General features: G+C 76.7%; 21 protein-coding genes and 1 pseudogene (1 of these 22 cut by a window edge). 7 read left to right on the plus strand and 15 right to left on the minus strand.

What is annotated here, in order from left to right; all coding sequences use genetic code 11:
* Positions 1-59 precede the first annotated feature (59 nt).
* On the minus strand, positions 60-833 hold the full coding sequence (locus MUU72_RS05455; protein ID WP_248011960.1) for a TetR/AcrR family transcriptional regulator: 774 nt from the start codon (positions 831-833) through the stop codon (positions 60-62).
* A 107-nt stretch (positions 834-940) separates the two neighbouring features.
* Between MUU72_RS05455 and MUU72_RS05460 the strand changes: the two genes are divergently transcribed.
* On the plus strand, positions 941-2,020 hold the full coding sequence (locus MUU72_RS05460; RefSeq protein WP_248011961.1) for an alpha/beta fold hydrolase: 1,080 nt from the start codon (positions 941-943) through the stop codon (positions 2,018-2,020).
* Positions 2,021-2,037: 17 nt separating this feature from the next.
* Here MUU72_RS05460 and MUU72_RS05465 read toward each other — a convergent pair whose 3' ends face one another.
* Positions 2,038-2,772: a hypothetical protein gene (locus MUU72_RS05465; RefSeq protein ID WP_248011962.1), complete on the minus strand. Its 735-nt coding sequence runs from the start codon at positions 2,770-2,772 to the stop codon at positions 2,038-2,040.
* A 338-nt stretch (positions 2,773-3,110) separates the two neighbouring features.
* Between MUU72_RS05465 and MUU72_RS05470 the strand changes: the two genes are divergently transcribed.
* From MUU72_RS05470 to MUU72_RS05485, 4 genes are all read left to right on the plus strand, one after another.
* Positions 3,111-3,827, plus strand: a complete 717-nt coding sequence (locus MUU72_RS05470) for a S1 family peptidase (protein ID WP_248011963.1) — start codon at positions 3,111-3,113, stop codon at positions 3,825-3,827.
* Positions 3,828-3,991: 164 nt separating this feature from the next.
* A complete protein-coding gene (locus MUU72_RS05475) occupies positions 3,992-4,987 on the plus strand; it encodes a LysR family transcriptional regulator (RefSeq protein ID WP_248011964.1) in 996 nt (331 codons plus the stop codon).
* A 290-nt stretch (positions 4,988-5,277) separates the two neighbouring features.
* Positions 5,278-6,117: a dioxygenase family protein gene (locus tag MUU72_RS05480; RefSeq protein WP_248011965.1), complete on the plus strand. Its 840-nt coding sequence runs from the start codon at positions 5,278-5,280 to the stop codon at positions 6,115-6,117.
* A gap of 76 nt (positions 6,118-6,193) precedes the next feature.
* Positions 6,194-6,784 carry a hypothetical protein gene (locus MUU72_RS05485; RefSeq protein WP_248011966.1) on the plus strand — a complete coding sequence of 197 codons (591 nt, stop codon included), beginning with the start codon at positions 6,194-6,196 and terminating at the stop codon, positions 6,782-6,784.
* Positions 6,785-6,997: 213 nt separating this feature from the next.
* Here the strand turns inward: MUU72_RS05485 and MUU72_RS05490 are convergent.
* The 11 genes and pseudogenes from MUU72_RS05490 to MUU72_RS05540 all read right to left on the minus strand — a co-directional run.
* Positions 6,998-7,273: pseudogene (locus MUU72_RS05490) on the minus strand (hypothetical protein); the annotation flags it as partial.
* Positions 7,274-7,425: 152 nt separating this feature from the next.
* Entirely contained in the window at positions 7,426-7,932 is a 507-nt protein-coding gene (locus MUU72_RS05495) for a GNAT family N-acetyltransferase (protein WP_248011967.1), read from the minus strand.
* A 290-nt stretch (positions 7,933-8,222) separates the two neighbouring features.
* Positions 8,223-8,426, minus strand: a complete 204-nt coding sequence (locus tag MUU72_RS05500) for an MbtH family protein (RefSeq protein ID WP_248011968.1) — start codon at positions 8,424-8,426, stop codon at positions 8,223-8,225.
* Positions 8,427-8,545: 119 nt separating this feature from the next.
* On the minus strand, positions 8,546-28,606 hold the full coding sequence (locus tag MUU72_RS05505; protein ID WP_248011969.1) for a non-ribosomal peptide synthase/polyketide synthase: 20,061 nt from the start codon (positions 28,604-28,606) through the stop codon (positions 8,546-8,548).
* Between the two features lie 11 nt (positions 28,607-28,617).
* The gene (locus MUU72_RS05510) at positions 28,618-47,280 is read right to left on the minus strand and encodes a non-ribosomal peptide synthetase (protein WP_248011970.1); all 18,663 of its coding nucleotides are present in this window, start codon (positions 47,278-47,280) and stop codon (positions 28,618-28,620) included.
* Positions 47,281-47,489: 209 nt separating this feature from the next.
* Entirely contained in the window at positions 47,490-48,845 is a 1,356-nt protein-coding gene (locus MUU72_RS05515) for a serine hydrolase domain-containing protein (RefSeq protein WP_248011971.1), read from the minus strand.
* Between the two features lie 141 nt (positions 48,846-48,986).
* Positions 48,987-50,195 (minus strand): cytochrome P450, encoded by a 1,209-nt coding sequence (locus MUU72_RS05520; protein ID WP_248011972.1) that lies wholly within the window; start codon positions 50,193-50,195, stop codon positions 48,987-48,989.
* Positions 50,196-52,498: 2,303 nt separating this feature from the next.
* The gene (locus MUU72_RS05525) at positions 52,499-52,789 is read right to left on the minus strand and encodes a beta C-S lyase family protein (RefSeq protein WP_248011973.1); all 291 of its coding nucleotides are present in this window, start codon (positions 52,787-52,789) and stop codon (positions 52,499-52,501) included.
* A 38-nt stretch (positions 52,790-52,827) separates the two neighbouring features.
* The gene (locus tag MUU72_RS05530) at positions 52,828-53,643 is read right to left on the minus strand and encodes an aminotransferase class I/II-fold pyridoxal phosphate-dependent enzyme (RefSeq protein ID WP_248011974.1); all 816 of its coding nucleotides are present in this window, start codon (positions 53,641-53,643) and stop codon (positions 52,828-52,830) included.
* A 166-nt stretch (positions 53,644-53,809) separates the two neighbouring features.
* Entirely contained in the window at positions 53,810-54,787 is a 978-nt protein-coding gene (locus MUU72_RS05535) for an aldo/keto reductase (RefSeq protein ID WP_248011975.1), read from the minus strand.
* Positions 54,788-54,797: 10 nt separating this feature from the next.
* Entirely contained in the window at positions 54,798-55,760 is a 963-nt protein-coding gene (locus MUU72_RS05540) for an alpha/beta hydrolase (protein WP_248011976.1), read from the minus strand.
* A 132-nt stretch (positions 55,761-55,892) separates the two neighbouring features.
* Here MUU72_RS05540 and MUU72_RS05545 point away from each other — a divergent pair, with 132 nt between their 5' ends.
* Positions 55,893-56,546: a TetR/AcrR family transcriptional regulator gene (locus MUU72_RS05545; protein WP_248011977.1), complete on the plus strand. Its 654-nt coding sequence runs from the start codon at positions 55,893-55,895 to the stop codon at positions 56,544-56,546.
* 85 nt (positions 56,547-56,631) lie between these two features.
* On the opposite strand, the gene MUU72_RS35850 is transcribed toward MUU72_RS05545, so the two are convergent.
* Complete coding sequence (locus tag MUU72_RS35850; RefSeq protein ID WP_372502998.1) at positions 56,632-56,928, minus strand: hypothetical protein; 297 nt, start codon at positions 56,926-56,928, stop codon at positions 56,632-56,634.
* Positions 56,929-56,931: 3 nt separating this feature from the next.
* Between MUU72_RS35850 and MUU72_RS05555 the strand changes: the two genes are divergently transcribed.
* Positions 56,932-57,339, plus strand: a complete 408-nt coding sequence (locus MUU72_RS05555; RefSeq protein WP_248011978.1) for a MarR family transcriptional regulator — start codon at positions 56,932-56,934, stop codon at positions 57,337-57,339.
* A 192-nt stretch (positions 57,340-57,531) separates the two neighbouring features.
* Here MUU72_RS05555 and MUU72_RS05560 read toward each other — a convergent pair whose 3' ends face one another.
* Positions 57,532-57,671 carry the 3' portion of a MarR family transcriptional regulator gene (locus tag MUU72_RS05560; RefSeq protein ID WP_308403782.1) on the minus strand. The gene runs 178 nt beyond the window's last position, so only the last 140 of its 318 coding nucleotides appear in the window; its start codon lies beyond the right edge, outside the window; the stop codon is at positions 57,532-57,534.

The raw sequence follows: 57,671 nt of genomic DNA on the forward strand, positions 1-57,671 counted from the left end.
GGGCCGGTGCTCGCGGCGTGGCCCGGCCACCCCGCGCGTACCGGCCCGCCCCGATTCCGTCAGGACGGTTCTTCCCCGCCCCTCCGCTCGTTCCCGTCCGTCCGGCCGTCCCGGTCCGTCCGGTCGATGAGTGCCTGTACCCCGTCCAGGACGCGGGCCAGGGGGAAGTCCAGGGGGTCGGCGGTGTCGGGGGTGAAGGCGCCGTGCGCGATGGCGTGGGTGAGGTGGGGGAAGCGGGCGGCGTGGCGGGTGATCAGCTCGCCGGTGAGGCGGTTCCATTCCTGGTCGTGCTGCTGGTCGAAGTCGACCTGCTCCTGGGCCACGGTGCGGACCAGGCCGGCAATCAGGACGAAGATGCGGTGCTGCTGGGCGGCGGGCAGGCCGGTGGGTTCGAGGGCGGCGAACGCGGCGTCGAGCCAGCCCAGTTGGTGCGGGCCCATGGCCTGGCGGCGCAGGGCGGTGGCGGCCAGCAGCCAGGGGTGGGCGCGGTGGACCTGCTGGGAGAGGCGGGCCCAGTGGGTCAGGCGCGGCCGCCAGCCGCCCTCGACCGCCGAGAGGTCCGGCACCTGGGCGAGGACCGACTCGACCATCAGCTCGACGAGTTCGGTCTTGCCGGGGACGTAGCGGTAGAGCGCCATCGCGGAGAGGTCGAAGGCGGCCGCGACCTTGCTCATGGAGACCGCGGCCAGGCCCTCGGCGTCCGCGAGGTCCACCGCGGCGTCGGCGATCCGGCGGGGCGTCAGGCTCGGCTTGGGCCCGCGGGTCGGCCGGTCCTGCTCGCCCCACAGCAGCGCGATACCGGTGCGCAGGTCGCGGGCCTTCTCCTTGGCCATGTCGGCTCTCCTCCTCGTCCTGGTCGGCGGGCCGGTTGACGCCGCCCAAGAACTGTATATACCTTAAACGCATCTGCTGACGCGATAAACAGTTTAGGGGAGTAACCGTGATCGTCGCCGTCGCCTCCGTCACCGCCGCCGCCCTTGCCGCGCCCCTGGCCGGCCTGCTCGGCCACCGGCAGCTCAAGCGCGCCGCGCTCGCCAGGAAGATCCGCCTCACCACTCCGCACGGCATCGACGAGTCCGGGTTCGTACGGATCGGCGGCCTCGACCAGTGGATCTCGATCCGCGGCGAGGACCTCGGCAACCCGGTGGTCCTGGAGATCCTGGGCGGCCCGGGCGCCTCCAACCTGGTGTTCCTCCCGCGCACCCGCGCCTGGGAGAAGCACTTCACGGTCGTGCGCTGGGACATGCGCGGCGCCGGTTTCACCTTCGCCGCCGCCGGCCCCGGCGGCCAGGGCGAGCTGAGCTTCGAGCAGCTGCACCGCGATGCGCTGGAGGTCACCGAGTACGTCCGGACCCGGCTCGGCGTGCCGAAGGTGCTGCTGGTCGCCAACTCCTTCGGCACCGTGCTCGGCCTGCGGCTGGCCCGCAACCACCCCGAGCTGTACTCCGGTTACGTCGGCACCGACCAGAACATCCTCGACGGCGGCCGCGAACGCTCCGCGTACGACGCCATGGTGGACCGCCTCCGCGCGGCGGGGAAGAAGAAGGAGCTGGCCGCCGCGCTGGAGATGGGCGCCGACCGGCGGGCCTGGACGGTCCGGCAGGTCGCCGCCTTCAACAAGCTGGTCCTGACCAGCGATCCGCTGTCCTACGACACCATGAAGACGGTGGTGGTCCGCTCGCTGTGGTTCTCCCCCCTGCACACCCTGCGCGGCCTGCGCGCCTACCTGGGGGCCATGAACTACTCCGAGCAACTCCAGGTGCAGGCCGCGGCCATCGACGAACGGGCCGAGGGCACCGCGTTCGCGATCCCGTTCTTCGTCTTCCAGGGCGATGCAGACGTGCTGACCCCGCCGCAGCCGGCCAAGCGCTTCTTCGACGAGGTCAGCGCCCCCGTCAAGGAGTTCGCGCTGATCCGCGGCGCCAGTCACTTCGCCGGCTTCCGCCACCCCGACCAGTTCCTCGACCTGATGCTCACCAGGGTCCGCCCGGCCCTCACCGCGCGGCCGCCGGCCGCCTGAGGCCCGCCGTGAGGGGGTTACCCGTGGGCGCTGATGATGCCGCCGGTGCTGAGGACGATGGAGACGCCGTTGGCGTCGACGCCGACGTCGTGCCCCTTCGTCTCCAGGGTGGCGTCCACCGAGCCGTCACGGCCGATGATCTGCGCGCGGTACCGCTGTTCGCCGGCCTTGGTCACCTTGGCCGTCCAGCCGCCCGCGAGCGTGAAGGTGCCCGGCCCCTGCCGGCCGCCGCCCATCCAGGAACGGACCTCGCCGCCCATCGTGAGCAGGACGAACATGTCGTTGGCGTCGAGGCCCGCGTCGACCTGCTGGTCGCTCGTCTCCAGGGTGGCCAGCACCGCACCACGGCTGACGATCTTGGCGCGGTAGTGCCCGCCGGCGAGCCGGTAGATCTCGGCGGTGCTGCCGTCCGCCAGGGGCTGGGTGTGGACCGGGGACGACGCCGTGGCCGCGCCGGTGTGCGTGCCGCCGGACCGCGTACCCGCGGTGCTCTCCTTGGCGGTGCTCCCCTTGGCGGCGCTCGGCACACCGGAATCCGCCCGGGAGGACGAACCCTGGGCCGCGGCGGACGCACCCGATCCGGCGGCCGCCGCGCCGGTGTCCGCGTGGCCCGCGGGCTTTCCCCCGGCGGCGTCCGAACCGGAACAGGCCGTCAGGGAGAGGGCGGCGGCCGCGGTCAGGGCCGCGGCGGCGACGCGCAGCGCGCGGCGGCGGCCGTGGGTGCGGGCGCGGGCAGTGGTGCTGGAGCTCATGCGAGGTCCCTCCGGGACGGTCGGTGGCGTGGTCTGCTCGGTACGGCATCCACTCTGCCCAGGGCCGCTACCGCGGGCCTGCCGCGCGGCTAACGCCCGGCTAACGCAGGGGTGGAGGACCGCCGTGGGGGGAGGGGGCCCGGCCGCTCCGCCGGATGCTCCATAACGTCCGTGTTATGGCGAAGCGTTAGTACTGCGTTCACACCGCCCTGCGCAAGTATGTGCGTGTCCATGGCGAACCGGCCGGTCGTTCCGGCGGTCGCCGTGGGCGCGGCCCCCGAGGCCGTCGGCCCCGTCCCCGCACGCCGACCGCGGTGTGCCTTCCGGATCGAGGAACCTTGCGTATACCCAAGCTCGTGCCCGCGCTCGCCGCCGCGGCGGTCGCCGTCCTCGCCCTCGCCGCCCCCACCGCCACCGCGGCGCCGGCCGGCCCCGGCGCCCCGGGGCCGCGGCCCATCATCGGCGGGCAGTACGCCGACAGCGGCCCCTGGGCCGCCCGGCTCTACGCGAACGGCCAGGAGACCTGTTCGGCCAGCCTCATCGCCCCGACCTGGGTGCTCACCGCCAAGCACTGCGTCGCCGGCGGCGCGCTGTCGTTCCGCATCGGGAGCCTGGACCAGTACAGCGGCGGCACCGTGGCCAACGGCGTGCAGACCTACACCCACGGGGCGGATCTGGCGCTCGTCCGCCTCGACCGCCCGGTGTCCACGACCTATGCCGTCCTCGGCCAGCCGGGCTCGGTGAGCGTCGGGCAGAACGTGCAGGTCTACGGCTGGGGCGCCACCTCCCGGTGCGGTTCGGAGATCAACTGCCAGTCGCGCTACCTGAAGTACGCCGACGTCACCGTCACCGGCGGCTGCACCGACGCCTACGGCGGCTCCGCGATCTGCGCCTCCTGGGGCGACGGCATCACCGCAGGCGGCGACTCCGGCGGCCCGATGATGGCGAACGGGGTCCAGGTCGGCGTCGCCTCCACCAGCGACCGCCAGTCGACCACGGCCTACAGCAACGTGACCGCGTACCGCTCCTGGATCCGGTCCGTCGCGGGGGTCTGACCCCCTGCCGCCGCCGTCCCCGCCGGCACCGGGGCCCGCATCGCGACGCGGTGCGGGCCCTTGCCGCGGCCCGGCCGCCGACCGGGAACCGCGGCCCACGGGCCCGACACCTGAAGTTTCAACAACCTCTTGCCCGCCGTCCCCGTATTGCGCAAGCTCCCTTCATGGAACTGGAGTTACGACATCTGAGGATCCTCCGCGCGATCGCCGACGCGGGCAGTCTGACCAGAGCCGCGACGGCGCTCGGCCTCGCCCAGCCCGCGCTCAGCGCGCAGCTCAGACGGATCGAGCGGGCCTTCGGCGGTGCGCTGTTCGAGCGCGGGCGGTACGGCGTACGGGCCACCGCGCTCGGCGAACTCGTCCTGGAGCGCACCCGGGTGGTGCTGCCGGCGGTGAGCGAACTCCAGCGGGAGGCCGCCCGGTTCGCCCGCACCCGGCGGGAGGCCGCACGCCTGCGGCTGGGCGCCACCCACGGCCCGCTGCTGGGCGCGCTGGTGGACCGGCTCGCCGACGCCGCCCCGGACACCGCGGTCAGAACCCATGTCTCCTGGTCCGAGCGCGAGTTGGCCGAGCTGCTGGCCGAAGGGCGCCTGGACTTCGCGCTCGCCGGGGCCTGCGGGACCGCCCCGCCCCCCGGCGCCCCGCACCTCGCCTGGCGCGATATCGCCGTCGAGCCCATCTTCGTCATGCTCCCCGACAGCCATCCGCGCGCCCGCGACCGGGAGGTCGAGCTGGCCGCCCTGGCCGGGGAGACCTGGGTGTGCGTCCCCGGCGACGGCTGTTTCGGGGACTGCTTCACCGCCGCCTGCGCCCGGGCCGGCTTCAGTCCCCGCCGGATGTACGAGACGGACACCGTCTCCTGCGCGCACCTGGTGCAGGTGGGCCGGGCGGTGGGCCTGTGCCGCGCCACCTTCCCGCCCACCCCCGGCCTGACCACCCGCCCGCTCGCCGGTACGCCCCTGCAATGGCGGCACGTACTGGGCTGGCACCCGGCGCACCAGCGGCCCGACACCGCGGCCACGATGCTGGCCCAGGCCCTGCACGCGCACGCGCGGACCGCGGCGCACTGCGACACCTACACGGACTGGCGGACCCGGGCCGGCCAGGCCGCCCGGCCGGCGGCCCGCGGCGCCGCCGCGCTGGAGGAGGGGGCCGTCTGAGCGCGGCACCCGGGTGGGCGGCGGGGGCCGCCGCAGGCGCGTTTTCCTCCATAACGCCGCCCAGAGGGATCGAGCGGTATCTCGCTGAACCGCCGCCCCCGCCCGTACCGTCATCGGCGGTGACCGCACCGCGGCCGGCCCCGCGCACGGCATCGCGCGGCGTGCGCGCCGGGGCCCGCCCCGTCCGCGCGCCGCCGTGTTCACGGGCCACCGCGGCCGCGCTCCCCGGTCACCTGTCAGGCACGTCCCGTCCCTCTTCCTTCCCTACTCAAGGAGACCGAGGAATCGCCATGACACCCCTCCCCCACCGCGACACCGGCGCCGGCCGGCCGATCAGCCGCAAGAGCCTGCTCAAGGCGGCCGTCGCCGCCGGGGCCGCGGTCCCGCTGCTGTCGTCGGGCACGGTGGCGCTCGCCCGCGACGCCGCCGGCCGCGGACGCACCCTGTCCGCGACGCCCGCCTGCGACGACGGGGACGGCCCGACCCACGACCAGATCGAGGGCCCGTACTTCAAGCCCGCCTCCCCGCTGCGGACGAACCTGGTGGACCCCGGCACGCCGGGCACCCCGCTGACCGTCAGCGGCTACGTCTTCGGCCGCCGCTGCGCCCCGCTCTCCGGGGTGCTGCTCGACTTCTGGCAGGCCGACGACGCCGGCGACTACGACATGGCCGGCTACACCCTGCGCGGCCACCAGTTCACGGCGGCGGGCGGCGCGTTCTCGCTGACCACGATCGTGCCGGGCCTCTACCCGGGCCGCACGCGCCACCTCCACGTCAAGGTGCAGGCCCCCGGCCGGCCCGTCCTGACCACCCAGCTGTACTTCCCCGGCGAACCGCGCAACACCACCGACGCCCTCTTCGACGCGGCGCTGCTGATGAACGTCCGCGGGGCCGGCGGCGGGCGGGAAGGCACCTTCGACTTCGTGCTGGACGCCGACGGGACGCCGGGGCCGGGCGACCCCACCGATCCGCCGACCGACCCGCCCGGCGGCGCCTGGACGCCCGGCCGCCCCTACGCCGCGGGCGACCGGGTCACCTATCAGGGCGGTGCCTACCGCTGCGTGCAGGCCCACATCTCGATGGCCGGCTGGGAGCCGCCCCGCGTCCCTGCCCTGTGGCGCCGCGAGTGACCCCCGCCCCGGGCGGGCGGGGCGGCCGCCGGGGAAATGCCGTGCCGCTTCCCGCCGTTCGTGCCAGGGTGCGGGCATGGTGGAGAGCGGAACGGCGGAGGTGTTCGCGCCCGGGTGGCGGGGTCGGCGGGGGAGTCTCCACGCCTACCGGGTGCGCGGGACCGGCCGCGGCGGGGTGGTGCTGTGGGCCGGCGGTGCCGGTGACGACCCCGATCAGGTGGTGGCGCTGCCGCACGCCGGCGGCCGGCGGGTGCCGGTGTTCGGCACGGTGCGGCAGGCCCGGGTGTACGCCGGCCGGCGGGGGCGGAGGCTGACCACGCCCGAGGCCGGCATGCTGCACCTCGCCCTCGTCGAGCGCTGGTTGGACGCTCCGGAGCGGCGGCGCGTCCCTCCGGGCGCGGTGCTGGAGGCGTGGAACTTCTTCGAGGATCTGGCCCGCGGGCTGGGCGGGGCCGCCACCCGGCTCCCCCGGCCGGGCCCCGCGCAGGACGGCGCCTACGAGAAGCTGTGCGGCGGCGAGTGCACCGCGTGGACCCCCGCCGAGCGGCGCGCGGTGGCGGAGCTGCTCACCGCCGGGGTGGCGCTGTGGAACTCCTGCCCGGTGCTCGTCAAGCCCCGCTCCGGCGGCGTCCTCGGCGGCGGGCGGGGCACCTCCCGGGGCCGGTGAGGCCGCCGCGCCGCGGCGTTGCGGGCCCGACGCCCCCGGACGGGGTGTCGGGCCCGGCGGCTCGGCATCGCCGGCCCGGGGCCGGTGGGGTGGGCTACTCGGTGTCGCGGAGGCGGGCGGCCAGGGCGGTCAGGGACTCGGCCTCGTCGGTGTGGCCGTGGGCCGCGAGCTGGTCGATCGCCGCGTCGAGGCGGGCCAGGGCGGGCCCGGGACGTCCTCCTCGACGGCCCGGCCGATCCACTCCTCCAGGCCGGCCACCTCGGCGAGCCGGCCGAGGACCTGGTGGTCGCGGCCGAGGTCGAAGGGGGCGGCCGCGGCCTTGACCGCCGCCCAGTCGCCGGCTCCGGCCGCCTCCACCAGCGCGTGCACCCGCGCGTCGCCGAGCGCGCGCAGCGGGTAGATGCCGTTCTTCTGCCGGGGCGGGACGGGCAGGGCGTGCGGATCCGCCGCGGGTCTCTCCGCTCCCCTGCCGAACAGCTTGCCGAACATGCCGCGCCCCCTCGTGGTGCCTTCGCGATCTACCGGTGCAGCATAGGCGGACCCACCGACATCGCCTCCACAGGGTTTTCACGGGGTCTTCATGCCTGAGGTGACCGCTGCGGGACGGGTACCGGGCGGGCAGGCCGCCCGGCCCCGGACGGTCAGGCGGTCGGTACGACCAGCATCTTCGTCACCGTGCCGTCCTCCCCCACCACGTCGCGGACGTGCCGGAAGCCCAGGCGGGCGCAGAGTGCGAGGCTGGCGGTGTTCTCGGCGCCCACCATGCCGTAGACCTCGGGGAGGCGCAGGGTGCCGGCGGCGTAGTCGATGAGGCCGCGCACCAGTTCGGTGCCGAGCCCTCTTCCCCAGCTGGGTCTGGTCAGCGCGGCGACCAGTTCGTGGCCGTCGACGTTGCCGGTCTTCTTGACCTCGGCGTGGCCGACGTAGCGGCCCTCGGACCAGACGGCCCACACGTCGAACCGGGCCTTGGGGTAGACGTCGTCGAGGATCGCCCGGAACACCGTCCGGATCTCCTTCTCGGGCGCGCGTTCCTGCCCCATCCAGCGGCAGACCGCCTCGTCCCGCAGGAGGGCGACGAAGGCGTCCTCGTCCCCGGGGCGGTAGGGGGTGAGCACCAGGCGGTCGGTGTGCACGGTTGTCGGGGTCATACCGGAAGTCCCGTCTCGTGGTGGGCGGGAGGACGTCCGGAGGGGGTGCGGTGCCGGTCCGGGCCGCCGCCCGGGCACCGCCGCGGCGGTGTGCGGACCGGTGTGCCCGGTGGAGCCCCCGTGCTCCGCGCTTCCCCCGCCGTGGTGGACGTATCGGTGCCGCGCCCGGGTGCCTGGCCCGGGCGCGGGGTGTGCGGTGGTGGTGCCGAAGGGTGCCGCGGTGCGGCGGTGGCGGTCCGTGCGGGCCGGCCCGGCGGCGGCCGGGCGCGGGCCCGCACGCGGCGGCCGGGTCAGGCGCCGGCCTGCTCCATCCGCTCGCGCAGGCTGCGCGGGCGCATGTCGGTCCAGACCTCGTCCACGTAGGCGGCGCACTCGTCCTGGGTGCCCTCCTTGCCCACCGCTTCCCAGCCGGCGGGGATCTCCAGGTCCGCGAGCCACAGCGAGTACTGGTCCTCGTCGTTGCGCAGCACCTGGTAGCGGGCGTTCTCGTCCATCTCGGGTCCTCCTGTTGGGGGTTGGGTGTCCATACGGTGCGCGGGTGCCGGCGGGGCGGGGCCGGGCGCCGGGGCGCGCGGGCCCTTGCCGTAGGCCGTGCCCACGCCGGACGCGCCGGTCATACGCTGTCCCGGGCGTGCCGGGCGAGCTGCCGCAGGGTCAGGGCGAAGTCCCCGGCGACCGCCCGGACGGTGGCCTCCTCGTGGACGCCGGGGCGGTAGTGCCAGGTGAAGGCGAGCCGGCCGTCCTGCACCGCGCCGACCACCTCCAGCAGGTGGGAGCCGCCGTCCCGGGGGTCGTGGTCCCGGCCGAAGGAGCCGTGTTCGGCGCGGACGAGCGCGCCGCCGGTGCCGTCGGGCCGGGCGTCCCACTGGCCCAGGTAGTTGAAGACCAGCTGGCCGCCGCCGGTGCCCGCCAGGCGGGCGCGGGCCGCCGCCGAGCCGTGGGTGCGCAGCGCGCCGTAGCCCAGGCCGTTGCCGGGTACCGCGCGCAGCTGCCGGCGGACCGCCTTGACCAGCGCCCGCCAGTCCCGGCCGGGTCCGGCGGCGGCCGGGTCGGGGACGCGCAGGCCCACCGGGTGGACGGTGGTGAACCAGCCGACCGTGCGGGACAGGTCCACACCGTCCAGGAGGTCCTCGCGGCCGTGGCCTTCGAGGTCCACGCAGACCCGCTCGCTGCCGGTCCAGCGGGCCAGGGCGAGCGCCAGGGCGGCCAGCAGGACGTCGTTGATGCGGGTGCGGTAGGCGAGCGGGGCGGCGCGCAGCAGTGCGGTGGTGTCCGGTCCGTCCAGTGCGACGGTGACCGTGCGGGACGCGCCGCCGGGGGTGCCCGGGTCGTGGTCCACGGGCAGCGGGGCGGAGGCCACCGCCTCTTCCCAGTACGGCAGTTCGTGGTCCAGGCCGCCGTCGGCGACGTGCGCGGCCAGGCCGCGGGCCCAGTCGCGGAAGGCGGTGGTGCGCGGGCCGAGGTCGACCGGGTCGCCCGCGGCGGCCTGCCGGTAGGCGGTCTCCAGGTCGTCCTGGAGGATGCGCCAGGACACCGCGTCCACGACGAGGTGGTGGGCCACCAGCAGCAGGAAGGCGGGGCGGTCCGGGCCGCCGGTGAACAGCGCCGCCTTGAACAGCGGCCCACGGCCGAGGTCGAAGCCGGTGTGCAGCGCGTCGGCCGCCCGCTCCATGGCGGCGTCCGCCTCCTGCGGCGACCGGCCGGTCAGGTCGTGCCGGACGAGGAGGTCCTCGGGCTCGGACGGCGGCGGGGTGTGCTGCCGCCACCGGCCGTCCTCCTCGGTGAACCGCGTCCGCAGCGCGTCGTGGTGCTCCAGCAGCGCGGCCAGCGCGGTGCGCAGCGCCGACTCGTCGGGGGCGCCGGCCAGTTCGAGCAGCGCCGACTGGTTGAAGTGGTGGCGGTTGGCGCGCGGGCCGGTGAGGAACCACTCCTGGATGGGGGTGAGCGGCAGGTCCCCGGTGACCGGGCCGGTGTCGGCGCGGTCCCGGCCGGTGGTGACGACGGTGGCCAGCGCGGCGACCGTCTGGTGGGTGAACAGGTCCTTGGTGGCCAGGTGGAGTCCGTCCCGGCGCAGCCGCGAGACCACCTGCATGGACAGGATGGAGTCGCCGCCGAGGTCGAAGAAGTTGTCGTCGGCCCCGACGGTGTCGAGCCCGAGCACGTCGGCCCAGACGCCGGCGATCCGGCGTTCGGTGTCGGTGCGCGGCGGGACGTGCGGGGCCGCGGTGGCGGCGGCCGGGCCGGGGTCCGGCAGGGCCCGCCGGTCGGTCTTGCCGTTCGGGGTGAGCGGCAGCCCGGCCAGCGGGACGAACAGCGCGGGCACCATGTGCGGCGGCAGCAGGCGGGCCAGGTGGTCGCGGAGCGCGGGGACCGGCAGCGGGTCGGGGGCGCCGGGGGCCGGGACGACGTAGGCGACCAGCCGGCCGGGGCCGTCGGCGGGCCGTCCGTCCCGGCTGCCGGACCGGACCGCGACCGCCGCGTCGCGCACCAGCGGGCTGCCGCGCAGTGCGCTCTCGATCTCCCCGGGCTCGATGCGGAAGCCGCGCACCTTGACCTGGTCGTCGGCGCGGCCGGCGAACCGCAAGTGGCCGTCGGCGTCCCACCGCACCAGGTCCCCGGTGCGGTACATCCGGGCGCCCGGGGGGCCGTAGGGGTCGGCGAGGAAACGGCTCGCGGTCAGGCCCGGGCGGCCGTGGTAGCCGCGGGCGAGGCCGGGCCCGGCCACGTACAGCTCGCCGGTCACGCCGACCGGTACCGGGCGCAGCGCGGCGTCCAGGACCTGGACGCGGGTGCCGGCGGCGGGGCGGCCGATGGGCGGCGGGCCGGCCGCCGGGGCGAGCGGGCCGGTCCAGGTGGCCACCACGGTGGCCTCGGTCGGACCGTAGGAGTTGATCATGCGGCGGCCGGGGGCCCAGTGCGCCACGAGGTCGGCGGGGCACGCCTCCGCGCCGACGATCAGGGTGCGCAGGCAGGGGAGTTCGGCGGCCGCCCCGGGCGGCACGGTGGCCAGCGCCGCGGGCGGGACGAGGGTGTGGGTGATCCGCCGTCCGGCGAGGACCTCGGCGAGCCGTTCGCCGAGCAGCGGGCCCTCCTCCCCCGCGACCAGGGTGGCGCCGGCCAGCAGCGAGACGCACAGTTCCAGGACCGAGGCGTCGAAGCTGGGCGAGGCGAACTGGAGGACCCGGTCGCCCGGGCGGACGTCGTACCGGGCGGCGGCGGCCGCGGCGAAGCCGGCCAGGCCGGTGTGTGGGACCACCACCGCCTTGGGCGTGCCGGTCGAGCCCGAGGTGTACAGGACGTAGGCGGGGTGCGCGGTGGTGAGCGGGGCGCGGCGGTCGGCGTCGGTGGGCGCGGTGTCGGGGCCGTCCGGGTGCCAGACGGCGGCGGGGTCGTCGAGGACCAGGGTCGCCGCGGCGTCGCGCACCATGAAGGCGCGGCGGTCGGCCGGGTAGGCCGGGTCGACGGGCAGGAAGGCGCCGCCGGCCTTGGCGACCGCCAGTTGCGCCACGACGGTCTCCGCGGAGCGGGGCAGCGCCACCGCCACCACGTGCTCCGGGCCGACGCCGCGGGCGATGAGGTGGTGGGCGAGCCGGTTGGCGGCCCGCTCCAGTTCCGCGTAGGTCAGCTCGCGGGCGCCCGCGGTGAGCGCCACCGCGTCCGGTGTGCGGGCCGCCTGCCGCCGGAACAGCTCGCCGAGGGTGGCCGGGGGCACCGGGCGGTCCGTGCCGCGGCCGTCGGCCAGCAGCCGCCGGAGTTCCGCGCGGGGGGCCAGCGGCAGCGCGCCGAGGGGGCGGTCGGGGTCGTCGGCGACGGCGGTCAGCAGGGTGGTGAGCTGGTCCGCGATCCGCTGGGCGGTGGCCGCCTCGAACAGGTCGGTGGGGTAGGTGAGCAGGCCGTGCAGGGCGCCGGAGTCCTGCTCGGCGAATTCCAGGGTGAGGTCGAACGCGGCGCGGTGGGTGTCGGTTTCGATGTCGCTGACCTGGAGGCCGGGCAGGTCCATGGCGGCCCCGGGGGCGTTCTGGAGGACGACCATGGCCTGGAAGAGCGGGGTGCGGCTGGGGTCCCGGTCGGGCTGGACCTCGTCCACCACCCGCTCGAACGGCACGTCCTGGTGGGCGAAGGCGGCCAGCACCGTCTCGCGCACCCGGGCCAGGAAGGCGGGGAACGGCAGGTCCGGGTCGGCGTCGGAGCGGAGCACCAGGGTGTTGACGAAGAAGCCGATCAGGTGCTGGGTCTCGGCGCGGTCGCGGCCGGAGGTGACGGTGCCGACGGCGATGTCACGCCGGCCGGAGAGCCGGGCGAAGAGCGTCTGGGCCGCGGCGACCAGGGTGGTGAACAGGGTGGTCCCGCGGGCCCGGCCGACCTCCGCCAGGCGGCGCGCGGTGTCCGGCGGGAGGACCAGCCCGACCGTGGCGCCGTTCCCGGTCCGCACCGCGGGGCGCGGCCGGTCGGTGGGGAGCTGGAGGGGTTCCAGGCCGGCCAGGTGGTCGCGCCAGTAGGCCAGTTGCTGCTCCGCCTCGGTGTCCTGGGCGGTGCGCTGCCAGTACGCGATGTCGGCGTACTGGACGGGCAGCGGCGGCAGGGCGGCGGTGGGGGCGCCGGTCGCGGCGCGGTAGAAGTGGGCGAGGTCACCGGTGAGCACCGCGGTCGACCAGCCGTCGGTGACGATGTGGTGCAGGGTCAGGGTCAGTACGTGGTCGTCGTCGGCCAGCCGGATCAGCCCGGCCCGCAGCAGGGGGCCGCGGCGCAGGTCGAAGGGGCGGGTGCGCTCCTCGGCGAGCAGCCGGGCCAGCCGCTCCCGGCGGGCCGCGGCGGGCAGCGCCGACAGGTCGCGCAGCGGCAGCGGGACGTCCTGGGGCGGGTGGATGATCTGGACGCCGCGCCCGTCCACGGTGTCGAAGGTGGTGCGCAGCGACTCGTGCCGGGCGGCCAGCGCCGTCAGTGCGGTGCCGAGCGCGGCGGGGTCGAGGCGGCCGCGCAGGCGCAGGGCGAGCGGGGTGAGGTACTCGGTGCCGCCGGGCTCGAACGCGTCGAGGAACCACAGGCGCTGCTGGGCGTAGGAGAGCGGCGGCGGGGTGTCCCGGGGGGCGGGGGCCAGGGCGGTGGGGGCGGCGGTGCCCGGGCCGCTGAGCAGCGCGGCGAGCGCCTCGGGGGTGGGGTGGGTGAAGACCGCCCGCGGGGTCACCTCGGTGCCGAAGACCTCCGCGAGGCGGGCGGCGAGCCGGATGCTGAGGATCGAGTCGCCGCCCAGGGCGAAGAAGTCGTCGCGGACGCCGACGTCCTCGACGCCGAGCACCTCGGCCCACACCTGTGCGGTGCGGCGTTCGGCGCCGGTGCGCGGGGCGACCGGTTCCGGCCGGTCCGGGGCGTCCCCGGGTGCGGGCAGGGCGGCGCGGTCCACCTTGCCGTTGGGGCTGAGCGGCAGGGCCGGCAGCGGGACGAACGCGGTGGGCACCAGGTAGTCGGGGAGGGCGGCGCGGGCGTGGGCGCGCAGCGCCTCGGTGTCCAGGCCGTCGCGGCCCACCACGTAGGCGACCAGGTGCCGGGCGCCGGAGCGGGCGGTGCGCGCCACCACCGCCGCGTCCGCGACGCCGGGGTGGGCGGCGAGGACGGCCGCGACCTCGCCGGGCTCGACCCGGAAGCCGCGGATCTTGACCTGGTCGTCGGTGCGGCCGAGGAACTCCAGCGTGCCGTCGGGGAGCCGGCGGGCCAGGTCGCCGGTGCGGTACATCCGGGAGCCGGGCGGGCCGAACGGGTCGGCGGGGAACCGCTCGGCGGTGGCGCCGGGGCGGCCGAGGTAGCCGCGGGCCACGCCCTCGCCGGCCAGGAAGAGTTCGCCGGCGGTGCCCGGCGGCACCGGCCGCATCCGGGCGTCGAGGACGTGGGCCCGCATGTCGTCCAGCGGCCGGCCGATCGGGACGGTGGCGGGGACCTCCGCCGGGCCGGTCAGGGCGTACGAGGTCGCGAAGGTGGTGGTCTCGGTGGGGCCGTAGCCGTCCACCACGCTCAGGCCGGGGCAGGCGGCCAGCACCCGGCGGACGGCGGCGGCCGGGACCACGTCGCCGCCGGTCCACACCTGGCGCAGTCCGGTGAGGCAGTCCGGCGCGTCCTGGGCCAGCAGCCGGAAGAGGCCGGCCGTCAGCCACAGCGCGGTGACCGCTCCCCCTGACGCCAGCCGGCGCAGCAGCGCGGCGTCCACCGCGCCGGGCGGGGCCACCACCACCCGGCCGCCGCCCAGCAGCGGCACCCACACCTCGAAGGTGGCGGCGTCGAAGGCGACCGGCGAGTGCAGCAGGACCGCCTCGAAGGCGGGCCCCGTGAAGCGGCTGTCGGTGGCCAGCGCCGCCACGTCCCGGTGGCGCACCCCGACGGCCTTCGGGGTGCCGGTCGAGCCGGAGGTGAACATCACGTAGGCCAGCCGGTCGGGGTCGGCGGGCGGCAGCGGCGGGGCGGCGGCCGGGTCGGCGGTCCGGGCGGCCAGCACCTCGGCCGCGGTCAGGTGGACGGTCGCCCCGGCCTGGTCGAGCAGCAGCCGGCGGCGCGCCTCGGGGGCGCGGCCGTCCACCGGGACGTAGGCGCCGCCGGCCTTCAGGACTGCGAGCTGGGCCGCCACGAGGGCCGCGGAGCGGTCCAGGTGGAGCGCCACCCGGTCCTCGCAGCGCAGTCCGCCGGCCCGCAGGGTGCCCGCCAGACGGCCGGACCAGTCATCGAGTTGACGGTACGTCAGGTCGGTGCCGGCCTCGGTGAGCGCGACCGCGTCCGGGGTGCGGCGGACCCGCTCGGCGAAGAGGTCCACCGGTGAGCCGCCGGGGGCGGGGCGGGCGGTGGTGTTCCAGGCGCGCAGCACCTCCCGGTCGGCCTCGGTGAGCAGGTCGAGGTCGTCGAGGGTGCGGGCGGTGCCGTCGGCGAGCGCGGTGAGCAGGGTGGACAGCCGCCGCGCGGCCCGCTCGACGGTGGTGCGGTCGAAGAGCGCCGGGTCGTAGGCGAGGTCGAGGCCGAGGCGGTCGGCGAGGTAGGCGCGCAGGCACAGCGGGAAGGTGGTCGCGTCCTCGGCGCGGACGTCCTGGACGTGGATGCCGGCGCAGGCCGTGGCGGCCTCGTCGAAGGGGTAGTTCTCGAACACCACCATGCTGTCGAACAGCGGCTCGCCGGGCGGCAGCGGGGCGAGGGCCTGGATCCGGGCGAGCGAGAGGAAGTCGTAGCGCCGGGCGTCGCTCTGCTGCTCCTGGAGCGCGCGCAGCCAGGGCAGGACCGCGGGGGCGCCGTCGGTGCGGACCCGGGTCGGCACGGTGTTGATGAACATGCCGATCATCGACTCCACACCGGGGAGTTCGGCCGGGCGGCCGGAGACGGTGGTGCCGAACACCACGTCGGTGCGGCCGCTGTAGCGGGCCAGCAGCAGCGCCCAGGCCCCTTGCACCACGGTGTTGACGGTCAGTCCGCCGGCGCGGGCGGTCTCCCGCAGCCGGGCCGAGACCTCCTCGTCCAGCTCCAGGTGGACCGCCTCGGTGGAGCGGGCGCGGTGCGCCTCGACCGGCGGCCGGTCGTACGGGAGCGGGGTGCGGGCGGTGCATCCGGCGAGGACGGCGGCCCAGTGCTCCTCGGCGGCCGCGGTGTCCTGGCCGTCGAGCCACTCCAGGAAGTCCCGGAACGGCCGGCGGGCCGGCGGGCGGACGGCGCGGCCCCGCACGTCCGCCGCGTACTGCGCGCAGACGTCGGCGAAGAGCGCGCCGGTGCTCCAGCCGTCGAGCATCACATGGTGCGAGGTCCACACCAGCACGATCTCGTCGCCGGGGAGCGCGGCCACCGCCAGGCGGCTGAGTGGTGCGGTGGCCACGTCCAGGCCGGCCGCCCGGTCCTCGGCGAGCAGGCGGTCCAGCGCGCGGTCGCGCTCGGCGGGGGTCAGGGCGCGCCAGTCGTGGTGGGTGACCGGCAGCACGGCGCGCCGGTGGACGACCTGCACCGGGTGCGGCAGACCGCGCCAGTGGACGCTGCTGCGCAGGGCGGGGGTGCGGTCGGCGACGGTCTGCCAGGCGGCGGCGAACGCCCGCGGGTCGGCGACCCCGGCGATCCGCAGCACGCTCCGGTCGAGGTAGGAGCCGTCCTCGCCGACCAGGCCGTGGAAGACCATGCCGGCCTGGAGCGGGGTGAGCGGGAGGACGTCCGCCACGTCCCGTCCGTCGCCGGCCACCAGGTCGACCTGGCGCTGGTCGAGCCGGGCGAGCGGGAAGTCGGAGGGGGTGCGGCCGCCGGCGTCCGGACCGGCGCAGTGCGCGGCGATCCCGGTCAGCGCCGCGAGGGTGTCCTCGGCGAGGCGGCGCACTGTGGCCTCGTCGTGGCGTTCGGGCGCGTAGGTCCAGGCCAGTTCGAGCCGGCCGTCCTGGACGGCGCCGGTGACCTCCAGGAGGTAGCCGCGGGGTTCGGCGGGGTCGGTGTCCCGGCCGGCCGGGGGCAGGGCGGCGCGGAAGGGGCCGGGCGCCTCCGGGCCCTCACCGGCGGCCGGGTCCCACCGGCCGTGGTAGTTGAAGCCGATCCGCGGGGCGGGGGCTCCGGCCAGCGGGCTGCCGGGCAGCAGGTGGCGCAGGGCGCCGTAGCTCAGGCCGCGCCGCGGGACGGCGCGCAGCTGCTCCTTGACGGAGCGCAGCGTGGTGCGCCAGTCGGCGTCCGCGTCGACGGTCAGGGCGAGCGGGAACTCGGCGGTGAACCAGCCGACCGTGCGGGACAGGTCCAGGTCGTCGAAGAGGTCCTCGCGGCCGTGGCCCTCCATGCCGATGAGCACGGTGTCCCGGCCGGCCCAGCGGGCCAGGGTGCGGCCGAGGGCGCTGAGCAGGACGTCGTTGACCTGGGTGCGGTAGGTGTCGGGGACCTGCCGGAGCAGGGCGTCGGTGGTGGCCCGGTCCAGGCGGACGGTGACCGTGGCGGCGGTGGCCGCGGTCGCGGGGCGGTCGGTGGCGGGGTGGTCGGCGGGCAGGTCGGCGGGGACCTCCCCGGTGCGGGTCCAGTACGCCAGGTCGCCGTCGAAGCCGCCGGAGCGGGTGTGCTCGGCCAGGCGGGCCGCCCACCGGCCGGGGGCGGTGCCGGCCGGGGGCAGGGCCGGCGGGCGGCCGGCGGCGGCCTGCCGGCAGGCGGTCGCCAGGTCCTCCAGCAGGATCCGCCAGGACACCCCGTCGATGACCAAGTGGTGGGCGGTGAGCAGGAGTTGGGCGGGGCGCTGCGCGCCGCGGTCGAAGTACAGGGCGCGCACGACCCGGCCGGCGGTGGGATCCAGGGAGGTCTGGGCCGCGGCGGCGGCGCGCTGGACGGCGTCCTCGGCCCCCGCGTCGTCCAGGCCGGTCAGGTCGTGGCGGGTGAAGACCTCGCCGGGGGCGGCGGGCAGTACCTCCTGGTGCCAGGCACCGCCGGTGCGGCGGAAGCGGGTGCGCAGCGCGGGGTGGTGGGCGACGAGCGCGTCCACCGCGTGCCGCAGCGCCGGTTCGCCGGTGCCGGGGGCGAGTGCGAGGCGGTGGGTCATGGTGAAGCGCAGGGCGTCGCCGGGGCGGCGGTGGTCGAGGTACCAGCGCTGGATCGGGGTGAGCGGTGCCGGTCCGGCCGGGGCCGGCGCGGCGTCGGCGGCGGCCGGCGGGTCCACCGGGGCGGTGCGCAGGGCGAGTTCGGCGACGGTCTGGTGGCGGAAGACGTCCTTGGAGGTGAGGGCGTATCCCGCGCGGCGGGCCCGGGAGACGATCTGGATGCTGAGGATCGAGTCGCCGCCCAGGGCGAAGAAGTTGTCGTCCACCCCGACCCGGGGCACGCCCAGCACCTCCGCCCAGATGGCGGCGAGGGTCCGCTCGGTGGCGTTGCGCGGGGCGGTGTGGCGGACTCCGGTGGCGGGCTGTTCGGGCGGGGCGGGCAGCGCGCGCCGGTCGGTCTTGCCGCCGGTGGTGCGGGGGATGCGCGCGAGCGGTACGAAGACGGTGGGGACGAGGTGGTCGGGCAGGGTGCGGCGCAGGTGGACGCGGAGTTCCTCGGCGGACGGCGCGGTGGGCCCGGCGGGCACCAGGTAGGCCACCAGCCGGGCCCGGCCGCCGTCCTCCCTGGCCGCCACCGCGGCGTCCCCGACGGCGGGGTGGTCGCGCAGGGCGGCCTCGACCTCGCCGGGCTCGATGCGGAAGCCGCGGACCTTGACCTGGTCGTCGGCGCGGCCCAGGAATTCCAGCAGGCCGGCGCCGGTCCAGCGCACGCGGTCGCCGGTGCGGTACATCCGGGTGCCGGGCGGGCCGAACGGGTCGGCGAGGTAGCGGCCGGCGGTCAGGCCCGGCCGGTTGAGGTAGCCGCGGGCGGTCTGGGCGCCGGCGAGGTACAGCTCGCCGGGGACCCCGGCCGGGACCGGCCGCAGCGCGCCGTCCAGGACGTAGGCGCGCAGGTTGCGGCCCGGCCGGCCGAGGACCGGGCGGCCGGGGTGGTCGGTGAGGCGGCCGTAGACCGCGTCCACGGTGCACTCGGTGGGACCGTAGACGTTGTAGGCGGTGACGCCCTCGGCCGCCCGCAGCTCCCGCCACAGGGCGGTGCCGACGGCCTCGCCGCCCACCAGGACGAGGCGGGGCCGGTGGTGGTCGCCGTCGAGCAGCCCGGCGGCGAGCAGTTCGGGGAGGAAGGACGGGGTCACGTTGACGACGTCCAGGCGGTGTTCGGCGACCCGGCGGACGAACGCGGCCGGGTCGAGGCGCTCGTCCTCGTCGAGGAGGTGGACCTGCTGGCCCAGGGCCAGCATGAGCGGACCCTCCCAGGAGGTGTCGAAGGAGAACGCGGCGCTGAGCGCGAAGCGCAGCCGGCCGCCGCCGGTGGTGTGCGGCGCGACGAGCCCGGCCCGGTGATCGTGGCAGAGGTTGACCAGCTGGCGGTGTTCGACGGCGACGCCCTTGGGGCGGCCGGTGGAGCCGGAGGTGTAGACGAGGTAGGCGGTGTGGGCGGGGTCCAGGGGCGCGGTGCGGTCGGCGTCGGTGGGGTTGTGGGCGGGCCGGTCGCCGAGCGGGGCGGCGCGCAGCGCGTCGGCCGTCAGGACGGTGTGCGGGGCGGCGTCGGCGTGCAGGAACGCCACGCGGTCGGCGGGGAGTTCGGGGTCGAGGGCCAGCAGGGTGCCGCCGGCCTTGAGGACGGCCAGCAGCGCGACCACCGCCTCCGAGGTGCGCGGCAGCTGGACGGCGACGACCCGCTCGGGGCCGGTGCCCTGCGCGATGAGGTGGTGGGCCAGCCGGTTGGCGCGTGCGTTGAGGGTGGCGAAGTCGAGGGTGGCGTCCCGGGCGACCAGGGCGGTGGCGTGCGGGGTGCGGGCCGCCTGCTGCTCGAAGAGGTCGACGAACGTGGTGTCGGGGACGGGCAGACGGGCGCCCTGCCCGTCGCGCAGGAGCCGGTGGCGCTCCGCGTCGGAGAGCAGCGGCAGCGCGCCCACCGGGCAGCCGGGGTCCTCGGCGACCGCGGCGAGCAGCCGGCGCAGCCGCTCGGCGGCGCGTTCGGCGGTGGCCGCGTCGAACAGGTCGGTGTTGTACTCGACGAAGCAGGTCAGGCCGGAGTCGCGGGCCACGAAGTCGAAGGCGAGGTCGAACGCGGCGTGCCGGCCGGACGGCTGGACGGTCCGCACGTCCAGGCCGGGCAGCCGCGGGGGCTCGGCGCCCACGTTGTGCAGTGCGACCATGACCTGGAACAGCGGGGTGCGGCTGGTGTCGCGCTCCGGCTGGAGCACGTCCACCAGCCGCTCGAAGGGCACGTCCTGGTGGGCGAAGGCGTCCAGGACGGTGGTGCGCACCTCGGACAGCAGCGCGCTGAACGGCTGGTCGCCGGCCACCCGGCTGCGCAGCACGAGGGTGTGCACGAACATCCCGACCAGGTGCTCCAGTTCGGGGTGGTCGCGGCCGGCGGTCACGGTGCCGACCGCGATGTCCTCCTGGTCGGCCCAGCGGGCCAGGAGCACCTTGGTGGCGGCCAGCAGCGTCATGTAGAGGGTGGCGTCGGCGCGGTGGCCGACGGCGCGCAGCCGGTCGGTGAGCGGGGCGGGCAGGGTGAACTCCAGCACCGCGCCGCCGGTGGTGCGCACGGCGGGCCGGGGCCGGTCGGTCGGCAGCTCCAGCGGTGCCACACCGGCCAGTTTCGCGGTCCAGTAGCCGAGCTGGCGGCGCTCGGTCTCGTCGGCCCGGGCGCGCTGCCAGGCGGCGTAGTCGGCGTACTGCACGGGCAGCGGGGGCAGGTCGGGGCGGCGGTCCGCCAGCGCGGCGGCGTACAGCTCGCCGAGGTCGCGGCCGAGGACGGCGGTGGACCAGCCGTCGGTGACGAGGTGGTGCATGGCCAGGGTGAGGACGTGCTCGTCGCCGGCCAGCCGGATCAGGCGGGTCCGCAGCAGCGGCCCTTCGGCGAGGTCGAAGGGGGTGGCGCCCTCGCGGTCCAGCAGGGTGCCGAGCGCGGCCTCGCGGTCCGCCGGCGGGGTGTCCGAGAGGTCGTCCAGCGGCAGGTCCACCGGCCGGGGGGCGTGGACGGTCTGCCGGGGGCGGCCGTCCCGCTCGGTGAAGGTGGTGCGCAGCGGTTCGTGCCGGGCCACCAGGCCGTTCAGGGCGGTGTGCAGGGCGGGCCGGTCGAGCGGGCCGCGCAGGCGCAGCGCGAAGAAGGTCAGGTAGGCGGTGCCGCCCGGCTCGAAGGTGTCCAGGAACCACAGGCGCTGCTGGGCGAAGGAGAGCGGCAGGGCAGCGGTGCGGTCGGCCGGCGGGATCGGGTCGTGCCCGGCCGGGCGGCCGGCGGCCGGTGCGGGCAGGGCGGCGGCCAGGGCCTCCAGGGTGGGGTGGGTGAACAGCAGCCGGGGGGAGACGCCGGTGCCGAGCGCCGCGCGCAGCCGGGAGGCGACGCGGACGGCCAGGATCGAGTCGCCGCCCAGGGCGAAGAAGCTGTCCTCGGTGCCGATCTCCGCCCCGGCGCCGCCGGTTGCGGGCTCCGCGGGCCCGGGCGCTCCGGTCCCGCCGGTGCCGAGGACGTCGGCCCAGACGCGGGCGACGAGCCGCTCGGCGGCGGTGCGCGGTGCGGTGCGCCCCGCGCCCGCGGCGGCGTACCCCTCGGGCCCCGGGGCGGGCAGCGCGCGGTGGTCGAGCTTGCCGTTGCGGGTCAGCGGCAGCGCGTCCAGGGTGACGTAGGCGGCGGGCACCATGTGGGCGGGCAGGGTCCGGGCCAGGTGGGCGCGGAGCGCGGCGGGGGTGGGTGCGGGGCGGCGGGCGGCGGGGACGACGTGGGCGACCAGGCGCCGTGCGCCGGGGGTGTCCTCGCGCACCGTGACCGCGGCCTCGGCCAGGTCCGGGTGGGCGGTCAGCGCGGCCTCGATCTCGCCCGGTTCGATCCGGAATCCGCGGATCTTGACCTGCTGGTCGGCGCGGCCCAGGTATTCCAGCGTGCCGTCGGCCCGCCACCGGGCGCGGTCGCCGGTGCGGTACATCCGGGTGCCGGGCGGGCCGAACGGGTCCGCGACGAACCGGGCGGCGGTCAGGCCCGGCCGGTTGAGGTAGCCGCGGGCCAGCCCCTCCCCCGCCACGTACAGCTCGCCGGCGGCGCCGGGCGGCACCGGCCGGAGCCGGCCGTCGAGCACCCGCACGCGCAGGTCGGACAGGCCGCGGCCGATGGCGCTGCCGGCGGCCCGGGCCGCGGTGGCGCGGTCCAGCGGGGCGTAGGTGACGTGCACCGTGGTCTCGGTGATCCCGTACATGTTGACCAGGAGGGGCGCGGTGTCCGGGTGCCGGGTGTACCAGTCGGCGAGCCGGGCCGGGTCCAGGGCCTCGCCGCCGAAGACGATCCGGCGCAGCGCCAGCCGCCGCCCCACGTCGCGGTGTTCGGCGTCGGCACGCATCAGGGGGTAGAAGGCCGAGGGGGTCTGGTTGAGCACGGTGACCCGCTCGTCCGCCAGCAGCCGCAGGAAGTCCTCCGGGGACCGGGCCACGTCGTGCGGGACGACGACGAGGCGGCCGCCGTGCAGCAGGGCGCCCCAGATCTCCCAGACGGAGAAGTCGAAGGCGTAGGAGTGGAACAGCGTCCACACGTCGTCGGGGCCGAAGCCGAACTCGCCGCGGGTGCGGGTGAACAGCCGCACCACGTTGGCGTGCGGGACGACGACGCCCTTGGGGCGGCCGGTGGAGCCGGAGGTGTAGATGACGTAGGCGGGGTGCTCCGGCAGGGGGCGGCGGGCCGGGTCCGGGCCGGTGGCGGGGCGCCGGTCCAGGTCGGCGCGGACCCCGGGGTCGTCCAGGAGCAGGCGGGGGCAGGTGCCGGCGGTGCGGGGCCCGGGGCCGGCGGTGGTCGTGGTGACCAGCAGGACCGGCGCCGCGTCGGCGAGGAGTTCGGCGACCCGGGCGGCGGGCAGGTCGGGGTCGAGGGGGAGGTAGGCGGCGCCGGTCCTGAGCACCGCGAGGAGCGCCACGACCAGGTCGGTGGAGCGGGGCAGGGCGAGCGCCACGAAGCGCTCGGGGCCGGCGCCGCTCTCGGCCAGCCGGTGGGCCAGCCGGCCCGCCTCGGCGTCGAGTTCGGCGTAGGTCAGGGCGCTGCCGCCGCAGGTCACGGCGGTGGCGCCGGGGGTCCGCGCGGCCTGCTCGGCGAACAGGTCGACCAGGGTCGCGGTGGGCCGGCCGCGGTCGGTGCCGTTCCAGTCGGTGAGGACCCGCCGGCGCTCCTCGGCGGTGGTCCAGGGCAGGTCGCGCAGCGGCCGGTCGTCGGCGAGGCCGGTGAGGAGCAGGCACAGCCGGTCGGCGAGGGCGCCGGCGGTGGCCGGGTCGAAGCGGTCCGGGTCGTAGGCGAGGTCGAAGCCGAGGCGGTCGGTGTGGTGGGCCCGCAGCACCAGCGGGAAGTTGGTGGTGTCCCGGGAGGCGACGTCGAGGATGCGGACGCCGGCGCCGGCGGTGCGGGCGTCGTCGAACGGGTAGTTCTCGAACGCCACCATGGACTCGAACAGCGGGGTGCCGGCCGGGACGTCGCCGAGCGCGGTGAGCCGCGCCAGGGAGACGGTGTCGAAGCGCCGGGCCTCCACCTGGGCGTCCTGGAGGTCGCGCAGCCAGGCGGCGGCCGGGCGCCGCTCGTCCACCCGGACGCGGGTGGGCAGGGTGTTGATGAACATCCCCACCATGGACTCGGCGCCGGGCAGGTCGTCGGGGCGGCCGGCGACGGTGGTGCCGAACACCACGTCCGGTTCACCGCTGTGGCGGGACAGCAGCAGCGCCCAGGCGCCCTGGACGACGGTGTTGAGGGTGAGGCCGTGCCGCCGGGCGGTGTGCACCAGGCGCCGGGACGCCTCGGGGCCCAGGCCGCCGGTGCGCACCGCGGCGGAGCGGGCCCGGTGGGCCTCCCGGGCGGGGCGGCCGCCGGGCAGCGGGGTGGGGGTGGCGAAGCCGGCGAGGACGGCTGCCCAGTACTCCTCGGCGGCGCGGCCGTCCCGCGCGGCGAGGTGGCGCACGTAGTCGCCGAACGGGCGGCGCACGGGCGGGGCCGCCGGGCGGCCGGTGGTGAGCGCGGCGTACTCCTCGCACACCTCGGTCAGCACCTGCGCCAGGCTCCAGCCGTCCAGGATCAGGTGGTGCGAGGTCCACAGCAGGCGCAGCCGGCCGGCGGGCAGCCGGATCAGGGTGAGCCGCATCAGGGGGGCGGCGGTGAGGTCCAGGCCGCGTGCCAGGTCCTCGTCCCGGACGCGGGCGAGCGCGGCGGCCTGCCGGTCCTCGTCCAGGTCGCGCCAGTCGAGGTGGGCGGTGGGCACGGTCGCCCGCCGGTGGACGATCTGGAGCGGTACCGGTACGCCTTCCCAGACGACCGAGGTGCGCAGCGCCGGGGTGCGGTCGGTGACGCGCTGCCAGGCACGGGCGAACGCCTCGGGGTCGGCCACGCCGTCCAGCAGCAGGCTCGCCTGGTCGAGGTAGACGTCCTCGGGGCCGCCCACCAGGCGGTGGAAGAGCATGCCTTCCTGGAGCGGGGTGAGCGGGAGGAGGTCCTCGACCGTGCGCCCGTCCCCGGCCAGGCGGTCCACCGCGGCCTGGTCGAGCCGGGCCAGCGGGAAGTCGGCGGGGGTGCGGCCGCCGGCGTCCGGGCGGGCGCAGTGGGCGGCGAGGCCGGCCAGGGCCTCCACGGTGCCGTCCGCCAGGGCGCGGACGGTCTCCGCGCGGTGGATCCGGTCGCTGTAGTGCCAGGTGAACTCCAGTACGCCGTCGGTCACCGCGGCGGAGATGTCCAGCAGGTGGTCCAGGGGTTCGCCGGGGGCGGTGTCGCGGCCGGGGGTCTCGCCGGCGGGCGCGAAGTCCCGTCCCGGCGCGGTCTCCCACTGGCCGTGGTACGTGAAGCAGACCTGCGGCAGCGGGTGTGCGGCGAGGGCGCGGGCGGCCGGGTCGGGTGAGCCGAGGCGGGCCAGTGCCTCGTAGCCGAGGCCGCGGCGGGGGACGGCCCGCAGGCGCTCCTTGACGGCCTTGAGGGTGGCGCCCCAGTCCGGTGCCTCCGGGGGGCCGGCCGGGGTGAGGGTGACGGGGTACTGGGTGGTGAACCAGCCGACGGTACGGGACAGATCGGGGCCCTGGCCGCCGGGCAGGTCCTCCCGGCCGTGGCCCTCCAGCGCCACCGTGATCCGGTCGCTGCCCGCCCAGTCGGCGAGCACCCGGCCCACCGCGCTGAGCAGGACGTCGTCCATGCGGGTGCGGTACACCGCGGGCACCCGGCGCAGCAGCGCCTCGGTGGTGGCGCGGTCGAGGCGGGCGCGGACGGTACGGACCGAGCCGGCGAGCGCGGTGCCGGGGGTGTCCACCGGGAGCGGGGTGCGCGCAGCGGCGCACTCGGCCGTCCAGTAGGGCAGGTCGGCGTCGAACGCGCCGTCGCGGACGCGGTCGGCCAGTTGCGCGGCCCAGGTGGTGAACGGGGTGGTGGCGGGCTCCAGGTGGACGGGTTCGCCGGCGGCGGCCCGGCGGTAGGCGGTCTCCAGGTCGGCGAGCAGGATGCGCCAGGAGACGCTGTCGACGGCCAGGTGGTGGGCGGCCAGGAACAGCTGCGGGCGGTCGCCGGGGGCCGCGGGGAGGAGGACGGCGCGCAGCAGGGTGCCGGTGGCGGGGTCGAGGGCGGCGCGGGCCGCGTCGGCGGCGGCGGTGCGCGCGGTGTCGCGGGCGGCGCCGGGGGCGGCCGGCAGCGCGGGCCGGGCCAGCAGACCGGGCGGGACGTCGGTGCGGGGCTCCTGCTGCCAGGTGCCGCCGGTGCGGGCGAAGCGCATGCGCAGCGCCGGGTGGTGGGCGGCCAGGGCGTGCAGGGCGCGGTCCAGGGCGTCGGGGTCGGCGTCCGGCGGCAGGTCCAGCAGCATCGACATGCTGAAGTGCCGCAGCGGCCCGTGGGCGGCGAAGAACCACTCCTGGATGGGGGTGAGCGGCGCCGGCCCGGTGTGGTCGGCCGGGCGGGGCTCGGGGGCGGTGGTGGTGCGGGCGCCGGCGGCGGCGGCCAGTTCGGCGACGGTCTGGTGCCGGAAGACGTCCCGGGAGGTGAGGTGGAGCCCGGCGGCGCGGGCCCGGGAGACCGCCTGGATGCTGAGGATCGAGTCGCCGCCGAGTTCGAAGAAGTTGTCGGTGGCGCCCACCCGGGCCAGGCCCAGCACCTCGGCCCAGATACCGGCCAGGGTCCGTTCGGCGTCGGTGCGCGGGGCGGTGAACTCCCGTTCGTCGCGGTCGGCTTCGAGGTCGGGGGCGGGCAGCGCGCGGCGGTCGAGTTTGCCGCTGGCGGTGAGCGGCAGCGCGTCCAGCACCACGTAGGCGGTGGGCACCAGGTGGCCGGGCAGGGTGCGCCGGAGGGCCTCGCGCAGCGCCGCGGGCGCGGGCCGGGCGGCGCCGGCGGCGGGCACCACGTAGGCGGCGAGCCGGGCGTGGCCGTGGGCGTCGGGGACTGCGGTGACGGCCGCCCCGGCGACGTCCGGGAGGGCGGTGAGCGCCGCCTCGACCTCGCCGGGCTCGATGCGGTGGCCGCGGATCTTGACCTGGTCGTCGGCGCGGCCGAGGTAGTCGAGCCGGCCGTCGGCGGTCCAGCGGGCCAGGTCGCCGGTGCGGTACATCCGGCTGCCGGGCGGGCCGAAGGGGTCCGCCAGGAACCGGGCGGCGGTCAGGCCGGGGCGGCGGTGGTAGCCGCGGGCGACCTGGTCGCCGGCGAGGTACAGCTCCCCGGCGACGCCGGGCGGCACCGGCTGGAGCCGGCCGTCCAGGACGTGGGCGCGCACGTTGGGCAGCGGCCGGCCCACCAGGGGCCGCCCGCCGCCCTCGATGCGGCCGGACAGGGCGTCGACGGTGCATTCGGTGGGGCCGTAGAAGTTGTACGCGGCGACGTCGGGCAGCGCGGCGAGGTCCCGCCACAGGGCCGGGTCGACGGCCTCGCCGCCGAGCATCAGCACCCGGGGGCGGTGGCGGGGGTCGGTGAGCAGTCCGGCGGGCAGCAGCTGGCGCAGGTAGGAGGGGGTGAGGTCGAGGAAGTCGATGCGGTGCTCGACGACGTACTCGACCAGCGCGGCCGGATCGAGCCGGGTCGCCTCGTCGACGAGGTGCAGCCGGTGGCCGTCGGCCATCAGCAGCACGCCCTCCAGCGAGGTGTCGAAGGAGAACGACGCGGTCAGCGCCGTGCGCAGCGGTCCGCCGCCGGCGTCGGCGACGAAGCCGCGCCGGTGCCCGGCGAGCAGGTTCATCAGGGAGCGGTGGGCGACGGCCACGCCCTTGGGGCGGCCGGTGGAGCCGGAGGTGTACAGGACGTAGGCGGTCGTCCCGGGGAGCAGGGGTGCCGGGCGGTCGGCGTCGGTGGGGTCGTCGGCGCGGCCCTCGGCGGGCACCTCGCGCAGCGCGGCCTCGTCGAGGACCAGCAGCGGGTCGGCGTCGGCCAGCAGGAACCGCGTGCGCTCCGCGGGGAGTTCGGGGTCCAGCGGCAGGTAGGCGGCGCCGGTCTTGAGGACGGCGAGCAGCGCCACGATCATCTCGGCGGTGCGCGGCAGCGTGACGGCGACGAGCCGTTCGGGGCCGGCGCCGCGGGCCAGGAGGTGGTGGGCGAGGCGGTTGGCGCGGGCGTTGAGCGTGGCGTAGTCCAGTACGGTGCCGCCGGCCACCAGAGCGGTGGCGTGCGGGGTGCGGGCGGCCCGCTCCTCGAGGACGGCGGGGTAGGTGGTGGGCGCGACGGGCAGCGCGGTGGCGTTCCAGTCGGTGGTCTGCCGCCGCCGCTCCCGCTCGGACAGCAGCGGCAGTTCGCCCAGCGGCCGGTCGGGTTCGGCCGCCGCGCCCTGGAGCAGGCGGACGAGCTGGTCGGCCATCCGGGCGGCGGTCGCGGCGTCGAAGAGGTCGGTGCGGTACTCCAGCAGGCCGCTCAGCCCGTCGCCGTCGGGGACGAATTCGATGCTCAGGTCGAAGGTGGCGGCGCGGCGGGGCACGGGGACGGTGCCGGTGGCCAGCCCGCGCACGGCGGGCGGCGCGGGCGGCTGGGGGTGGAGCAGGACCATCGCGTCGAAGAGCGGGTTGCGGCCGGCTTCGCGGGCGGCCCCGGCGGCCTCCACGACGCGTTCGAAGGGGAGGTCGTCGTGGGCGAAGGCGTCGAGGACCGCGGTGGCGGAGGCGGCCAGCAGGTCTCGGTAGGAGCGGGCGGTGTCGACCGGGGCGCGCAGCACGACGGTGTTGACGAACAGGCCGACGGCGCGCTCCAGTTCCGTGCGGCCGCGGCCGGGGGTCAGCGAGCCGACGGCGATGTCGTCCTGGCCGGACCAGCGGGCCAGCAGGGCCTGGCAGGCGGCGGTCAGCGCGGCGAACAGGGTGGTGTGCTGCGCGGTCGCGACCTCGCGCAGCCGGGAGGCGGTGGCGGGCGGGACGTGGAAGGGGTGCACCGCGCCGGCGCCGGACTCCGCACCGCCGCGCGGGCGGTCCAGCGGCAGCTCCGGCGGCACCAGGCCGTCCAGTTGCTTGGCCCAGTAGGCGCGCTGCTCCTCCAGCAGGGCGCCGGAGAGCCGTTCGCGCTGCCAGACGGCGAAGTCCGGGTAGGCGGTGGCGGGCGGGGCGGCGGGCGGCTCCTCGCCGTGCGCCAGGGCGTCGTAGTGGGCGCAGACCTCGTCCAGCAGGACGCCCATGGACCAGCCGTCGGTGACGATGTGGTGGGCGGTGAGCAGCAGGACGTGGTCGTCGGCGGCGCGGCGGAGCAGCAGGGCGCGCAGGAGCGGGCCGGTGCGCAGGTCGAAGGGGCGGGAGTAGGCGTCGAGCAGCGCCTCGTCCAGCTCCCGGTCCAACGCCTCACCGGACGGCGCGTCCTGACTGGCCGTCAGTTTCTGTAACGGCAGCGGGACGGGGGCGGCCGGGTGGACCACCTGGTGCGGCCGGCCGCCGTCCTCGTCGAAGGTGGTGCGCAGCGCCTCGTGCCGCGCCACCACGGCGTCCAGGGCCGCGGACAGCGCGGCGCGGTCCAGGGGGCCGGTCAGCCGCAGGGCGACCGCGCTGTTGTAGCGGGCGTCACCGGGCCGGAGCCGGTCCAGGAACCACAGCCGCGCTTGGGCGAAGGAGAGCGGCAGGGGCCTGGACCGGTCCGCCCGCGGGATGCCGGGCCGGGCCGCGGCGGCCGGCGGGGCCTGTCCGGCCAGCCGGCGGCGCAGCGCCTCCCGCAGGTGGGGCGGCAGGGCCGCGGCACGGTCCTTCTTCGCGTCCGGGGACGTCATGTCGTGGTTCCTCACCGTTCGTCGTGGTCGGCGTGGTCGGCGTGGTCGCCGGTGCGGGCGGTGTCTTCCAGGTCGCGCAGGACGTACTCCTCCACCAGGTCCGCGAGGGCGGCGACGGTGCGGGCGGTGAGCACGTCGCGGGGCGTGAGGCGCACGCCGAAGGTCTCACCGGCCCGGGAGGCGAGCCGCAGGGCGCGCAGCGAGTCGCCGCCCAGGGCGAAGAAGTCGTCCTCGACGCCCACCGGGCGGTCCAGGACCTCCGCCCAGAGGTCCGCCAGGCACTCCTCGGTGGGGGTGCGGGGCGCGCGGGGCGCGGTGGCGGCGGGCTCCTCCGGAGCGGGGGCCGGGAGGGCGGCGCGGTCGGTCTTGCCGTTCGGGGTGAGCGGGAAGCGCTCCAGGACGACGAAGGCCGAGGGGACCATCGGGCCGGGCAGGGTCCGGGCGGCGACGGCGCGCAGCTCGGCGGCGGACGGGGCGGCGGTGCCGGGGGCGGCGAGCAGGTGGGCCACCAGGCGCGGCGCGCCGGGCTCGTCCTCCCGTACGGTCACCACCGCGTCCCGTACGGCCGGGTGGCCGGTCAGGGCCGCCTCCACCTCGCCGGCCTCGATCCGGTGGCCGCGCAGTTTCAGCTGGTGGTCGGTGCGGCCGAGGTGGTGCAGCACACCCTGGGCGTCGCGGCGGACCAGGTCGCCGGTGCGGTACATCCGGCTGCCCGGCGGGCCGTAGGGGTCGGCCGTGAAGCGGGTCGCGGTCAGGCCGGGGCGGTGGAGGTAGCCGCGGGCCAGCGAGGGCCCGCTGAGCCACAGTTCGCCGGGGACGCCGTCGGGGACGGGGCGGAGCCGGGCGTCGAGGACGTAGCCGCGGCTGCCGGGCCGCGGGCGGCCGATGGGCGGCGCGGCGCCGTCCGGGCGCAGCGGTGCGGACCAGGTGGCGACCACTGTGGCCTCGGTGGGGCCGTAGGAGTTGATCATCCGGTGATGCGGGGCCCAGCGGGCGACCAGGTCGGCGCCGCAGGTGTCCGCGCCGACGATCAGGGTGCGCAGGTCCGGCAGCGTCCCGGCGGCGTCGGGCGGGACGGTGGCGAGCGCGGCGGGCGGCAGCAGGGTGTGGGTGACGCGTTCGGCGCGCAGCAGCTCGGCCAGTTCGGTGCCGAGCAGCGGGCCGGGCGGCGGCACCACCAGGCGGGCGCCGGCCGGCAGCGCCAGGCACAGCTCCAGCACCGAGGCGTCGAAGCTCGGGCTGGCGAAGGCCAGGACCCGGTCGCCGGGCCGCACCCGGTAGTGGTCGGCCTCGGCGGCGGCGAAGGCGGCCAGGCCGCGGTGGGTGACGACCACGCCCTTGGGGGTGCCGGTGGAGCCGGAGGTGTAGATGACGTAGGCGGGGTCGTCGAGGTCGAGCGGGCGGGTGCGGTCCCGGTCGGTGGGGCGGTGGTCCGGTGCGCCGTCGGCGTCGGCGTCGGCGTCGGCGTCGGCCAGGAGGGCGTCGGCCTCCTCGGCGTCCAGGGTGACGGCGGGGTCCGCGTCGCGCAGCATCAGGGCGATCCGCTCGGCCGGGTATTCCGGGTCCACCGGCAGGTAGGCGGCGCCCGCCTTGGCGGTGGCGAGCTGGGCGACCAGCATGGCGGCCGAGCGCGGCAGCACCAGGGCGACGAGGGCGCCGGGGCCCGCGCCGCGGGCGATGAGCCGGTGGGCGAGGCGGTTGGCGCGCCGCTCCAGCTCGGCGAAGGTCAGCGTCAGGCCGGGCGCGCTGACCGCGGGCGCGTCGGGCCGGCGGTCCGCCGCCGCCTCGACGAGCGCGGCCAGGGTGGCCGGCGGGACGGGGTCGGGGGCGGCCGGGGCGGTCAGCCGGGCGTGCTCCTCGGGCGGCAGGGTGCGGACGGCGTCGAGGGTCGCCGCGCCGCCGGCCGGGTCCGCCGCGGCCAGTGCGGTCAGGGTGTGCACCAGCTGGGCGGCGAGCGAGCGGGCGGTGGACTCCGTGAAGCAGCTGGGGTCGTAGCCGAGTTCGACGCGCATCCCGGTGCCGGGCGAGACCACCACGGTGAGCGGGTAGTTGGTGGCCTCCAGGGCGTGCAGGTCGTGGACGCGCAGGCCGTGCGCGGTGGCCGCGCCGTCGTTGATCGGGTAGTTCTCGAAGACCACCAGGCTCTCGAACAGCGGGCTGCCGGCCGGCACGTCGCTCCACTCGCGCAGTTCCGCGAGCGGGAGGTGGCCGTGGCCGCGGGCGGTGGCCTGGTCGGTCTGGAGCGCGCGCAGCCAGTCGGCCGGGGCGGCGGCGCCGTCCACGTCGCACCGCACCGGCAGGGTGGTGATGAACAGGCCGGGGATGGTGTCGGCGCCGGGCAGGCCGGCCGGGCGGCCGGAGACGGTGGTGCCGAAGCACACCTCCCGCTGCCCGCTCCAGCGCGACAGCAGCAGCGCCCAGGCGCCCTGGACCACGGTGTTGAGGGTGAGGTGGTGGCGGCGGGCGAAGTCCTGGAGCGCGGCGGTCTCCCGCTCCCCGAGCCGGTACGGCAGCCAGGTCCCGGCACGGGTGGGCGCGCCGGGGGCCGGGCGGCGGTCGTAGGGCAGCGGGGTGGGGGCGGACAGGCCGGCCAGGGCGCGGCGCCAGTGCGCCCGCGCGGGGGCCGGGTCCTGCGCGGCGAGCCAGGCGGCGTACGCGGCGAACGGGCGGCGGTCCGGCAGCTGCGGTTCGGTGCCGGCGGCCAGCGCCGCGTGGCAGGCGAAGACGTCGGAGAGGACCTGGAAGACGCTCCACCCGTCGAGCAGCACGTGGTGGAAGGTCCACACCACCCGCACCTCGGACGGCGCGAGCCGGATCAGGGTGAGCCGGAGCAGCGGCGGCCGGTCCAGCGGCATGCCCCGTTCCCGGTCCTCGGCGAGCAGTCGGGCCAGCGCCGCCTCGCGTGCCTCCGGTGTGCGGGCGCTCCAGTCGAGGGTGGTGACGGGCAGGGTGACGGCGCGGTGGACGGTCTGGAGCGGGGCCGGTACGCCGTCCAGGACCACCGCGGTGCGCAGGACCGGGGTGCGGTCCACGACCTGCTGCCAGGCGGCGGCCAGCAGCGCGGGGTCGGTGACGCCGTCCAGGACGAAGGTGGCCTGTTCCACGTAGAGGCCCTGGCCCGGTGCGTCGAGGGTGTGGAAGACCAGGCCGGTCTGGGTGGGCGTCAGCGGGTAGATGTCGGTGACGTCCCGGCCGTCGCCGGCGAGCCGGTCCACGGCGGCTTGGTCGAGGCGGGCCAGCGGGAAGTCGGAGGGGGTGCGGCCGCCGGCGCCGGGGGCGGCGCAGTGCCGCAGGATCGCCCGGAGTTCGGCGGCGGTCTCCTCGGCGAGCCGGGCCACCGTGGCGCGCCGGTGCAGGTTGGCCGAGTACGACCAGGTGAACTCCAGCCGCTTGTCGGCGACTTGGCCGATCACGTCGATCAGGTGCGGCCGTTCGGCGGCCGGATCCAGGTCGCCGCCGAGCGCGCCGCAGGGGGCGTGCAGCAGACCGCCGTCCCCGGTGGCGCTCCAGTCCTGCCGGCCGAGGTAGTTGAAGACGATCTGCGGGGCGTCCGGCAGGCCGTCCGGAGCCGGGGTGCGCAGGTGGCGCAGCGCGCCGTGGCCCAGGCCGTGCCGCGGCAGCGCCCGCAGCCCCTCCTTGGCGGACTTCAGTGCGGACGCGAGGTCCGCGTCCGGCGGCAGGTCCAGCGCGACCGGGTACAGGGAGGTGAACCAGCCGACGGTGCGGGAGAGGTCCACGTCCTCGAAGAGGTCCTCGCGGCCGTGGCCCTCCAGTCCGAGCAGCACCCGGTCGCGGCCGGTCCAGCGGGCCAGCACCCGGCCCAGTGCGCACAGCAGGACGTCGTCGATCCGGGTCCGGTAGACGTCGGGCACGTCCTGGAGCAGCCGCCGGGTCTCCTCCTCCTCCAGGCGGACGGTGACGGCCTCCTCGGAGTCCGCGGTGTTGCGGCCGGTGTGGTCGGTGGGCAGGGCGGGGTCGCCGCCGGCGGCCCGCCAGAAGGCGAGTTCGGCGTCGAACCCGCCGGCCTCCGTGTACGTGCGCAGCCGCTCGGCCCAGGCGCGGAACGAGGTGGTCTTGGGGCCGAGCGCGACCGGGCCGCCGGCCCGCACCTGGCGGTAGGCGGTGTCCAGGTCCTCCAGGAGGATCCGCCAGGACACCGCGTCCACGACCAGGTGGTGGGCGGCGAGCAGCAGCACCGGGCGGTCCCGGTCGCCCAGGTGGCACAGGGCGGCCTTCAGCAGCGGGCCCCCGGCCAGGTCGAAGCCGGCGCTCAGCTCGCGGCCGAGCGCGCGCAGCGCGGCCGGGTGCTCCCCCGGGTCCCGGCCGGACAGGTCGCGCACCTCCAGGGCCGGGGGCGTGCCGGGCGCCGTGCCGTACTGGCGCCAGTGGCCGCCGCCGGTGGGGCGGTACCGCATGCGCAGCGCGTCGTGGTGGTCGAGCACCGCGCCCAGGGCCGTCCGGAGCGCGTCCTCGTCGGTGTCGGCGGCGAGGTGCCAGGACAGCGCCTGGCTGAAGCGCGCCGGGTGGTCGGGGAGGGTGGCGAAGAGCCAGTGCTGGACGGGGGTGAGCGGCACCTCGCCGACCACCGGGCCCTGTTCGGCGGTGGTGGCGGCGGCCCGCGGTTCCCCGGCGGCCGCGGCGAGCGCGGCGACGGTCTGGTGGACGAAGAGCTGGCGCGGGGTCAGCGCGAGGCCGGCCCGGCGGGCGGCGGAAACGATCCGGATGCTGAGGATGGAGTCGCCGCCGAGCGCGAAGTAGTTGTCCTCGGCGCCCACGTGAGCCACGCCCAGCACCTCGGCCCAGATCGCGGCGAGCACCCGCTCGGTCTCCGTGCGCGGCGGGACGTGCCCGGCCGCCGGGGCGGTGGCCGGGCCGGGCGCGGGCAGCGCGCGCCGGTCGAGTTTGCCGGTGGGGCCGAGCGGCAGCCGCTCCAGGGGCACGACGAGCGAGGGCACCAGGTGGTCGGGCAGGCTGCGGGCCATGAAGGCGCGCAGGGCGGCGGGGTCGGGGGCGGCCCCTGCACGGGCGACCGCGTAGCCCACCAGCCGCTTGTGGCCGTCGGTCTCGACGACCCGGGCGGCGGCCGCGGCCACCTCGGGGTGGCGGGCCAGCGCGGCCTCGACCTCGCCCGGTTCGATCCGGTAACCGCGCACCTTGACCTGGTCGTCGGTGCGGCCGAGGTAGACCAGGCGGCCCTCGGCGTCCCAGCGGACGAGGTCCCCGGTGCGGTACATCCGCTCGCCCGGCGGGCCGAACGGGTCGGCCGGGAAGCGCCCGGCGGTCAGGCCGGGCCGGGCGAAGTAGCCGCGGGCCACGCCGGTGCCGGCCAGGTACAGCTCGCCGGGCGCCCCGACCGGGACCGGGCGCAGCCGCGCGTCCAGCACGTAGGCCCGGGCGCCGGCGACCGGGCGGCCGATCGGCGGGGTGCGGTCGGGGTCGGCGGGGTCGCAGGTCCCCGCGGTGGCGTAGACGGTGGCCTCGGTGGGGCCGTAGATGTTGACGACCCGGCAGCCGGGGACGGCGGCGCGGACCTCGCGGACGGTGCGGGCGGCCAGCGCCTCCCCGGCCAGCACCACGGTGTCCGCGGTGACCTGGGCGGTGCCCTCGGCGAGCAGCCGGCCCAGGGCGGAGGGTACGGCGCTGAGCAGGCCGGCGGTCCACGGTCCGGGGCGTTCGGCGAGGGCCAGCAGGTCGCGGACGATCTCCACCAGGCCGCCGGACAGCAGCGGGCAGAGCAGTTCGAAGACCGACACGTCGAAGTTGAGCGAGGTGGACGCCACGACGTGGGACAGGCCCCCGGGCCCGAACGCGGTGGCCGCCCACTCGGCCAGCGCCACCACCGAGGCGTGGGTGACCACCACGCCCTTGGGCACGCCGGTCGAGCCGGAGGTGTGGATGACGTAGGCGGGGTGGTCGGGCAGCAGCGGGCCGGTCCGCTCCGCGTCGCGGAGGTCGGCGGCGGGTTCGGCGGCCAGCCGCTCCGCCAGTCCGGGGTCGTCCAGGAAGAGCCGGGTGGCGGGCCCGTCCGGCAGCCGCCCGGCGGTGGCCGCGCTGGTGAGGACCAGGTCCGGGGCGATGTCGTCGAAGAGGAACGCGACGCGCTCGGCGGGGTATCCGGGGTCCACCGGCAGGTAGCCGGCGCCGCACTTGAGGACCGCGAGCAGGGCCACGGCCAGGTCGGCGGTGCGCGGCAGGGCGAGCGCGACGAACCGTTCGGGGCCGGCGCCGGCGGCGGCCAGCAGCCGTGCCAGCCGGTTGGCGCGGTCGTTCAGCTCCCGGTAGGTCAGCCGGTCCGGGCCGGCCTGGACGGCCGGGGCGTGCGGGGTGCGGGCGGCCTGCGCCTCGAACACCTCGGGCAGCGTGCGGCGCGGCCGGGGGACGGCCGGTCCGCCGAACTCCGCCAGGACGCGGTGGCGTTCGGCCGCGGAGAGCAGCGGCAGCTCCGCCAGCGGGCGGTCCGGGTCGGCGGCCATCGCGGTGAGGAGGGTGCGCAGGTGGTCGCCGAGGCGTTCGACGGTGGCGGTGTCGAAGACCTCGGGATCGTGGTCGAGGGCGATGGTCAGCCGCTCGCCGGGCACCACGATCACGCTGAGCGGGTAGTTGGTCGGCTCCAGGTCGCGTTCGGGTTCCAGGCCCAGGCCGTGCCGGGCGAGGGCGGTGCGGTCGAAGGGGTAGTTCTCGAAGACGACGAGGGTGTCGAACAGGGCCGTGCCGGGCGGCAGTTCGCTCCAGGACTGGATGTCCGCCAGGGAGACGTGGTCGTGGCGGCGCGCCTCGGACTGGGCGGTCTGGAGCTCGCGCAGCCAGTCCAGCAGGGCGCGCCGGCCGTCGACGCGCACCCGCGCGGGCAGGGTGTTGATGAAGAGGCCGACCATGGTCTCCACACCGGGCAGCGCGGCGGGCCGGCCGGAGACGGTGGTGCCGAACACCACGTCGTCGCGGGCGGTCCAGCGGGACAGCAGCAGGCCCCAGGCGCCCTGGAGGACGGTGTTCATGGTGAGGCCGGCGCGCTGCGCGGTCTCCCGCAGGCGCGCGGAGTCGGCCGCGTCCAGGGTGACGCGGACCGAGCCGGTGGACGAGGCGCGGTGGGCCTCCGCCGGGGTGCGGTCCTGCGGGAGCCGGGTCGGCTCGGTGAAGCCGGCCAGCGCGGTCCGCCAGTGCTGCTCGGCCTGCCCGGTGTCCTGCTCCGCCAGCCAGCGCAGGTAGCCGCCGAAGGGCGGGCGGGCCGGGACCTCGGGCGGCCGCCCGGCGGTGAGCGCCGCGTACCGTTCGCAGACCTCGTCGAAGACCTGGGCGGCGCTCCAGCCGTCGAGCAGGACGTGGTGGAACGTCCACACCAGGCGGACCCGGTCGGCGGAGAGCTTGATCAGGGCCAGCCGCATCAGCGGGGCGCGGGTGAGGTCGAGGCCGGCCGCGCGGTCCTCGGCGAGCAGGCCGGCCAGGGCGCGGTCGCACGCCTCGGCGCTGCGGCCGGTCCAGTCGTGGTGGGTGACGGGCACGGTGGCGGCGGGCTGCACGACCTGGAGCGGCTCGGGGGTCTGCGCCCACACCAGGCGGGTGCGCAGGACCGGGTTGGCGTCGGCGGTGCGCTGCCAGGCGGTGGCGAGCGCGGCCGGGTCGCGGACGCCGGTCAGCACCAGCTGGACCTGGTTGACGTAGGTGTGCGCGGCGGGGTCCATCAGGGTGTGGAAGAGCATGCCCGCCTGCATGGGCGTCAGCGGGTAGAGGTCCGCCACCTCCCGGCCGTTCCCCGCGACGCGGTCCACGGCCGCCTGGTCGAGGTGGGCGAGCGGGAAGTCCGAGGGGGTGCGGCCGCCGGCGTCCGGGCCGGCGCAGTGCGCGATGAGGTCCTCCAGTGCCGTGCGCATCGCGGTGGCCAGGGCGGTGACGGTCGCGGTGCGGTGCACCGCGCGGCTGTGGTACCAGGTGAGTTCCAGGCAGTCGTCCTCGACCCGGCCGACCACGTCGAGCAGGTGCGGGCGGACGGTGCCGGGGGCGGCGGCGCCGTCCAGTCCGCCGCGCACCCCGCGGATCAGCCCGCCGTCGCCGGACCAGTCGAACCGCCCCAGGTAGTTGAAGCTGATCCCGGGCTGCGGCGCCCCGGCGAGCGCGCCGTCCGCGGCGAGGTGGCGCAGCGCCCCGTGGCCCAGGCCGCGGCCGGGCACGGCGCGCAGCTGCTCCTTGACGGACTTCAGCGCCGTCCCCCAGTCTCCGTCGGGGAGGTCGAGCGCCACCGGGAAGAGGGTGGTGAACCAGCCGACCGTGCGCGACAGGTCGACGCCGTCGAAGAGCGCCTCCTCGCGGCCGTGGCCCTCCAGGCCGACGGCGACGGTGCGCCGGCCGGTCCAGTCGGCCAGGACCCGGCCGAGCGCGGTCAGCAGCACGTCGTTGATCTGCGTGCGGTAGGCGGCGGGGACGTCGCGCAGCAGCGCGGCGGTGTGCCGGCGGTCCAGGCGGACGGTGACGGTGCCGAGGTCGGCGACGGTGTTGGGGCCGTCGGCGTCGGTCGGCAGCGGCGCCGCGCAGTGGCCGGCCACCGTGCGCCAGTGGTCCAGCTCGGCGGCGAACCCGCCGGCCTCGGTGCGCGCGTGCAGCAGCCCGGCCCACTCCTGCACGGAGGTGGTGCGGGCCGGCGGGGCCGGCGGCTGCCCGGCGCGGGCCCGGTGGTAGGCGCTCTCGAAGTCCTCCAGCAGGATGCGCCAGGAGACGCCGTCGACGACGAGGTGGTGGGCGGCCAGGAACAGCCGGGGCGGCGCGTCCGGCGCGCCGGTGAACAGCCGGGCGGCGAGCAGCGGTCCGCGGGCCAGGTCGAAACCGGCGTGCGCCGCCGCGAGCGCCCGCTCGACGGCGGTGGCGCACTCCTGCGGGTCCCGCCCGGCCAGGTCGTGGACGTCCAGGGCCGGCGGCGCGGCGGCGTCCGGGGCCGGGCAGTGCTGCCGCCAGGTGCCGTCCGCCCGCGGGGCGAAGCGGGCCCGCAGCGCGTCGTGGTGGGCCCACAGCGCGTGCAGCGCGGCCCGCAGCGCCGGGACGTCGGGCTCCTCGGCCAGTTCGAGCAGGACGGACTGGTTGAAGTGGCCCGGGTGCGCCGGGCGGGCGTCGAGGAACCAGCGCTGGATCGGCAGCAGGCGGACCTCGCCGCTGACCGGCCCGGTGCCGGCGACGGGTGCGGCGGTACCGCCGGCGGCGGCCAGCGCGGCGACGGTGGGGTGCCGGAACAGGTCCCGGGGGGTCAGCGTCAGGCCCGCCCGGCGAGCCCGCGAGACGACCTGGATGGAGAGGATCGAATCGCCGCCCAGCATGAAGAAGTTGTCGTCGGCGCCGACCCGTTCGACGCCGAGCAGCTCCTGCCAGATGCCGGCGAGGATCCGTTCCGCCCCGGCGCGCGGCGGGCGGGAGGTGCCGCCGGTGGCGGCCCACCGCGGGGCGGGCAGCCGGCGCCGGTCCACCTTGCCGTTGGCGGTCAGCGGCAGCGCGTCCAGGGTGGTGAAGGCGGCCGGGACCATGTAGTCCGGCAGCTGCCCGGCGAGGACGTCGCGCAGCTCTCCGTCGGGTGGCACGGCGGCGCCCGGGGCGGGGACGAGGTAGGCGGCCAGGCGGGTGCGGCCGTCCGTGCGGACGGCGGTCAGCAGCGCCTCGGCGACGGCCGGGTGCCGGGTCAGCGCGGCCTCGATCTCGGCCGGTTCGACGCGGAAGCCGCGGATCTTGATCTGGTCGTCGGTGCGCCCCACGAAGTGGAGTTCACCGCCGGCGCTCCAGCGCACCAGGTCGCCGGTGCGGTACATCCGGCTGCCGGGCGGCCCGAACGGGTCGGCGACGTACCGCGCGGCGGTCGCGCCGGGCCGGCCGTGGTAGCCGCGGGCGACCCCGGCGCCGGCGAGGTACAGCTCGCCGGGGATGCCCGGGGGCTGCGGCCGCAGCGCGCCGTCCAGGACGTGCACGCGGGTGTTGTCCAGCGGGCGGCCGATGGGCAGGGTGGCGGGCAGCGGGTCGCCGGCGCGGAAGACCCGCCGGGTCGCGAAGGTGGTCGTCTCGGTCGGGCCGTAGCCGTCGACGACGGCCAGGTCCGGGCAGGCGTCGAGGACCCGGCGCGCCGCGGCGCCCGGCACCGCCTCGCCGCCGGTCCACACCTCGCGGGCGCCGCGCAGGCAGCCGGGGTCCTCCTGGGCCAGCAGGCGGAACAGCCCGGCGGTCAGCCACAGGCAGGTGACGCCCTGTTCGGTGACCGCCCGGCGCACGGTGGCGGCCTCCACGTCGCCGGGCGGGGCCAGGACGGCCCGGCCGCCGCGCAGCAGCGGCACCCACAGTTCGTAGGTGGCCGCGTCGAACGCCGCCGGGGAGTGCACCAGGACCCGGTCGTGCCCGGCGAAGGCGCGGTCGGCGGCGAGCGCCACGACGTCGCGGTGGCGGACCGCGACGCCCTTGGGGCGGCCGGTGGAGCCGGAGGTGAACATCAGCTGGAGCGCGTTGTCGGGGTGCGGGGCGGGGCGCGGGCCGGGGTCCGGGACGCCCTCCGGGCCGGGGCCGGCGGGGGCGTCCGGGGCGTCGGCCGTGACGGGCAGGATCCGGCCGCCGGGGGCCACCGCGCGGGCGGTGTCCTGCCGGGCGGCGTCGGTGAGCACGAGGTCCGCGCCGGCCTCCGCCAGCAGCTGCCGCAGCCGCTCCCGGGGCGCGCGGGTGTCCAGCGGGACGTACACCCCGCCCGTCCTGGCGAGGGCGACCTGGGCGATGACGAGGGCGGCCGAGCGGTCCATCAGGACGCCGACCGGCCGCTCGGGGCGCACGCCGAGCCCGGCCAGCTCCCGGGCCAGCGCCCCGGCCCGGGCGTCGAGTTCGCGGTAGGTCAGGCGCAGCGCGCCGGCGTCCACGGCGACCGCGTCGGGGGTGCGCCGGACCTGCTCGGCGAAGAGGTCGGCGACCGTCCCGGCGGGCAGCGCGGTGGCGGTGGCGTTCCACTCCTCGACGACCTGGCGGCGGCGCGCGGCGCCGAGCAGCGGCAGCCGCGCGGGCGGGCGGCGGGCGCCGTCGGCCATGCCCGCCAGCAGCTCGGTGAGGTACTCCGCCATCAGCTCCACGGTGGCGGCGTCGAACAGCTCCGGGTCGTAGCCGAGGCGCAGGGCCAGCTCCGGGCCGGGGTAGGCGACCAGGCTCAGCGGGTAGTTGGTGGTCTCGATGCCGTCGAGGCCGCTCAGCCGCAGCCCGTGGGCGGCGGCGGACGCGTCGCCGCCCGGGTAGTTCTCGAAGACCACGATGCTGTCGAACAGGGCGGTGCGCTCGGGCAGTCGGCCGAGCTGCCGGAGCCGGGCGAGCGGTACGTGGCCGAACCGCCGGTCCCCGGTCTGGATCTCCTGCACCCGGCGCAGCCACTCCACGAGGGTGCCGTCGGCCGGGACGGCCAGCCGGGTCGGCAGGGTCGCGATGAACAGGCCGGTCATCGCCTCCGCGCCGGGCAGCTCCGGCGGCCGGCCGGAGACGGTGGTGCCGAAGACCACCTCCGGGCGGCCGCTCTGCCGGGCCAGCAGCACCGCCCAGGCGCCCTGCACCAGGGTGTTGACACTCACCCCGGCGTCCCTGGCCAGGTCCGTCAGCCGGGCGGTGGCCGCGGCGGGCAGGGTGGCGCGCACCGCCGCGGTGGATTCCGCCCGGTGGTTCTCCCTGGGGTCGCGGTCGTAGGGCAGGGGGGTGGGTTCGGTCAGTCCGCCGAGCCGGGCCCGCCAGTGCTCCTCGGCCGCCGCCGGGTCGCGGTCCCGCAGCCAGGCGACGTAGTCGCGGAACGGCCGGCGGGCGGGCAGGGCGGCCGCCGGCGCCGGGCCGTCCCCCGGCGCGCGCAGCGCGGCGTGGTGGGCGAAGACGTCGGAGAGCACCTGGAACAGGCTCCAGCCGTCCAGCACCAGGTGGTGGAAGGACCACACCACCCGTACCTCGGTGGCGGAGAGCCGGACCAGGGCCAGGCGCTGGAGCGGGGCGGTGGCCAGGTCGATGCCGCGCCGCCGGTCGCGGTCGAGGAGGTCGCGCAGCCGGGCCTCGCGGTCCTCTGGCGGCAGGGCCCGCCAGTCCAGGTGGGTGATCGGCACGGCGACGTCCTGTTCGACCACCATCAGCGGCTCGGGCACGTCCTGCCAGGCGACGCGGGCGCGCAGCACCGGGGTGCGGTCGGTGACGTGCTGCCAGGCCGCGGCGAGCACCGCGGGGTCGGGCACACCGTCCAGGACGAAGGTGAGCTGCTGGAAGTAGACGCCGCCGTCGCCCTGGGAGAGCCGGTGGAAGAGCATGCCGGCCTGGGTGGGGGTGAGCGGGTGGACGTCCTCGACGGCGCGGGGGCGGTCGCCCGCCAGCCGGTCCACGGCCGGCTGGTCGAGGGCGGCCAGCGGGAAGTCGGACGGGGTGCGGCCGCCGGCCCCGGGGGCCGCGCCGTGCCGGGCGATCTCCCCCAGGGCGGCGGCGAACTCCCCGGCCAGGTGCGCCACGGTGGCCTCGTGGTGCAGGTTCGCCGAATAGCACCAGCTGAACTCCAGCGCGTCGCCGTCGAGCCGGCCGACCACCTCCAGGGCGTGCGGCCGCTCGGCGGCCGGGTCGGCGTCCAGGGCGAGCGGGCGGTACGGGCCGCGGTAGAGGCCGCCGTCGGTCGCGGGCGGGTCGAACCGGCCGAGGTAGTTGAAGCTGATGCCGGCGGACGGGCCGGCCGGCAGGCCCTCGGGGCGGGTCAGGTAGCGGTGGACGCCGTAGCCGAGGCCGCGCCCCGGTACGGCGCGCAGCTGCTCCTTGACGGACTTCAGCACGGTGTCCCAGCCGGCGTCCGGCGCCACGGTGAGCAGGACCGGGTAGCGGGTGGTGAACCAGCCGACGGTGCGGGAGAGGTCCACGTCCGCGAAGAGTTCCTCGCGGCCGTGGCCCTCCACGTCGACGGGGACCGCCGCGCGTCCGGTCCAGGCGGCCAGCACCCGGCCCAGCGCGCTCAGCAGCACGTCGTTGACCTCGGTGCGGTAGGCGCCGGGCAGGGTGTGGAGCAGGGCGGCGGTGTCCTGCGGGGTGAGCCGCACGGTCACCGCGCGGGCCGACGCGTAGGTGTTGGCGCCGGCGCGGTCGGCGGGCAGCGCCGGGTCGGCGGCGCGGGCCTGCGCGGTCCAGTACGCGGCCTCGTCGCGGAAGCCGCCGGCGTCGGCGTGCGCGGTCAGCCGGCGGGCCCAGTGGCGCAGCGGGGTGGAGGCGGCCGGCAGGGCGGCGGCCCCGCCGCCGCGCCGGGCCCGGTAGGCGCGGTCCAGGTCCGCCAGCAGGATGCGCCAGGACACCCCGTCGACCACCAGGTGGTGGACGGCCAGGTGCAGCACCCGGGGCCGGTCCGCGCCCCGGTCGTGCAGCACCGCGCGCAGCAGCGGCCCGCGCGCCAGGTCGAACGGGCCGAGGTGCGGGGCGTCGTCGTCGGGGCCGGTGTGGTGGCGCAGGTCGACCGGCGGCGCGGTGCGGTCGATGTGCTGGTGGCGGCGGCCGTCGGCGTCCGCCGGGAAGCGGGAGCGCAGCGCCGCGTGCCGGTCGGTCACGTCCCGCAGAGCGGCCCGCAGCGCGGCGGTGTCCAGGTCCGCGGCCAGCTCGACGGAGAGGGTCTGGGCGAAGTGGGCGGCCCGCTCCGGATCGGCCTCGAACAGCCAGTGCTGGATGGGGGTCAGCGGCGACGGGCCGGCGGGGTCGGCGGCGGGGGCCGGAGCGGCGGGCCGTCCGGCGGCGTCCGCGCACCGCGCCAGGGCGGCGACCGTCTGGTGCCGGTAGACATCGCGCGAGGTGACCGCCAGACCGGCCTGCCGGGCCTGGGCGACCACCTGGATGCTGAGGATGGAGTCGCCGCCGAGCGAGAAGAAGTTGTCCGCGGTCCCGACCCGCTCGACCCGCAGCACCTCGGCCCAGACGGCGGCCAGGGTGCGTTCGGTCGCGGTGCGCGGGGCGACGTACGCGGCGGCCGCGCCCGCCGTCCAGTCGGGGGCGGGCAGGCGGCCGCGGTCCAGTTTGCCGTTGGGGTTGAGCGGCAGCGCGTCCAGGACGAGGACGGTGGCGGGCACCATGTAGTCGGGCAGGGTGCGGCCGAGCCGGCGGCGCAGTTCGGCGGGCGCCGGATCCGCTCCGGGCGCCGGGACGACGTAGCCGATCAGGCGCGGGTGGCCGTCAAACTCCCGGGTGGCGGCGGCTGCTTGGGCGACGCCCGGGCAGCGCAGCAGCGCCTCCTCGACCTCGCCCAGTTCGATGCGGAAGCCCCGGACCTTGACCTGCTGGTCCACCCGGCCCAGGTACTCCAGTTCACCGCCGGCGGTCCACCGCACCAGGTCGCCGGTGCGGTACATCCGGCTGCCGGGCGGCCCGAACGGGTCGGCCGGGAAACGGGTGGCGGTCAGCCCGGGGCGCCGGAGGTAGCCCCGGGCCAGGCCCCCGCCGCCGAGGTACAACTCCCCCGGTACGCCGGGCGGTTGGGGGCGCAGCCGGTCGTCGAGGACGTAGCAGCGGGTGCGGGCGACCGGGCGGCCGATGGGCGGGGCCTGGTCGGGCGGGGTGGGGCCGGCGAACCACGCGGTGGCGTAGACGGTGGCCTCGGTCGGCCCGTAGATGTTGGCGACCGCGGCGGACGGCATGGCCTGGCGCAGCTCCCGTACGGTCCGGGCCGGGAGCGCCTCGCCGGCCAGTACCACGGTGTCCGCGGTGACCGCGCCGGCGCCCCGGGCGAGCATCCGGGAGAGCACCGAGGGCACGCCGCTGAGCAGGCCGGCCCGGTACGGTGCGGGGTCCGGCCGGTCGGCGAGCGCCGGCAGGTCCGGCACCACCTCGACGGTGCCACCGGACAGCAGCGGGCAGAGCAGTTCGAAGACCGACACGTCGAAGTTGAGCGAGGTGGACGCCACGACGTGGGACAGGCCCCCGGGCCCGAACGCGGTGGCCGCCCACTCGGCCAGCGCCGCCACCGAGGCGTGGGTGACCACCACGCCCTTGGGCACACCGGTCGAGCCGGAGGTGTAGATGACGTAGGCGGGGTGGGCCGGGTCCAGGGGGCGGGGCCGGTCGGCGTCGGTGAGGTCGCCGGCCGGGCAGCCGGCCAGCCGGGCCGCGGTCGCGGGGTCGTCGAGCACCAGGTGGGCGGTGCCCGCCGGCAGGCAGCCGGCGGTGTCGCGGGTGGTCAGGACGAGGGCGGGGGCGGCGTCGGCGAGCATGAAGCGGAGGCGTTCGGCGGGGTACCCGGGGTCCACCGGCAGGTAGCCGGCGCCCGTCTTGAGCACCCCCCACAGCACCGGCAGGAGGTCGGCGGAGCGCGGCAGGGCCAGGGCCACGAGGGTCTCCGGGCCGGCGCCGTGGCCGATCAGCAGCCGGGCGAGGCGGTTGGCGCGCCGGTTCAGCTCGGCGTAGTCGAGCCGGGTGCCGCCGCAGACCACGGCGGTCCGGTCGGGGGTGCGGGCGGCCTGCGCCTCCAGGAGGGCGGGCAGGGAGGTGTCCGGGGCGGGCCGGGCGGGGGTGTTCCAGGCGTCGAGCAGGGTGCGGCGCTCGTCGTCGGTGAGCAGCGGCAGGTCGGCCACGGCCCGCTGCGGGCCGTCCGCCATGGCGTCCAGCAGCCGGTGCAGCTGCCGGCTCATCCGGGCCGCGGTGGCGGCGTCGAAGAGGTCGGTGGTGTACTCGACCGTCAGCTCGACGGATCCGTCCGGCTGCGGCCGGAATTCCAGGACGAGGTCGAAGCGGGCGGCCGGCCGCGGCAGCGGGTGCTCCGCGATCCGTACGCCGCCGGCCTCCCGCGGGTGCCCGGCCGGGGTCTGCTGGACGACCAGGACCTGGACCAGCGGGGTGCGGCTGGGGTCGCGCGGCGGCGCCAGTTCCTCGACGAGGCGGTCGAAGGGGACGCCGGCGTGGCCGAAGGCGTCCAGCAGTGTGCCGCCCAGCGTGTCCAGGAACCCGTCGACGGTGGCGGCGGGATCGACGTCGGCGCGCACCACGAGGGTGTTGGCGAAGAAGCCGGTCACGTCCTCCAGTTCGCGCCGGTCGCGGCCGGTGGTGACGGTGCCGAAGGCGATGTCGCGCCGGCCGGTGTAGCGGGCGAAGAGCACCGCGGCCGCCCCGGCGAACACGGTGAACGGGGTGGTGCCCCGGTCCCGGGCGAGGGCGCCGAGGCGCTCGGTGAGGGCGGCCGGCAGCCGGTGGCGGTGGGCCGCGCCGGAGGTGCTGCGCACCGGGGGCCGCGGCCGGTCGGCGGGCAGGTCGAGCTGGGGCATCCCGGCGAGCTGCCGCTTCCAGTAGGCGAGGTCGTCGGCGTGGCGGCCGGGGGTGCGCCGGGCGTGCTCCCAGGCGGCGAAGTCGGGGTACTGGAGAATCGATTCTCCGAGGCCGTCGGGGGTGCCGTCGGCCTCCGCGCCGTACAGCGCGGCCAGTTCCCGCACCAGCACCCCGACCGACCAGCCGTCGGTGACGATGTGGTGCTGCGCCAGCAGCAGCAGGTGCTCGTCCGCGGCGAGCGTGACCAGCAGCGCCCGGGTCAGCGGGCCCTCGCGCAGGTCGAAGGGGCGGCGCAGCTCCTCGGTGAGCAGGCGGTCGGCCTCCGCCGCGCGGTCCGCGGCGGGCCGGTCGCGCACGTCGGCGGTGGCCAGCGGCAGCACGGCGGCCTCCGCGACGCACTGCATCCCGTGGCCGTCGACGGTGGCGAAGGTGGTGCGCAGGGAGTCGTGGCGGGCGGTGAGCCGGTCCAGGGCGCGGCGCAGCGCCGCGGTGTCCAGCGGGCCGCGCAGGTGCAGCGCGACCCCGGTGTTGTACTCGGTGCCGCCGGCCGTCAGGTCGTCGAGGAACCACAGCCGTTGCTGCGCGGCGGAGAGCGGCAGCGGCCGGTCCCGGGGCGCGCGCGGGATCGGCGCGGGCGGCGCGGCGGGCGCCGGTTCGCCGAGGAGGGCCGCCAGGGCGGCGAGGGTGCGGGCGCCGAAGACCTCGCGCAGGGTGAGCCGGACGCCGAGCGCCGCCCGGATCCGGGCGAGCACCCGCGCGGCGAGCACGGAGTCGCCGCCGAGGTCGAAGAAGTCGTCGTCGGTGCCGGGCTCGGGCACCCCCAGGACCTCCGACCAGATGGCGGCGAGGGTCCGTTCGGCGGGCGTCCGCGGGGCGCGGCGGCCGGGCCCGGGCGCGCGGTCCGGTCCGGGCGCGGGCAGCGCGTCCCGGTCGGTCTTGTGGTGCGCGGTGAGCGGGAACGCGTCGAGCACGACCACCGCGGACGGCACCAGGTGGGCGGGCAGGGCGCGGGCCAGGGCGGCGCGCAGCGGTCCGGGCCGCGGGGGCCGCGCCGGGTCGGCGGGGGTGACGTAGCCGACCAGCCGCCGGTGGCCGGGCTCGTCCTCGCGCAGCAGGACGACCGCGTCGGCCACCTCGGGCAGCCCGGCCAGCGCCGCCTCGACCTCCCCGGGTTCGATGCGGAAGCCGCGGAGCTTGACCTGCCGGTCGGCCCGGCCGAGGAACTCCAGGTCACCGCCGGCGCCCCGGCGCACCAGGTCGCCGGTGCGGTAGAGGCGGGTCCCGGGCGGTCCGGCGGGGTCGGCGACGAAGCGGGCGGCGGTCAGGCCGGGGCGGCCGAGGTAGCCGCGGGCGACGCCCGGACCGCCCACGTACAGCTCGCCGGCGGTGCCGTCCGGGACCGGCCGCAGCGTGGCGTCGAGGATCCGGATCCGGGTGTGCGGCAGCGGGCGGCCGATCGGGGGCGTGCCGCCGCCGGCGGCCAGCGGGCCGGTCCAGGAGGCCACGACGGTGGCCTCGGTGGGTCCGTAGGAGTTGATCATCCGGCGGCCGGGCGCCCAGCGGTCGGCGAGTTCGGCGGGGCAGGCTTCGGCGCCCACGACGAGGGTGCGCAGGCCGGGCAGCCGGTCGCCGTCGGCGGGGACGGTGGCGAGCGCGGCCGGCGGGATGAGGGCGTGGCTGATCCGGTGGTCGGCCAGCACCGCCGCGAGTTCGTCGCCCAGCCACGGTCCGTCCGGCGGGACGACGAGGGTGGCGCCGGACAGCAGGGAGATGCACAGCTCCAGGACGGCGGCGTCGAAGCCCGGCGAGGAGAACTGGAGGACCCGGTCCCCCGGCCCGGCCGCGTAGTGGGCGGCGGCCGCCGCGGCGAAGGCGCCCAGCCCGGTGTGGGGCACCACCACGCCCTTGGGGGTGCCGGTGGAGCCGGAGGTGTAGATGACGTAGGCAGGGTGCCCGGGGTGCAGCGGGGCGAGCCGGTCGGCGTCGGCGGGGGCGCGGTCGGGGCCGGTGGCGGCCCGCACCGCGGCCGGGTCGTCGAGGACCGCGACCGGGTCGGCGTCGGCGAGCATCAGGGCGCGGCGCGCGGCCGGGTACGCGGGGTCCACCGGCAGGAAGGCGCCGCCGGTCTTGGCCACGGCCAGTTCGGCGACGACCAGTTCGACGCAGCGGGGCAGCACCAGCGCCACGGTCCGCTCCGGGCCCGCCCCGCGGCCGATGAGGTGGTGCGCGAGGCGGTTGGCCCAGGCGTCGGCCTCCCGGTACGACCAGGTCCGCCGGCCGTCCGTCAGCGCGGGCGCGTCCGGGGTGCGCGCCACCCAGCGGGCGAAGAGGTCCGCGAGCACCGCGGCGGGGGCCGGGCCGTCCGGGCCGGATCCGGTGCCGGTGGTCGGGGCCTGCGGTAACGCGGACGCCGTGGCTGAACTCTGGTGCTGGTCCGTCATGATGGTCAGTCCTTCCGGGCGGGGACGGGGCGGCCGGCGGCCTGCGGGAGCTGCGGCGGTGCGGGGTGCCGCCCGGGGAGCGGGGCCGGGCGGCCGGGGGCGCACCGGAGTGTCCGCCGGGCCGGGTGCCAGGGGGTGTCCGCCCCGGCGCGACCTCCGGCCGGCAGAGCGGTCCGGCGCGGAACGGCGGGCGGGGCGGTGCGGACGCCCTAGGCGGTGGCGGTGCGGCGGGCCGTGCGGCCGGAGATCTGGAGGCGGTCGATCGCCCCGCTGGCGGGGTCCCGCAGGAAGCGCCCGCCCGGCACCAGGCGGCCGGTGGCGGGGTCCACCAGGTCGCAGGTCAGGTCCGGGTAGCAGACCAGCGGCGCCGGGGTGTCGCCGTCCACGGTGAGCGCCAGGCCGCCCGCGGCGTCGGCGGTGACGCGGTACTCCACGGTGCCGTTGCGGTAGCTTCCGGCGCCCTGCGGCAGCGCGGCGGCGGGCCCCCGCGCGGGCGGCCGGGCGGCCGCCGGGACCGGCTCACCGGTGAGCGGGCCCAGCTCGGCGGCGAGTTCGTGCCACAGGGCGGTGCCGTTGTTGGCGTTGGCGGTGAACGCCACCACGGTCCCAGTGTCCGGTTCGGCCCGCAGGTGGCAGGAGGTGCCCTGGGCGTTGCCGTCGTGGCCGCACCACAGCCGGGCGTCCTGCTGGAAGAGGGCGAGGCCCGCGCCCCAGGCGTCGGCGAGCGCCCCGGGCGCGGCGCCGGGCACCGGGCGGCGCATCTCCGCGGCGGCCTGCGGGCTCAGCACCGCGCGAGGGCCCGCGCCGGTCAGGGCCCGCCCCAGCGCGACCAGGTCCTCGGCGCTCGCCGCCAGGCCGCCCGCCGGGTCCTCGACGGGTGCGAGGGTCTGCCGCACCGGCCGCACCCGGCCGGAGGCGGGGTGGACGGAGTGGCCGCCGGCGACCGGCCGCCCGGGGGCCGGCTCGCCCAGGAACGCGGGCGCGGTGCCCAGCGGTTCGAGCACCAGCGTCCGCACGGCGTCCCGCCAGGCCATCCCGGTGACCTCTTCGATCAGCCGCCCGGCGGCGACGTATCCGGCGTTGGAGTACGAGAAGCCGGTGCCGGGCGCGCCCACCGCGTCCCGGTCGGCGCAGTACGCGGTGAGGTAGCGGGCGGCGGTCAGCCCCGCCGCGTCGTCGGAACCGGGCCCGGTGGGCAGCCCCCCGGTGTGGCTGAGCAGGTGCCGTACGGTCAGCCGTCCGGCCCGGCGCAGCTCCGGTACGTACGTCCCGGCGGGGTCGTCGAGGCCGAGGTCGCCGTCGTCGGCCAGGAGCAGGACGGCGGCGGCCGTGTAGGGCTTGGTCAGCGAGCCCAGCGGCACCGCGGTCGCGGCGGTCAGCGGCCGGCCCGTCCCGGCGTCCGCGACACCGGTGTGCGCGGAGTACGTCACCCCGTCGTGGTGGACGGCGAGTTGGGCCCCCGGCACCCGGTGGGCGCGGACGAGGGCGTCCAGGCGCTCTTGTAACAGGCGCCGTATCTGGGTCGGCTGCCGGTTCGCGACCGGCGCGCTGGAGGCGTAGGGCATGAGGAAGGGACTCCCGGGACTTGAGAACTGTCGAGGACATGACGCGGCTGCCTGCCGCGGGGCCGGGGCCGTTTCCGGTGGAGCGGGCCGGCCGGTCGCCCCGCGCGGCGGCCGGTGGGCCGGCCCGCGCGGCGTACGGCGCTAGGACCTGCGCACCTCCAGCGGCAGCCGGCGCGGGCTGACGATCACGGCCGGGTTCTGGAGCACGACCTCGCGGCCGTCCGGGACCGCGAGATCGGCGAAACGGTCCAGCAGCAGGCGGAGGGCGATCCGCGCCTCCAGCCTGGCCAGCGGCGCGCCGAAGCAGAAGTGGATGCCGTGGCCGAAGGTCAGGTGGGGGTTGGGATGGCGCGTCACATCGAAGCGGTCGGGTCCGTCGAACCGGGCCGGGTCGCGGTTGGCGGTGGCCAGATGGGCCGTCACCAGCGTGTCGGGCGGCAGCCGGTGGCCGCCGAGGACCACCTCGCGGGTGGTGCGGCGGCCCAGTTCGGGGAACGGCGGCAGCCACCGCAGCACCTCCTCCACCGCTCCCGGGAGCCGCCCGGGCTCGGCCCGCAGCAGGGCGGCGGCGTCCGGGTGGGCGTCCAGGCAGAGCACCGCGTTGCCCAGCAGGGCGGTGGTGGTGATGTGCCCGGCGACGAGCAGCAGCGCGACGAACCCGACGATCTCCTGGTCGGTCAGGCGGACGCCGTCCGCCTCGGCGGCCAGCAGTCTGCCGGTCAGGTCCGCCCCCGGGTCCCGCCGCCGGCGGCGGATGTGGTCGAGGAGGTAGCCGTTCATCTCCCGGACGGTGGGCGCCACGGCGGCCAGGGCACGTTCGAGGTCGGCCATGTCCGGGGCGTCGCCGAGGCCGTCCCCGGCGAAGAGGGCCGCCGCCCACTCCTGGAACAGCCCGCGGTCCGCGGCCGGTACGCCCAGCAGTTCGGCGATCACGATGACCGGCAGCGGGTAGGTCAGCGCGTCCACCACGTCGAACCGGTCGCGGTCGGCGACCGCGTCCAGGAGTTCGGTGGCCAGGGCGTGGATCCGCGGCTCCAGTCCGGCCACCACGCGCGGGGTGAACGCCTGGCTGACCAGGGTGCGCAGGGTTCCGTGGCGCGGCGGGTCCATGCCGACGAAGTTGCCCTGGCGGAAGGTCTCGAAGTCCGGCTGGGTGGGGGCCAGTTCCGCGAGGTCGGAGGAGTAGGTGGCCGGGTCGGCCAGGACGGCGGTCACCCCGCGGTGGTCGAGGACCTGCCAGGTGCCCTGCCGTGCGTCGTGGCGCACCGGGCCGGCCGCCCGCAGGTCCTGCCACCGGCCGATCAGCTCGTCGAAGACGGTGTCCGACGCGCTCAGTTCTTTGCTGGTCACCGGTTCTCCCTGAAGTACGGTCCGGGAGGGTTGTCCTCCCCGGTGGTGGTGCGCAGGACGGTTCGGCGGCCATACGCCCGTGAAAGGCGGTTCGCCATGTGACGCAAGAGGCTTACTATCACAGCCCTTTCATGCCCCTGACTGCTTTTCGATGAATTCTCCGCCGCCACCACGCGAATTGTGCCGCCGCCGGAATACCGCACACGGGCGCCACCACGGAACCGCGATAACACCGCCGACCCCGCCCCCACCGCCGTGCCAGTACCGCCAGTACCGCGGAACAGGCACCTCGGGCCCGAATGGCAGAGGGAACCACGCACTCGAGACCACGGTCCACGCACGCGACGACCCGCACTCCACGCTCCCGCAACGGAATAGCCGCGGCACGGAATTGCCGCACTCCACCCCGCCACCTTTCGCGGAAATCACGCAACGCCCATCACCCGACGCCCACTTCCGCACCGTGCCGCGCGCACCCTTCGGCGCACGGTCACGGCACGGGCCGCAGCCGGGGCCGCGCGCCTCCGGCGGCGCGGAGCGGAAAGCTCAGCGGCGACAGCAGCCGAAAAGCACCCGCGTCGGCCGGGCGGCCGACCGATACGTTCCGGTCATCGGCCGACAACAGCCGGAAAGGGACGCGGAATGCGCCACGCCGCACCTCTCCCCGCCTCTCGCGGCAGGGCGCCGGGCGCCCGGCACCGGGTCCGTCCGGCGCATCCGGGAACACACCGGCGCAGCACGCCCGCGACCCGTCGCCTTCGCAAGGACCCACGGCGGTGACGCCACCGCCGACCATCTCGTTTCCACACATCCCCCACAGAAAACCTCTCACCCGGGGCGTGCGCGGGCGTCCGCACCGGCAAACGAGGAGCGGGCCCCCACCTGTGCCACCCGGCGCCCACACGAGGCGACGAGAAGCAATCGTCATTACCGACAGGTGAACTCGGAGTTGTCGGCGAGCCGCGTCGCTGACGCATTCTCGCCAGTAGATCGTGACCGACAGTCTTCACTCGCCTTCACACAATATCAACCCCTCTTGTTCTGATGATGTGCGATTTTCCGGTCCATTTGCCTTGACTCACCGGTAGGCCACCCAGGGCCGCGTTACTCGTCAGGCAAGCGGCTTTCGACTTCCCGTTCGAACGAAGCGCAGTGCATCGCACAAACGTTTCACGGTGGGTCGCCGAGCGCTCCGGGAACGCGCTCTCCCCCACCGGGCGAAGACCATGCGACCCACCCCCGCACCACGTCAAGGCGACGCCGGTGGCATTCCACCTGCGCCGGGAGCACTCACAGGGGTGGCCCGGGGCCCGCGGCCGCCCGCCGTTCACGGCCGGGCCGGGCGCCGACGCCCCTGTCACCCGCGCGGAACGGCTGGCCAGAGGCTCCCCCCGACCGGCATCCGCACGCCGCTTGGCGTTCCCCACACCCGACCGGCCAATGCCCGGCACCGCGAATTGGCTCGCTTTGGCCGGTCGGCGAATTGGCCGGATCCCCTCGCTCCGTATCCGCCCTCCCGCCGGCTCACTCCTCCCGACTTCCGGCGGACATCATCACGCCCCCATTACGCGCCCCTATGCGCCCCTTTCACGCCCCCAATGCGCCGCAACCGAAATCCCGCGCCCCCAGCCGGGAATCGCCACCCGCGTCCCCGCACCCCCGCCCCTCCCCCACCGGCCGCCCGGAACCGATGGACGGAACCTTCGGCGGACCGCCCCTCCAGCCCCCGCCGCCCGCGCCCCGAGCGCAGTGCCACACCGGTGCGGGACCCACCTCGCGGCGCCACCGCGGGCGGTCGCTCCGACACCCGCGCCCCGCGCCCGCGACACCACCCGAGCCGCCCGGCCCTCCGGGGAATCTCCCGCCACCGCCGCTGCCCCCACGCGGACCGGGCGGCGGCGCGGTCCGGCGGGCCCGCTGGTGGCCCCGCTCGCCGCGTTCGCCGGAGGAAGGCACAAGCCGCCGGTAGTCGATCCTGGCTTTCGGCGGCGTTCAGGGCCGGGCGGCCTCGGCTGTGGTTGTTGGGCCTGGGGTGGGGACTTCGCCGGTCTGGAGGGCGTGGAAGTCGGCGTGGGCGGCTGCGACGGCTTCGGGGTGCGCCTCGCGCTTGGCGTGCTCGGTGAGCGCCCGGTAGATGCTCGCGACGGAGGGGCTCTGTCCCTTGCGTAGTCCACCATCGGGTGCGAGGGGCAGGTCACAGTGACGGAGCGGCGCTCGCGCACGGCGGGCAGCGGATCGCCCCGCCCGCGAGCCCGATGACGACTCGCGTGGGCGTCCGCGGTCGGCTCGCCCGGAGGGCGCGGTCAGCCCACGGCCTCGCGCATACGGCCCGGGATGTTCCGCAGGAGGTTGGGGGACGTACCGAAGTTGAGCCTGACGAAGCCCTCGCCGCCGGGACCGAAGGTCCGGCCGTCATTCAGCAGGACACGGGCCTTCTTCGGAAAGAATGTGTGCGGGTCGGTGGGGAGATCGAGGGCGCGGCAGTCCAGCCAGGCGAGAAAGCCGGCCTCCGGAACGCGGTATCCGACGCCGCGCGGCAGCCCCTCATGCACCAGCGCGGCGTTCCGGTCCAGGACCGGCCGCAGCTGTGACAACCAGGAGTCACCGTCCCGCCAGGCTGCCAAGGTGGCGGCTACACCGAAGGTGTTGGGCTCGCCGTACAGATGCGTCGGGCCGGAAAGGGCCGCGCGCACATCGGCCGCGCCGATGTGCGCGACGGCGCAGCGTACCCCGGCACGTTGAACGCCTTGCTCGCGGAGGTCAGAGTCACTGTCCGGGCGGCCGCCTCGGACGACAGGGAGGCGAAGGGGATGTGCCGGTGCGGGCTGTGCACGAGGTCGGAATGGCTCTCGTCGGATATGACCAGCAGGTCGTGGCGCCGGACCAGTTCGGCGACCGCCTCCAGCTCCTGGCGGCGTAGCACGCGCCCGGTCGGGTTGTGCGGGTTCACCAGCAGCAGCACCCGGCAGCCGCCATCGGCCAGCTCCTGGTCGAGCCGCTCGGCGTCGAAGACCCAGCCTTCGTCCTGAAGGACGTACGGGACGGGGTGCAGGCGCCGCTCCATGCCCGTCACCGTTTCCAGGAAGGGCGGATACGCCGGAGTGTGCAGGGCGACGCCGTCGCCGGGGCGCGTGGCGACGCGCAGGACGGCCTGGAGCCCCTGGTTGATGTCGGTGAACTCCCGGACGGGGCCGGGGTCGAGCACCCAGCCGTGGCGTTCGCGCATGCGCTCGGCGAAGGCGGCCCGCAGGGGGATCTGCTCGGGGCGCCCGTCCCACGAGGGGTATCCCAGGTCCTCCTGCACCCACCGCATGAGGGCCTCCTGCACGGCGGGGGCCGGCGGGAAGTCCATCTCCGCGATCCATGCCGGCAGCACACCCGGCTCGGCCCGGCTCCACTTCACTCCGGGGCGACGGGCCAAGGATGAAAGGTCGAGGTCGTCGAACATGGCTTCTCCTGTCCATCAGGGGCCGACAGAAGAGGTGATCGGCCAGCAGGTGGGTGGCGTCGCGGTCGACGTACGTGGCGATCGCCGCGAGGCCGGTGAGCGCAAGACCTGCGACATCGTTCTGAGCGGTGATCGTGCAGGGGTGGGTTCGTCGGTGCTTCTCTCTTCATTGGTCGATCAGGGCGATGCCGTGGTCGCTGTACCGGGCACCCCGGGCCCCGGTGTCGGGGACGGCGACGTCGATGGCGGCGAGGTCGGCGGCGGTCAGGTGCAGGTGGAGCGCGGCCAGGTTGTCGCGCAGGTGAGGGCGGCGGGAGCTGCCGGGGATGGGGATGACGTCGCTGCCGCGGGTGAGGAGCCAGGCGAGGGCGATCCGGGCGGGGGTGACGCTCTTGGCAGCGGCGAGGTGGGTGAGGGCGTCGACGATGGCCAGGTTGGCCTCGAGGTCGTCGCCGTTGTAGCGGGGAGCGGTGGCACGGAAGTCGCCGGGTTCGTAGCGCGTGGTGGCGCGGACGGCCCCGGTGAGCAGGCCGCGGCCGAGCGGGCTGTAGGCGATCAGGGTGGCGCCGAGACTGCGGATCGTGGGCAGGATGTCGTTTTCGACGTGGCGTTCCCACAGCGAGTACTCGGTCTGGACTGCGCTGATCGGATGGATGGCATGGGCGCGGCGGAGGGTGGCGGCCGAGACTTCGGACAGGCCGATGTGGCCCACCTTGCCCTGGGCAACCAGGTCGGCCAGGGCGCCGACGGACTCCTCGACGGGGATGGCGGGGTCGATGCGGGCGAGGTAGTACAGGTCGATGTGATCGGTGCGCAGCCGGCGCAATGACGCTTCGCAGGCACGCCGCAGATCGCCTGGTGAGCCGGCGGGGACCAGGCCCTCGGCGGTGCGGCGGACTCCGGTCTTGGTGGCCAGCACGATGCGGTCGCGGTGCGGTGCGAGGGTCTGGCCGAGCAGTTCCTCGTTCGCTCCGTCACCGTAGAAGTCGCCGGTGTCGAACATGGTGACGCCCGAATCGAGGGCCTCCAGCAGGGTGGCTGAGGCCTCGTGCGGGTCGGCGGGGCCGTAGGTGCCGGTCATGCTCATGCAGCCGAGACCGAGTCGGGAGACCGCCGGGCCGTCAGGTCCGAGAGTGAAGAGCATTGTTCCTCCGTCACTTCGCCAGGGCCGCGCGGAGGAACGCGAGGATCTCCGCCTGGGCGGCTTCAGCCTGTGGTTCCACGCCGGGCAAGGTGAGGAACGCGTGCTTTGCTCCCGGGTATTCGGTGAGCCGCACGGGGGTCCCCGCCTCGCGCAGTTGCTCGGCGTAGCGGCGGCCGTGGTCGGCGACAGCGTCCCGGGTAGGCACGACCACGAGCGCCGGAGCGAGCCCGCTCAGGTCGTCCGCGTACAGCGGCGAGACCGCGCCGGTGTCGGCTCCCGGCGGGACGGCGAGCCGCTGTATGAGCCGCAGTTGCGGTAGGGCCCGGGCCGGGCTGTATGCGTACTCGGCGATCGAGGGGTAGTCGGACATCGTCTCGGTCACGTCGACCACGGGGTTGACCAGCACCTGCGCCTTGAGCTCCAGGCCGGCCTCCCTGGCCCGGATGGCCGTCAGCGCGCTGATCAGCGCGCCGCAGCTCTCACCGAAGACGGCCGCGCGTGCAGGGGCGACGCCCCACTGCGCGGCGTGCCGCACCACGTGCTGGAGCACGTCCCAGCCGTCGTCGGCGGCGCTTGCGAGCGGGGTGCCGGGGGCGAGCAGGCGGTGCTCGACCGAGACGACGAGGGCGGGCAGTCCCGCGGCGAGGTGGCTGTTGGTCCAGTCGCACTGCGCCGCCGTGCCCACGAAGCCGCCTCCGTGCACATGGACCACGAGTGGCAGGTCGGTTGTGGTGCCGGCTTCGCCGTCTCCCGTCGACGCCGGCCGGTACACCCGGACCGGGAGGTCGCGGCCGGGCAGTGCCATCTGCTGCCAGACGATCGCGGCGCCGGGATTCGGTTCCCCGAGGATTGCCCGAGCCGTGCCGGACGCCCGCCAGCGGTTCTCTGCGTCGCGGTAGGCGCGCAGTTCCTCGGCCGTGATAGCCGAGAAGTCCGGCTCCGGTGGCCGTGTCGCGGTAGTGGTCTCACTCATGTGTCCTTCTCCCCCTCCCGACCGGATGCCGGGTGTGCCGTTGTGGCTGGACAGTGCGTTGCCCCCATTATGCACGCGGTGCGTGCATCGCCAAGTGCATAAGTTAGGCTGAGTTCGGACGAGAGGGGCGAGATGACTGGCCGAAGGCGATGGTCGACCGAGGAGATCCTGGACACGGCGGCGGAACTGCTGCGCACGAGCGACGCCGAGTCGTTCAGCGTGCGCAAGCTCGCCGCGGTGCTCGGGACTGACTCCTCCAGCCTCTACCGGCACTTCCGCAACAAGACCGAACTGCTGCGCGCGGTTGCCGACCGGATCCTGCTGGCCGCCATGGACGGCTACCGCCCCGAGGGCAACTGGAAGCAGCGCATCACCGCTCTGGCCCTGCGCCTGCGCGAGGCCTTCGGCGAGCAACTCCAACTCGCCACGGTGTGGGGACGCTATGGGTCCGGCGGCACCGGATCCCGATGGGTCATGGAGGAACTGTTGCAAGCCCTGCGCGCGTCCGGCCTGCCCGACGAGGAGATCCCGGTGCGATACCACCGCATCGTGATCCTCCTCACCGCGCTGATCGCCTCCGAGGCCGGTATCAGCACCATCACCCCCAAGGAGTACGAACAGGCCATGGAGCAGTTCCGCGTCGCGGTGCTCGGCGCCGACCCCGAACGCTTCCCCGCCCTGGCCCACTTCGCCCGCGACATCCGCCCCCTCGGAGCAGACCGCCGCGCCGCATTCGAAGAGACCCTCGCCGCCCAACTCGCCCACATCGAGGCCCAGATCCCCTGACGTGCCGGACCAGGCGTGCCAAGCGGGCGGGTCGCGCCACCGCCGCAGGCCCGGTGCTGGAGGGCGAGGAGAGCCGGGCGGTCGTTCAGACCGAACCGGCCCGGCCGCCCGCCGACCGGGCAGTGGGCACCCCGGGTGCGGAGCGGGGGCCGGGCACCCTGGCCACCGCCGCGACGGCGGCCAACCGGGCGGCGACCGGCCGGCGGAACCGCGGATCGGCCAGCACCTCGCGTACCAGAGCGTGGCTCGTCACCAGCCAGCCGGCGTGCCCGTCCGAATGGTCGAGCCGGCTCAGCGGGGTCCGCTCCCGCAGCCGGGCGAGTTCGGGGGGCGGGTCGAAGGGCGCCTCGGCCCGCCGCCCGGTAGGGAGTACCGGTGCCATGTCGTGTCCTTCCACGTGCCGGCGATGGCCGCGCGGGTCCTCGTCCCGCTGTTCACCTGCGAGGCGGGCGGCCTGACCGCGGCCGAGCTGGTCTCCCGGCTCCGGGTCAGCCCGGCGTCCGCCTCCAAGGCGGTCGGGTGGCTGGATCAGCGCGGTCTGATCGTCCGGGAGCGCGACGGCCGCCGCGACCGCTACGTGCTCGATGAGCAGGTCTGGTACCAGGCATGGACGATCAGCGTCCGGTCGATGGCCGCCTGGGCACAGTTCACCCGGCGGGGCGCCGAGCTGTTCGGCCCGGACACCCCGCCCGGCGCCCGTCTGGACACCACCAGCCGCTTCTTCCACCACCTCGGCGACGACATGGCCCAGGCGGCCGAGCACTGGCGGCAGACCCTCGCGGCGGGCCGCTGAACGGCGCCCCGGCGGACGCCGGCCCCGCTCGCGCGGACGGCCGGCGGGTGAGCGTCCGGTCCGTCAGTCACGCAGCTGTTCGGCGGCCTCCCGGTACGCCTCGGTGGCGCGGGTGAAGTGGTCGAAGAGCACGCCGAGTTGCTCGGGCGTGTAGTCGGGGGGGGATCTCACCGATCCGCTGCCGTGCCGGAGTCATGGTCCGGTCCGAACGGCGGGACAGCCGACCGGTTCGACGATGACCTTGCGGCGGTCGTCGGGGGCGGGCACCCGCCGCACATGGCCCGCCTGCTCCAGTCGATCGATCAGGCGCGTGGTCGGACCGGTGGTCAGGC

Source organism: Streptomyces rhizoryzae (assembly GCF_023155275.1).
GTDB lineage: Bacteria > Actinomycetota > Actinomycetes > Streptomycetales > Streptomycetaceae > Streptomyces > Streptomyces rhizoryzae.

What these genes read in the sequence shown, in the direction of transcription:
- MUU72_RS05455 (WP_248011960.1), bottom strand. Translation starts at nt 833, where the DNA reads ATGGCCAAGGAGAAGGCCCGCGACCTGCGCACCGGTATCGCGCTGCTG.
- MUU72_RS05465 (WP_248011962.1), bottom strand. Translation starts at nt 2,772, where the DNA reads ATGAGCTCCAGCACCACTGCCCGCGCCCGCACCCACGGCCGCCGCCGC.
- MUU72_RS05475 (WP_248011964.1), top strand. Translation starts at nt 3,992, where the DNA reads ATGGAACTGGAGTTACGACATCTGAGGATCCTCCGCGCGATCGCCGAC.
- MUU72_RS05480 (WP_248011965.1), top strand. Translation starts at nt 5,278, where the DNA reads ATGACACCCCTCCCCCACCGCGACACCGGCGCCGGCCGGCCGATCAGC.
- MUU72_RS05485 (WP_248011966.1), top strand. Translation starts at nt 6,194, where the DNA reads ATGGTGGAGAGCGGAACGGCGGAGGTGTTCGCGCCCGGGTGGCGGGGT.
- MUU72_RS05495 (WP_248011967.1), bottom strand. Translation starts at nt 7,932, where the DNA reads ATGACCCCGACAACCGTGCACACCGACCGCCTGGTGCTCACCCCCTAC.
- MUU72_RS05500 (WP_248011968.1), bottom strand. Translation starts at nt 8,426, where the DNA reads ATGGACGAGAACGCCCGCTACCAGGTGCTGCGCAACGACGAGGACCAG.
- MUU72_RS05505 (WP_248011969.1), bottom strand. Translation starts at nt 28,606, where the DNA reads ATGACGTCCCCGGACGCGAAGAAGGACCGTGCCGCGGCCCTGCCGCCC.
- MUU72_RS05510 (WP_248011970.1), bottom strand. Translation starts at nt 47,280, where the DNA reads ATGACGGACCAGCACCAGAGTTCAGCCACGGCGTCCGCGTTACCGCAG.
- MUU72_RS05515 (WP_248011971.1), bottom strand. Translation starts at nt 48,845, where the DNA reads ATGCCCTACGCCTCCAGCGCGCCGGTCGCGAACCGGCAGCCGACCCAG.
- MUU72_RS05530 (WP_248011974.1), bottom strand. Translation starts at nt 53,643, where the DNA reads ATGTTCGACGACCTCGACCTTTCATCCTTGGCCCGTCGCCCCGGAGTG.
- MUU72_RS05535 (WP_248011975.1), bottom strand. Translation starts at nt 54,787, where the DNA reads ATGCTCTTCACTCTCGGACCTGACGGCCCGGCGGTCTCCCGACTCGGT.
- MUU72_RS05540 (WP_248011976.1), bottom strand. Translation starts at nt 55,760, where the DNA reads ATGAGTGAGACCACTACCGCGACACGGCCACCGGAGCCGGACTTCTCG.
- MUU72_RS05545 (WP_248011977.1), top strand. Translation starts at nt 55,893, where the DNA reads ATGACTGGCCGAAGGCGATGGTCGACCGAGGAGATCCTGGACACGGCG.
- MUU72_RS35850 (WP_372502998.1), bottom strand. Translation starts at nt 56,928, where the DNA reads ATGGCACCGGTACTCCCTACCGGGCGGCGGGCCGAGGCGCCCTTCGAC.